62 protein-coding genes (2 of these 62 only partly in view) are annotated in these 56,959 nt (G+C 47.4%); 18 read left to right on the top strand and 44 right to left on the bottom strand.

Annotated features, from left to right (window positions below):
- The 7 genes from EXU85_RS01475 to EXU85_RS01505 all read right to left on the bottom strand — a co-directional run.
- Positions 1–320: the start of a P1 family peptidase gene (locus EXU85_RS01475; RefSeq protein ID WP_246859601.1), read on the bottom strand. The gene continues 745 nt to the left of window position 1, outside the view; the window shows 320 of its 1,065 coding nt (coding positions 1–320); the start codon lies at positions 318–320; the stop codon falls past the left edge of the window.
- 135 nt (positions 321–455) lie between these two features.
- Entirely contained in the window at positions 456–923 is a 468-nt protein-coding gene (locus tag EXU85_RS01480; protein WP_142770382.1) for a hypothetical protein, read from the bottom strand.
- 2 nt (positions 924–925) lie between these two features.
- Positions 926–1,228, bottom strand: a complete 303-nt coding sequence (locus EXU85_RS01485) for a DUF6510 family protein (protein WP_142770383.1) — start codon at positions 1,226–1,228, stop codon at positions 926–928.
- 25 nt (positions 1,229–1,253) lie between these two features.
- Complete coding sequence (locus EXU85_RS01490) at positions 1,254–1,994, bottom strand: ferredoxin reductase (RefSeq protein WP_142770384.1); 741 nt, start codon at positions 1,992–1,994, stop codon at positions 1,254–1,256.
- 8 nt (positions 1,995–2,002) lie between these two features.
- The gene (locus EXU85_RS01495; RefSeq protein WP_142770385.1) at positions 2,003–2,617 is read right to left on the bottom strand and encodes a sulfite oxidase-like oxidoreductase; all 615 of its coding nucleotides are present in this window, start codon (positions 2,615–2,617) and stop codon (positions 2,003–2,005) included.
- 113 nt (positions 2,618–2,730) lie between these two features.
- A complete protein-coding gene (locus EXU85_RS01500; RefSeq protein WP_142770386.1) occupies positions 2,731–3,033 on the bottom strand; it encodes a chaperone modulator CbpM in 303 nt (100 codons plus the stop codon).
- Positions 3,034–3,044: 11 nt separating this feature from the next.
- Entirely contained in the window at positions 3,045–3,950 is a 906-nt protein-coding gene (locus EXU85_RS01505; RefSeq protein ID WP_142770387.1) for a DnaJ C-terminal domain-containing protein, read from the bottom strand.
- Positions 3,951–4,107: 157 nt separating this feature from the next.
- Between EXU85_RS01505 and EXU85_RS01510 the strand changes: the two genes are divergently transcribed.
- The gene (locus tag EXU85_RS01510) at positions 4,108–4,611 is read left to right on the top strand and encodes a DUF6265 family protein (protein WP_142770388.1); all 504 of its coding nucleotides are present in this window, start codon (positions 4,108–4,110) and stop codon (positions 4,609–4,611) included.
- A 10-nt stretch (positions 4,612–4,621) separates the two neighbouring features.
- On the opposite strand, the gene EXU85_RS01515 is transcribed toward EXU85_RS01510, so the two are convergent.
- From EXU85_RS01515 to EXU85_RS01535, 5 genes are all read right to left on the bottom strand, one after another.
- Positions 4,622–5,266 carry a hypothetical protein gene (locus EXU85_RS01515; RefSeq protein WP_142770389.1) on the bottom strand — a complete coding sequence of 215 codons (645 nt, stop codon included), beginning with the start codon at positions 5,264–5,266 and terminating at the stop codon, positions 4,622–4,624.
- A 163-nt stretch (positions 5,267–5,429) separates the two neighbouring features.
- On the bottom strand, positions 5,430–8,717 hold the full coding sequence (locus EXU85_RS01520; protein WP_142770390.1) for a S41 family peptidase: 3,288 nt from the start codon (positions 8,715–8,717) through the stop codon (positions 5,430–5,432).
- Between the two features lie 85 nt (positions 8,718–8,802).
- A complete protein-coding gene (locus tag EXU85_RS01525) occupies positions 8,803–9,648 on the bottom strand; it encodes a DUF1080 domain-containing protein (RefSeq protein WP_142770391.1) in 846 nt (281 codons plus the stop codon).
- A gap of 92 nt (positions 9,649–9,740) precedes the next feature.
- Positions 9,741–10,337: a DUF1080 domain-containing protein gene (locus tag EXU85_RS01530; RefSeq protein WP_142770392.1), complete on the bottom strand. Its 597-nt coding sequence runs from the start codon at positions 10,335–10,337 to the stop codon at positions 9,741–9,743.
- A 43-nt stretch (positions 10,338–10,380) separates the two neighbouring features.
- Positions 10,381–11,505 (bottom strand): lactonase family protein, encoded by a 1,125-nt coding sequence (locus EXU85_RS01535; protein WP_142770393.1) that lies wholly within the window; start codon positions 11,503–11,505, stop codon positions 10,381–10,383.
- A gap of 277 nt (positions 11,506–11,782) precedes the next feature.
- Here EXU85_RS01535 and EXU85_RS01540 point away from each other — a divergent pair, with 277 nt between their 5' ends.
- The gene (locus tag EXU85_RS01540; RefSeq protein WP_142770394.1) at positions 11,783–12,667 is read left to right on the top strand and encodes an OmpA family protein; all 885 of its coding nucleotides are present in this window, start codon (positions 11,783–11,785) and stop codon (positions 12,665–12,667) included.
- A gap of 79 nt (positions 12,668–12,746) precedes the next feature.
- On the opposite strand, the gene EXU85_RS01545 is transcribed toward EXU85_RS01540, so the two are convergent.
- Positions 12,747–13,526: a lipoprotein signal peptidase gene (locus tag EXU85_RS01545; RefSeq protein WP_142770395.1), complete on the bottom strand. Its 780-nt coding sequence runs from the start codon at positions 13,524–13,526 to the stop codon at positions 12,747–12,749.
- Positions 13,527–13,679: 153 nt separating this feature from the next.
- A complete protein-coding gene (locus EXU85_RS01550) occupies positions 13,680–14,891 on the bottom strand; it encodes a proline dehydrogenase family protein (RefSeq protein WP_142770396.1) in 1,212 nt (403 codons plus the stop codon).
- A 275-nt stretch (positions 14,892–15,166) separates the two neighbouring features.
- On the opposite strand from EXU85_RS01550, the gene EXU85_RS01555 reads away from it, so the two are divergent.
- Complete coding sequence (locus EXU85_RS01555) at positions 15,167–16,270, top strand: chorismate mutase (protein ID WP_142770397.1); 1,104 nt, start codon at positions 15,167–15,169, stop codon at positions 16,268–16,270.
- A gap of 95 nt (positions 16,271–16,365) precedes the next feature.
- On the opposite strand, the gene EXU85_RS01560 is transcribed toward EXU85_RS01555, so the two are convergent.
- Together EXU85_RS01560 and EXU85_RS01565 are read right to left on the bottom strand one after the other, a co-directional pair.
- Positions 16,366–17,316, bottom strand: coding sequence for a DUF4249 domain-containing protein (locus EXU85_RS01560; protein WP_142770398.1), 951 nt, complete (start codon positions 17,314–17,316; stop codon positions 16,366–16,368).
- Positions 17,316–19,718, bottom strand: a complete 2,403-nt coding sequence (locus tag EXU85_RS01565; protein ID WP_142770399.1) for a TonB-dependent receptor domain-containing protein — start codon at positions 19,716–19,718, stop codon at positions 17,316–17,318. Before EXU85_RS01565 ends, EXU85_RS01560 begins: the two co-directional genes overlap by 1 nt.
- Before the next feature lie 221 nt (positions 19,719–19,939).
- Here EXU85_RS01565 and EXU85_RS01570 point away from each other — a divergent pair, with 221 nt between their 5' ends.
- Positions 19,940–21,280, top strand: a complete 1,341-nt coding sequence (locus EXU85_RS01570; protein WP_142770400.1) for an NAD(P)/FAD-dependent oxidoreductase — start codon at positions 19,940–19,942, stop codon at positions 21,278–21,280.
- 5 nt (positions 21,281–21,285) lie between these two features.
- Here the strand turns inward: EXU85_RS01570 and EXU85_RS01575 are convergent, their stop codons facing one another.
- Positions 21,286–22,116 carry a hypothetical protein gene (locus tag EXU85_RS01575; RefSeq protein ID WP_246859394.1) on the bottom strand — a complete coding sequence of 277 codons (831 nt, stop codon included), beginning with the start codon at positions 22,114–22,116 and terminating at the stop codon, positions 21,286–21,288.
- A 524-nt stretch (positions 22,117–22,640) separates the two neighbouring features.
- On the opposite strand from EXU85_RS01575, the gene EXU85_RS01580 reads away from it, so the two are divergent.
- The 11 genes from EXU85_RS01580 to EXU85_RS01630 all read left to right on the top strand — a co-directional run bounded on the left by EXU85_RS01580 (position 22,641) and on the right by EXU85_RS01630 (position 34,174).
- Entirely contained in the window at positions 22,641–24,776 is a 2,136-nt protein-coding gene (locus tag EXU85_RS01580; protein ID WP_142770401.1) for a S46 family peptidase, read from the top strand.
- A gap of 115 nt (positions 24,777–24,891) precedes the next feature.
- Positions 24,892–25,419, top strand: a complete 528-nt coding sequence (locus EXU85_RS01585; protein ID WP_142770402.1) for a DinB family protein — start codon at positions 24,892–24,894, stop codon at positions 25,417–25,419.
- Positions 25,416–27,638, top strand: coding sequence for a S9 family peptidase (locus EXU85_RS01590; protein ID WP_142770403.1), 2,223 nt, complete (start codon positions 25,416–25,418; stop codon positions 27,636–27,638). Before EXU85_RS01585 ends, EXU85_RS01590 begins: the two co-directional genes overlap by 4 nt.
- A gap of 172 nt (positions 27,639–27,810) precedes the next feature.
- Positions 27,811–28,470, top strand: a complete 660-nt coding sequence (locus EXU85_RS01595; protein ID WP_142770404.1) for a hypothetical protein — start codon at positions 27,811–27,813, stop codon at positions 28,468–28,470.
- Positions 28,471–28,591: 121 nt separating this feature from the next.
- A complete protein-coding gene (locus EXU85_RS01600; protein ID WP_142770405.1) occupies positions 28,592–29,272 on the top strand; it encodes an NUDIX hydrolase in 681 nt (226 codons plus the stop codon).
- A gap of 103 nt (positions 29,273–29,375) precedes the next feature.
- Complete coding sequence (locus EXU85_RS01605) at positions 29,376–29,810, top strand: nucleoside deaminase (RefSeq protein ID WP_142770406.1); 435 nt, start codon at positions 29,376–29,378, stop codon at positions 29,808–29,810.
- Positions 29,811–29,879: 69 nt separating this feature from the next.
- Positions 29,880–30,704 (top strand): hypothetical protein, encoded by an 825-nt coding sequence (locus EXU85_RS01610; protein WP_246859396.1) that lies wholly within the window; start codon positions 29,880–29,882, stop codon positions 30,702–30,704.
- A 63-nt stretch (positions 30,705–30,767) separates the two neighbouring features.
- The gene (locus EXU85_RS01615; protein ID WP_142770407.1) at positions 30,768–31,739 is read left to right on the top strand and encodes a polyprenyl synthetase family protein; all 972 of its coding nucleotides are present in this window, start codon (positions 30,768–30,770) and stop codon (positions 31,737–31,739) included.
- A gap of 73 nt (positions 31,740–31,812) precedes the next feature.
- Positions 31,813–32,436 (top strand): rhomboid family intramembrane serine protease, encoded by a 624-nt coding sequence (locus EXU85_RS01620; protein WP_142770408.1) that lies wholly within the window; start codon positions 31,813–31,815, stop codon positions 32,434–32,436.
- Between the two features lie 6 nt (positions 32,437–32,442).
- Positions 32,443–33,339: a LytTR family DNA-binding domain-containing protein gene (locus EXU85_RS01625; protein WP_142770409.1), complete on the top strand. Its 897-nt coding sequence runs from the start codon at positions 32,443–32,445 to the stop codon at positions 33,337–33,339.
- Positions 33,340–33,475: 136 nt separating this feature from the next.
- The gene (locus EXU85_RS01630) at positions 33,476–34,174 is read left to right on the top strand and encodes a DUF2306 domain-containing protein (RefSeq protein ID WP_142770410.1); all 699 of its coding nucleotides are present in this window, start codon (positions 33,476–33,478) and stop codon (positions 34,172–34,174) included.
- On the opposite strand, the gene EXU85_RS01635 is transcribed toward EXU85_RS01630, so the two are convergent.
- On the bottom strand, positions 34,175–34,873 hold the full coding sequence (locus EXU85_RS01635; RefSeq protein ID WP_371731979.1) for an SGNH/GDSL hydrolase family protein: 699 nt from the start codon (positions 34,871–34,873) through the stop codon (positions 34,175–34,177).
- A 121-nt stretch (positions 34,874–34,994) separates the two neighbouring features.
- Positions 34,995–36,072 (bottom strand): peptide chain release factor 2 gene (gene prfB, locus EXU85_RS01640; protein WP_142770411.1). Its coding sequence is split into 2 segments (ribosomal slippage): positions 34,995–36,011 and positions 36,013–36,072, totalling 1,077 coding nucleotides; the frame shifts between segments, so codons are not numbered across the junction.
- 186 nt (positions 36,073–36,258) lie between these two features.
- On the opposite strand from prfB, the gene lpdA reads away from it, so the two are divergent.
- Entirely contained in the window at positions 36,259–37,659 is a 1,401-nt protein-coding gene (lpdA, locus tag EXU85_RS01645; RefSeq protein WP_142770412.1) for a dihydrolipoyl dehydrogenase, read from the top strand.
- A 92-nt stretch (positions 37,660–37,751) separates the two neighbouring features.
- Here lpdA and EXU85_RS01650 read toward each other — a convergent pair whose 3' ends face one another.
- Positions 37,752–38,492 carry a glycosyltransferase family 2 protein gene (locus tag EXU85_RS01650; RefSeq protein WP_142770413.1) on the bottom strand — a complete coding sequence of 247 codons (741 nt, stop codon included), beginning with the start codon at positions 38,490–38,492 and terminating at the stop codon, positions 37,752–37,754.
- Positions 38,493–38,635: 143 nt separating this feature from the next.
- Here EXU85_RS01650 and EXU85_RS01655 point away from each other — a divergent pair, with 143 nt between their 5' ends.
- Together EXU85_RS01655 and EXU85_RS01660 are read left to right on the top strand one after the other, a co-directional pair.
- Positions 38,636–39,697, top strand: a complete 1,062-nt coding sequence (locus tag EXU85_RS01655) for a TerC/Alx family metal homeostasis membrane protein (protein WP_142770414.1) — start codon at positions 38,636–38,638, stop codon at positions 39,695–39,697.
- A gap of 182 nt (positions 39,698–39,879) precedes the next feature.
- Positions 39,880–43,797 (top strand): AAA domain-containing protein, encoded by a 3,918-nt coding sequence (locus EXU85_RS01660; RefSeq protein WP_142776586.1) that lies wholly within the window; start codon positions 39,880–39,882, stop codon positions 43,795–43,797.
- A 77-nt stretch (positions 43,798–43,874) separates the two neighbouring features.
- Here the strand turns inward: EXU85_RS01660 and carA are convergent, their stop codons facing one another.
- The 24 genes from carA to rpsC form a co-directional block, all read right to left on the bottom strand.
- Entirely contained in the window at positions 43,875–44,978 is a 1,104-nt protein-coding gene (gene carA / locus EXU85_RS01665; protein ID WP_142770415.1) for a glutamine-hydrolyzing carbamoyl-phosphate synthase small subunit, read from the bottom strand.
- Between the two features lie 87 nt (positions 44,979–45,065).
- A complete protein-coding gene (gene rplQ / locus EXU85_RS01670; RefSeq protein WP_142770416.1) occupies positions 45,066–45,857 on the bottom strand; it encodes a 50S ribosomal protein L17 in 792 nt (263 codons plus the stop codon).
- A gap of 99 nt (positions 45,858–45,956) precedes the next feature.
- Entirely contained in the window at positions 45,957–46,946 is a 990-nt protein-coding gene (locus EXU85_RS01675) for a DNA-directed RNA polymerase subunit alpha (RefSeq protein WP_046577854.1), read from the bottom strand.
- Positions 46,947–47,135: 189 nt separating this feature from the next.
- Positions 47,136–47,741: a 30S ribosomal protein S4 gene (rpsD, locus tag EXU85_RS01680; RefSeq protein ID WP_142770417.1), complete on the bottom strand. Its 606-nt coding sequence runs from the start codon at positions 47,739–47,741 to the stop codon at positions 47,136–47,138.
- Between the two features lie 78 nt (positions 47,742–47,819).
- Positions 47,820–48,215: a 30S ribosomal protein S11 gene (gene rpsK, locus EXU85_RS01685; protein WP_111350591.1), complete on the bottom strand. Its 396-nt coding sequence runs from the start codon at positions 48,213–48,215 to the stop codon at positions 47,820–47,822.
- 99 nt (positions 48,216–48,314) lie between these two features.
- Entirely contained in the window at positions 48,315–48,692 is a 378-nt protein-coding gene (gene rpsM / locus EXU85_RS01690) for a 30S ribosomal protein S13 (RefSeq protein WP_111346576.1), read from the bottom strand.
- 2 nt (positions 48,693–48,694) lie between these two features.
- Positions 48,695–48,811 carry a type B 50S ribosomal protein L36 gene (gene ykgO, locus EXU85_RS01695; RefSeq protein ID WP_018618719.1) on the bottom strand — a complete coding sequence of 39 codons (117 nt, stop codon included), beginning with the start codon at positions 48,809–48,811 and terminating at the stop codon, positions 48,695–48,697.
- An 84-nt stretch (positions 48,812–48,895) separates the two neighbouring features.
- On the bottom strand, positions 48,896–49,114 hold the full coding sequence (gene infA / locus EXU85_RS01700; RefSeq protein WP_009284801.1) for a translation initiation factor IF-1: 219 nt from the start codon (positions 49,112–49,114) through the stop codon (positions 48,896–48,898).
- A gap of 6 nt (positions 49,115–49,120) precedes the next feature.
- Complete coding sequence (map, locus tag EXU85_RS01705; protein ID WP_142770418.1) at positions 49,121–49,933, bottom strand: type I methionyl aminopeptidase; 813 nt, start codon at positions 49,931–49,933, stop codon at positions 49,121–49,123.
- A 32-nt stretch (positions 49,934–49,965) separates the two neighbouring features.
- Positions 49,966–51,285, bottom strand: coding sequence for a preprotein translocase subunit SecY (secY, locus tag EXU85_RS01710; RefSeq protein WP_142770419.1), 1,320 nt, complete (start codon positions 51,283–51,285; stop codon positions 49,966–49,968).
- A 32-nt stretch (positions 51,286–51,317) separates the two neighbouring features.
- On the bottom strand, positions 51,318–51,794 hold the full coding sequence (rplO, locus tag EXU85_RS01715) for a 50S ribosomal protein L15 (RefSeq protein ID WP_142770420.1): 477 nt from the start codon (positions 51,792–51,794) through the stop codon (positions 51,318–51,320).
- 94 nt (positions 51,795–51,888) lie between these two features.
- Entirely contained in the window at positions 51,889–52,068 is a 180-nt protein-coding gene (gene rpmD / locus EXU85_RS01720) for a 50S ribosomal protein L30 (RefSeq protein ID WP_046577840.1), read from the bottom strand.
- Positions 52,069–52,087: 19 nt separating this feature from the next.
- A complete protein-coding gene (rpsE, locus tag EXU85_RS01725; RefSeq protein WP_111346582.1) occupies positions 52,088–52,606 on the bottom strand; it encodes a 30S ribosomal protein S5 in 519 nt (172 codons plus the stop codon).
- Positions 52,607–52,609: 3 nt separating this feature from the next.
- On the bottom strand, positions 52,610–52,963 hold the full coding sequence (rplR, locus tag EXU85_RS01730) for a 50S ribosomal protein L18 (protein WP_142770421.1): 354 nt from the start codon (positions 52,961–52,963) through the stop codon (positions 52,610–52,612).
- 108 nt (positions 52,964–53,071) lie between these two features.
- Positions 53,072–53,629 (bottom strand): 50S ribosomal protein L6, encoded by a 558-nt coding sequence (rplF, locus tag EXU85_RS01735; protein ID WP_142770422.1) that lies wholly within the window; start codon positions 53,627–53,629, stop codon positions 53,072–53,074.
- 13 nt (positions 53,630–53,642) lie between these two features.
- Positions 53,643–54,041 (bottom strand): 30S ribosomal protein S8, encoded by a 399-nt coding sequence (gene rpsH / locus EXU85_RS01740; RefSeq protein WP_142770423.1) that lies wholly within the window; start codon positions 54,039–54,041, stop codon positions 53,643–53,645.
- A gap of 90 nt (positions 54,042–54,131) precedes the next feature.
- Positions 54,132–54,401 carry a 30S ribosomal protein S14 gene (gene rpsN / locus EXU85_RS01745; RefSeq protein WP_106137346.1) on the bottom strand — a complete coding sequence of 90 codons (270 nt, stop codon included), beginning with the start codon at positions 54,399–54,401 and terminating at the stop codon, positions 54,132–54,134.
- A gap of 23 nt (positions 54,402–54,424) precedes the next feature.
- On the bottom strand, positions 54,425–54,979 hold the full coding sequence (gene rplE / locus EXU85_RS01750; protein ID WP_142770424.1) for a 50S ribosomal protein L5: 555 nt from the start codon (positions 54,977–54,979) through the stop codon (positions 54,425–54,427).
- 20 nt (positions 54,980–54,999) lie between these two features.
- Positions 55,000–55,356 (bottom strand): 50S ribosomal protein L24, encoded by a 357-nt coding sequence (gene rplX / locus EXU85_RS01755; RefSeq protein ID WP_111346588.1) that lies wholly within the window; start codon positions 55,354–55,356, stop codon positions 55,000–55,002.
- Between the two features lie 3 nt (positions 55,357–55,359).
- Entirely contained in the window at positions 55,360–55,728 is a 369-nt protein-coding gene (rplN, locus tag EXU85_RS01760; RefSeq protein ID WP_018618706.1) for a 50S ribosomal protein L14, read from the bottom strand.
- A 3-nt stretch (positions 55,729–55,731) separates the two neighbouring features.
- Positions 55,732–56,097: a 30S ribosomal protein S17 gene (gene rpsQ / locus EXU85_RS36060; RefSeq protein ID WP_142770425.1), complete on the bottom strand. Its 366-nt coding sequence runs from the start codon at positions 56,095–56,097 to the stop codon at positions 55,732–55,734.
- A 12-nt stretch (positions 56,098–56,109) separates the two neighbouring features.
- Positions 56,110–56,304: a 50S ribosomal protein L29 gene (gene rpmC / locus EXU85_RS01770; protein ID WP_111346592.1), complete on the bottom strand. Its 195-nt coding sequence runs from the start codon at positions 56,302–56,304 to the stop codon at positions 56,110–56,112.
- 20 nt (positions 56,305–56,324) lie between these two features.
- On the bottom strand, positions 56,325–56,756 hold the full coding sequence (gene rplP / locus EXU85_RS01775) for a 50S ribosomal protein L16 (protein ID WP_142770426.1): 432 nt from the start codon (positions 56,754–56,756) through the stop codon (positions 56,325–56,327).
- 108 nt (positions 56,757–56,864) lie between these two features.
- On the bottom strand, positions 56,865–56,959 hold the 3' portion of the coding sequence (gene rpsC, locus EXU85_RS01780; protein WP_142770427.1) for a 30S ribosomal protein S3. Its footprint extends 811 nt past the window's final position; 95 of the gene's 906 nt are visible here — the last part of the coding sequence; its start codon lies beyond the right edge, outside the window; its stop codon occupies positions 56,865–56,867.

Here is a 56,959-nt window from a genome sequence, read left to right on the forward strand (position 1 = left end):
GCATCGGCAGCCGTGGGGACACTTAAGGTATTGGTTAAAACGATGGGCGTTTCCAGCGTACCGAGTTCTTCGATCTGGCTATAGCCCATCAGTTTACCGAAACCGTTGCCAATGTAAATAGCAGCCGGGCTTTTTTGCTGAAACTGGTTGCCCGTATGGGGGAGGATTGCCGTAACACCCGTATGAATAGTCTGCCCCTGCTTGAGGGTAACCTGACCTACCCGAACGCCTGGTACATCGGTAATGGCGTTGAGCGTACCCGTTGGCATTATGCCAAATCGGATGCCGTATTCGCGCGGACGTTTAGGTGTTTGGGCCATAATAAAGCCAGTAATAAGCAGCAAGAACGTTGTTGAGACAAGATTATAGCGGGAGGATAAGGCCATTTGACAGGTCTATTTACTTGCTGCTCAAATTACTGGATTATGGCATTGAATAGCCAGGCAGGCCCAATTTTATTGGCAATCTGTTTTCAGTAGTACATACTCGTAGCCTTGAGCTGGATTTTTCAGCACCCATTTTCCATCCTTTTCAACACGTTCTCCATCGCGCCAGGTTACTGAATCGCCTTTTAACGTAAAAATTACTTCGTACGCCTGGATTACTCCCTCGCCCGACCGCTGCCAGTCGGCCTGAATTTGGTTGTTGGTTCGTGTGCCATGTATGGAGCCACGGGCCCGATCTTTCTCAAAAGGGATTACATCTAGCTCACCCGTTACTATTGAATCTTTAATAACCAACTGGAGCGTAATGGAATCCCGCCCAACGATTTGCCGGAAGCATAGTGTATCGGGTAGGGTCTTTTCTACTGCGTTAGTACGTACTGTCGAGTCGCCTAGGGTGGCTGATTCAGTTTTTGCCGAACGCTGACCACAACTCGTAAGAAGAAATAACAAGGCGATAGGAGCGAAGATGAGACGCATTTTTATCGTTGACGTTGAATGATTGTACTGGTTAATCCGGCTACTATTCCTTCGACTGTGATCATGATCGTTTGGGGCGTTTTTACAACCTGTAGTACCATGCCATTGCAGGTGGAGCAGCGAAGTACTATGCCCGGCCCCCGGACATAAGCCAGCAGAGTTGCAAATTGGCCTTCCTTTTGGCAATGGCTGCACGTTGTCTGGAGCACGGTAACGTCAAAGCCGAGCAGCATTTGCAATTCACCAGCTACGGCATTGCCATCCAATCGAAAGGCTTCATTAATCGTATCGGTGTCTGTATTCATAGTAGGGCCAGATTTAGTGTATACATCAGGCACCGGTTGGGCCAAATCGTTCCGTACGAATCGTATCAGTTGGTAAGCCTACATCAACCAGTGTATTCGCTACCTGCTCTACAAGGAGGGTAGGGCCGCAGACAAAACAGATTGGCTGACTGGCAAACTGGTTCAGCACTTCAGTTAACATTGTACGATCTACCCGACGTTGGTAGCCGGTCCAATTTGGTGGGGCCTGACGTGTATAGGTGAGCAGTAATGTAAAATGAGCATCCTCCTCGGCTAACTGTCTCAGCTCCTGCCCATAAATGGTTTCCTCGGCTGTGCGGACACTAAAGAGTAGAATCGTCGGGTTTGTGGCACCAATCCGAGCCCGGTGGCGAAGCATAGCCATGAGCGGTACAATGCCAGACCCCCCTGCAATCAGCAATAGGGGCGTAGTGGCCAGGTTATCTTTCCAGACAAAATAGCCGCCAATGGGCCCCCGTACTTCCAGCGGATCACCTATCGAAATGCCTTCATGCAAATAGGAAGATACTTCACCGTCGTCAATTAATTCAACTGTGAGGTCAATTTCACCCGTTTGCTCAGGGGGCGATGCAATTGAATAACTACGTTCGGCCTGGTAGCCGTCTTCTGCCGTTAGCCGAAGATCATAGTGCTGACCAGCTATATGAGCAATCCACTGCGGTAGTTGTAGGGTAAAGGTTTTTACACGAGGTGTTTCCTGCGTAATGGCTTTTACCTGGGCAATCTGCCACTGAAATTTTTCCATGCTGTTGTTCAGTCGTCCGTCCGATACCGTTGTTCCTTCCAGGGATCACCGTACATACTGTAACCTCCGCGTTCCCAGAAGCCAGGCTTATCGGATTCCATAAACCGTAAGCCCTTGATCCACTTTGCGCTTTTCCAGAAATACAAATGAGGAACCACTAGCCGGGCGGGGCCACCGTGTTCGGGAGTTAAGGGTTTTCCATCGAAGTTTATCCCGATGAATGCTTTACCCAAACGGAGGTCTTCGAGCGGAATATTGGTTGTATAATCGCCATAAGAATAGGCCATTACGTAACGGGCTTCAGGCTTTAGGTCAACATGTTCAAGCAGCGTTTCTATGCTGACGCCTTCCCAGTGCGTATCCAGCTTCGACCACTTCGTTACGCAGTGAATATCGTTCGTAAACGATTGCTTCGGTAGGGCATTGAACTGCTCCCAGCTCCATTGGATGGGTGTTTCTACGAGCCCCTCCAGCGCGAATGACCAGGTAGTCAGTGGAATACGAGGTGTTGGGCCAGCTGTTAATACGGGGAAATCGTAGGTTTCGTATTGGCCAGGTGGAATCCGTTCACTGGATATGGACTCGCGTTTTCGTCCGAACCCTTTGTTGAAGAATGAAGCCATGATCTTTGTTTGTCGAAAAATGAAGGAAGGAGACGTATTGGTAATCAACCTAAACTAGTCACAATCTGCTAAAAAAGAATGAGTTCTGAAACTACTGTTGCTGGCATCCATAGTTAATTAGTGGAGGATTCATAGAAAATCAGTCGATTTTGCAACTGGGAAAGTTGTTGCTGTAAGTCTTCTACGCGATCCAGCAAATCACTGACTACGTCCAGATCGTCGGCATGAATTGCCAGATCCTGATGCAGGCGGACTAGCTTCTCCAAGCGGCCCAGTTGCTCGGGTTGGACATAAGTGATTTGCTCAACAATCGTTGTTTCGATCAGGCCATTATCGGCTAGGGTTTCAACAAACGTGATTTCAACATGATGATACAGGCAAAATTCACGGACTGAGATCAGATGGGTCGTTTGCATCTTTTCTAGGGTTAAAGGGTCGATAATTGGCGGAATAGCTCTTTTTGCTGATCCGTTAGATTGGTAGGGAGCTTTACCTGCCAGGTAATGTACAGATCGCCAAAGGAACCTTCCTGTTTGTAGACCGGGAAGCCTTTGCCTTTCAAACGAACTTTCGTGCCTGATTGCGTTTCTGGTTTTACGGTCAGTTTTACTTTGCCGTCCATTGTTTCAACGATACGTTCGCCACCCAACATGGCCGTATAGAGGTCAATTTCCTCGTCGACATACAAATCATTGCCTTTACGTTTATAGCGGCTATCGTCGGCAATAACGAACGTGATGTACAAATCGCCGTTAGGACCACCATTTACACCTGGTGCGCCATAACCCGCAAGTTTTATTTTTTGCCCGTTCTCGATACCCGCCGGAACGGTAATACGGATGTTTTTGCCATCGACGGTCAGGGTTTGTTTATGCGTGGTGTACGCATCACGTAGATTGAGCGTCAATTCGGCCTGGTAATCCTGTCCTTTAAATTTAGCCTGCCGCCGACCTCCGCCCATTCCCGCATCCTGCCCAAACATAGACGAGAAAAAATCCGAGAAATCACTTCCCCCGAAACCGCCCGAAAAATCATAATCTCCGGTATCACCCTGGGCGTATTGAGGCCGGGACCGCTGTTGCTGTCGGGCTTGCTCAAACTGGTCGGCATGTTGCCAGTCTCTGCCGTACTGATCGTATTTCTTGCGCTTTTCGGGGTCGCTCAATACTTCATTGGCCTCATTGATCTGCTGAAATTTCTTGTTGGCCTCCGCATCGTTTGGGTTCAAATCAGGATGGTGTTTCCGAGCCAGTTTACGATACGCTTTCTTGATGTCTTCGTCCGACGCGGTCTTCGGTACGCCCAGAACGCTGTAGTAATCGATAAAGTCCATAAGAGGTGGGAGTGTCTTGAATAACGAACACGCTAACTAAACACCGAATAGGTAGGTATGGTTGTAAAGATACGGGAAGACTATGGGCCGTAGGAGTTGATTTTTATCAGCACATATTCCCGTAATTTGCTGTCCTCAAAGTAAATCCTAAATCCTCATGAAAATCATTCGCTTACCTTACCTTTTCTTAGTTGCCCTTCTTGTTAGCCTCACCACCTACGCGCAAACCGCCAAAACCGGTTCGCTATCCGACGTTAGTTTTATGGAAGGGCGTTGGCTGGGAACCTTCAACGGTGGCCCAATTGAAGCAGCCTGGATAGCGCCTGTTGGCGACAACCTGACCGGGTTTATGCGCATGATGCGGGATAATAAAGTCACCATGTACGAAATGCTGATTTTTGAGCAGACGGAGCAAGGCCCGATCGTTCTGGTAAAGCATTTTAAACCCGGCCTGATTGGGCAGGAGGAAAAAGACAAATCGGATCGCTACCGGTTCATCGAAGCTGGAAAAGATAAAGCCACCTTCGAGAAAGAAGACGGCTCTATTCGCATTATCTACGAAAAACGATCGGCAGACCAACTGGCTATTCAACGGGGCCAACTGAAGGATGGAAAGTGGGCGTTTACCGACCTGTTTGTATTCAATCGCTTCGGGAAATAGGCTACTTCTATTAATGCTCAAACGAATAGGTTTTGCCTGGTTCTAACAGCGGGTGCGGGCCTTCAAATCCAGTTTCGGAAAGTGTGTAGGTTACGTTCTCGAAAAAAGCCTCTGCAATCCAGGGTTCAAAGCGAAACTCGAAGTAGTTATGCGCTGGGTTGGTGATGGAGAAAACTGAATACCGATCCGGGCAAAGTTCGAATCGGAGCGAAATGGCTTCGGGGGCTTGTTGAGTAAAATGGACTTGCCCATCTGAATTGGTCATTTCCCGCTGAATGGCTTTTCCGTTTTTAATGGCGCATTCCACATAGCGCAGAATTTGTTTATTCGGGTCAACGATACGAATGGTTAGTCCAGTGCCGGGAACGGTTCGGCTGGTAACTAGTGCAAAGTCTCTCGGCGGACGTGGGCGACTGTTCAGTATTATCTGCTTGCCCTGCTGTTTCCAGGTACCCTGACCCATTCTGTCGAGTGCACCGTAGGAGAAGAAAAAGTCAAAGGTAGAATCGGCGTTTAGTTTGATGCCTGAGCCTACTTCACGAACACCGGATAGGTAATATTCGCCAGTCATTGTTTTTTTAGAGGATTGCGCAACGGATTTACCTGCCATCAGGCAGATTATCAATCCAATCGCTAGTGGACGAATGAGAAACATGTCGAATCTATTTATGCCGGAAAGCTATAGATTCCATTCGCCAACTGGGAGCTCCACTTGATAACAGGAGGAGATGGGTAAACAAAAAGGGGAACGTGACAAGTAAATCACGTTCCCCTTTTTGTTCTCTGGCGCTTGGGCGGACCCGTCGTGCCAGACTATCTTACTTCCCGGTGCTGAGTTTGGATGCTTTCGCTTCGTTCAACTCGTTAAGTAGTTCCGCTACGGCTTTATCTAACTGAACGTTTTTGTCGGTATAGCTTTCGCCAATTGGACGCGCTACCAGAATATCGACCGGGCGAGGAGCTAGTTCCATATTTTTACCTGTGTTGTCCGTAATTTTAATGAACGGCAGGCGTAGGTTCGATCCATCAATGAGTTGTGCGGCAGACGTGTAGATAATCCAGCCTCCTGTAGGTTCACCCACCACTTTACCCAGCTTGAGGGTCCGGTAGCCTTCCGTAAAGTCTTCCGCATCCGAAAGCGAGTGTTGGTTCGTGACCAGAATCGTAGGTCGTTCCAGCGCCCGTTGGCCTAGCTGAGTTCGTGCCGGGGCCGATGGTAGTCCGCGTGGGGTCATGGTCATGTAGCCTTTACGCGTAAATACATCCAGCGCATAGGCGTTTACAAATCCCCCATTATTATTTCGAACATCAACCACAACACCTTCACGAGCATGGTTGTCAGCGTCTAAATCAATATTCAACTGCGCCAGCGACTCCGCCGACATATCGAATAAATGCACATAGCCGAGTCGTCCGTTACTGGCTTTATTTACGTACTCGCGCTGCTGCTGTACCCATTGCTTATACAGAAGTCCTTTCTCGGTGGCCAGATTAACGGGCCGTACCACTACCTCGCGCGGGGGAGCCGTTGCCGACGAGGCAATCATCAGCGAAATCCGACGATTGATCTGGTTTTCCAGCAATTGATCCAGATTTGTAGTCGCGTTGATTTTCGTATCATCGACGCCCAACAGATAATCCCCTACCTTAATCGTACCTGCTATATCGGCGGGACTCAACGCAATCACTTCGGTGATTCGTAGTCGACCGGTGGTTTCATAGTCTGTGCGGTCGAAACGGAGTCCAAGACGTCCCGTTGTTGTCTGGACAGACCCCGCAGGTGCCGAAATGCCCGAGTGAGATGCATTCAGTTCGCCAAGCATCAGGCTGATGAGCCGACGTAATTCATCAGGTGTGCGAGCACCCGCTGCCAGGGGTTCATACTCGGCCCGAATCGCTTTCCAGTCTGCCCCATGAAATGTGGAGTCATAAAAGCCTTTGCTCTGAATGTCCCACGCCTGGCGGAATACCTGCACTTTCTCATCGCTGAAATCAACATCCATTTCTGCCGTAATACTCAGTGGTTTTGGCTCCCGTCGATCCAGCGCAACGGATTGGATTCGGCCTTGCTCGATGTAGAAAATCTCTTTGCCATCGGACGAAAACTGAGCCCCGCTTTTGTTGCCTGGTGTTGACGTTAACTGCCTGGCTACGCTTTGTTCTCGCCCTAATTCATCGAGTGAATAGGTGTATAAATTCTGCTGGCCCGCCACTGTAGCAATTAGCAACAGCGTTTTTCCATCCTTGCTAATGGAGTGAGCATCTACATCGACACCCACCGGCAATAAGCTGAGCCGTTGCCGAATGTCCTCGAAAACGATATTGGTTGCTCCACCTTTACTGGCTTTGTCGGCAGTATCTGCTCGCGCTGTGGTGTCACGAGCCGGGGTTTTTGCGGTTGTGGACGGTGGTGTTGTGGGTTTTAGTGTTTTTGGAATTTCTTCATTGAACAGATCCCGGAACTGATCTTCCCGGAATTTGGGCGGACGAGGTACTAAGTCAATTCGGGCAATTTGCGCTGTTTCGGTACGCTGGGTTGTACTGAACAAAATGTATTTTCCATCAGGACTCCAGCTCAGATTACCACCAAATGTATTGGCCAGAAAACTAATGGGTTTACTATCGCCACCAGCAGCCGAGATAACCGAAATATTCCGAAAAGTTTTAGCCCCGTACGATGCAAAGGCAATCCATTTCCCATCCGGCGACCAAACGACTGAGCCAGACGAAGCCAGCGGTGGGCGACCCAGATACGCCTTTTTAAGCAGCCGTTCTTTTTTTGTGGCCATATCCAGTACGCGTAATTCCTGCCCATTTCGAATGAATGCCAGTAGTTTTCCATCCGGCGAAAACACAGGTGAACTATCGTCGGTGAGGTCGTTGGTTAGTCGGGTTTCGTCGCGGGTGGCAAAATCGTATCGATAAAGATGAGTGGCCCCGTCCCGGCCTGACAGGTACACAAGTCCCCGGCTGTTGGGTGTCCAGATAGGTTGCGATTCATTGGCCGCGTTATGGCTGATCCGCGTAGCATCGCCCCCATCTTTGGCCGAGGCCGCAAATACTTCGCCATGCACCGTGAAAGCTACTTTCTTGCCATCCGGCGATAACGCCAGTTCCCTGAATTGGCTGGTCTGTTTCAGGTGTTCCACTGCCGGGCTGGCAGCAACGCCCCGGAGCCGGATTGAAATTGGGCTGGCCTGACGACTGGCGATGTCATATTTCCAGAGGCCAAAATCGCGCTCAAACACGATTGTTCGACCGTCGTAACTAATGGATGGCCACAACACCCGACCACTGGTAAACGTAGTTAGCAGGGTTGGTTTACCAGGCAGCGCCTGCGACCACAGGTTTTGTACCTGGTTCCGATCGGATACGTAATAGAGTGTTTTACCATCCTGGCTCCACATGGGCCAGAGTTCTTTGGCACCGCTTTCCGTGATTCGCTCGTAGGCCGTGTCTCTTTTTTTTGCATCCAGATGATAGAGCCAGATTTCAGCTTCATCGAGGTGGCTTCGGCCTTTCCGCCACCACTGGTTAGAGGCAATTCCCCGTGCCGAAAAGGCCAGCGTTTTGCTATCGGGGGAGGGTGCGCTATAGAACTCATTCGCGTAGCGATCTGCCGTAACGGGCATAGGCGTTCCGCCTGTAATACTAACCCGGTAGATATCGTTCATACCGGAAATGTCCCGGCTGGTCGATTGGAAATAAACTAGTTTGCTATCGCGTGACCAGGCATTCAGTACCTCGTTGCCATCGTCATAGGTAAGCCGTTTGATCGTGCCCGTTTCCAGCGTGAGCAGATAAATGTCGCCGTTGCCGGTACGTGATGAGGAAAAGGCTACGTATTTGCCATCGGGCGAATAGAGTGGGCGTGATTCGTTGTCAGGATGGGATACCAGCAAACGGGCTTCGCCACCACCCGTTGGCACGGTCCAGATGTCGCCACCCGATACAAATGCTAGTTCGCTCCCATCGGGCGAAAGGCTGGGTTCGGCATAAGCAAATTTGGGTGCTGGCGTAAGTGGCTGCGTTTGCCCAACGGATGGAATCGCAACTAGCGTGAGTAGTAAGCAGTGAAGTAGTAAACGTGTTGGAGAAGTGTGCATTGGGGAAAAGAGGATTTTATATTCTCTAAAATTAAACATTATGCTCGATTCACCCTACACTGTTCTGAATCAGATTAGGTGAATTCTACCGAAGTAATTCGGCTGGTAACAGGCTAATATTGCGAATCTGAATGTTCTTATAAAACACTTCTGCGCCTTCCGATTGCAATTGAATTTTACCTTTCGTGAGCGGCACCACCTGCCCATCGACAAGGTGGCGCGTGTGGGTCAATACTAGATTGACTTTGCCATTCATGACATGCAGGCATGTATCGCCGACACAATATAGCTCCAGTACATTCCACTGTCCCGAAGGTTTCTCGGCGTCAGGGTACTTCAGACATGACCGGCCAACGGGTGTTTTATCCTGAAATGTAATTGGCGTGGCTCCTGGCTCATACACATAAGTGCCTTTATCCGTTTTACGGGCTGATATATCGGCTAGTACGTTCATAACGCCCCAATAATCACCACAATCGCCCTCCTGTACCTGCAATTCAAACGACTCCATCCATAACATGGGCGTTCCGTGCGGGCCTACGCTATGATATAGTAGCCCACTATCGCGGGGGCGGTCGAGTTTGGGAGGCCACTTTAGTGTTCCCCACTTGAATTCCATTCGGAGATGGTAATTCTCGAATTCGGCAAGCGTATTGATACCGCCGAAGGTTTCTCCCGAAATCCGCAGGGCTGGTTGACCCTCTACGGTCGTTACCGAGAAAACATGATTTGGGTCGTTATTGAGGCCAATGGGCGGGCTTTTTTCTGCCTGATTATCTTTCGCATAAGGGCGATCAAGGTAGGTTTCCCAACCACTTAAGTTTTTCCCATTGAAAAGAGATTGCCACCTTCCTGGCTGGGAAGAGGGTTGCGCACGAAGGGAAATGAGCGAAACCACACTGAGGCATATCGGTAAGAAGAGGAATTTCATTCGCATTAAGGGGTTTTGGGAAGAGGAAAAGGGGATAACGAAAAGTGGTAAAATAAAAATGCCATAACTCAGCAGTTATGGCATTTTTATTTTTACAATTCCTGCAACTTCATATTCCGCCAGCGGACTTTAATACCGCCACCATCATGGATTTGTAAGGCTACAGAGCCTTCGCCTTTACCAATTTTTTCGTCTGTTAAATCAACCATAGGTGTACCGTTCAGGAAGGTTTGAACATGATCGCCTTCTACCCGAATGCGGAGTTTATTCCAATCGGTAGGTTTCAGAATGGTTTCTTTTTCGTCGGGAATCTGCACCAGCCAGCCACGACCGTATGATTCATAGATACCGCCCGTATCATGATTGGGTGGAGCCACTTCTACCTGCCAGCCATTCACTTTAGTGCCCTCTACCGTTGACCGGAAAAATACACCACTATTGCCATTGGCTTCCTCTTTGAATTCCAGTGTTAAGTCGAAATTCTTGTAGAATTTCTCGGTAGCCAGATAGCCGTATTTCTTGTCAGGACCGCTTTCGCAGATGAGTTCACCGTTTTCGACATACCATTTTTCGGTACCGTAAATTTTCCACCCGCTTAGATCTTTGCCATTAAACAGCTTAATGGTTTTGGTTGGGGCTGTGAAGGCCAGTACAGTTAACATAAGGCCGAAAGCAACGCAGTATTTCATTGATTAGGAGTTTGGGGTGTATTATTGATTTTTGGGTATATAATTACCGACTGGCCATGATTACGCAGACGGGAGCGGGTACTTTCACGGAGTGACCAGTATAGGTTAGTTTTCCGGTTTTCTGATCGCGTTTGAAAATCGTGATGTTATCCGAATCCTGATTGGCAACAAAGACAAAATCCCCTTTGGGATCAATCAGGAAGTTTCGGGGTGTTTTCCCTTCCGTAGATTGATCACCCACTTTGGTCAGCTTGCCATCGGTACCGATGGCAAAAATAGCCAGCGAATTATAACCCCGGTTTGACTGATACAGGAATTTGCCTGCCGGGTCAATATGAATATCGGCACTGGTATTCTCACTGGTAAAATTAGCTGGTAAGGTCTTCACATTGTCTTCCAGTAAGGTTAGAGCACCCGTTTTGGCATTTCGTGAAAACACAGCCACCGAGGAAGTCAGTTCTTCTACTAAATAGGCGTATTTTCCATTAGGATGGAATGTAAAATGGCGGGGTCCCGATCCAGGCTTTACAGCTACATAGGGTACTGTTGCTGGTTTTACTTTGCTGGACTTAACGTCAATGTCGAAGATCGTAAGCTTATCAATGCCCAGATCGGCCACATACAGGAATCGGTTATCAGGGGCCAGTGTCGCGGAGTGAACGTGTGCTCTTTCCTGCCGCTTGGCATTAGGCCCAGCCCCTGTATCCTGAACAGTATCGGTTGCCGGGGCCAGCGTACCATCTGCCTTGATAGGTAATACTGTTAGGCTCCCTCCGCCGTAGTTAGCAACGAAGGCTGTTTTTCCCGTCTGGTCAACACTAACATGGCAGGGGGCCGAGGCCAGAGATGGCTGGCTATTCAGAAGGGTTAGTTTACCTGTAGTCCGGTCAATGGAATAGGCGCTCACACCGCCTTCCGTTTTAGCCGCTGCTTCGTTTGCAGAATAGAGGTAGTTACCTGAAGGGTGAAGGGCCAAAAATGATGGACTTTTTGCATTAGAGACCGATTGGACCGGTTGCATGGTACCTGCTTTTCGGTCGAACTCAAACACATAGATACCTTCGCTTCCCCGCGTGGAATAAGTACCAATGTACATGATTTCTTTGGCCGACTGAGCTTGTGCGGCCAGGCTTAGGCCAATCAAAATGGTTGTTAAGGGTTTATTCATAAAAACAATGATGAGTCAAATTAATAAGAGCAAAGCGGCTTTAAACTACCGATGTCATTTTTGTTCATCGTAGGGTAGGGTTTGCTGCTTATAGCGATCTAAGCAAATTCTAATTAATTTCTAAGGAAAAAAGCGGATAGAATAGCTTTACATGAAAATTGGTATTAAAACGATTAGTCAGAATCTTGTACTTTTGCAAAACGATTCAGTTTATGCTGGGTGTATATTGTTAATAACCTAACTTTTTCGTTACTAGTTACTATTCTTCTCTATCAGTATGAAACGATTTTTGATTATCATTGCTGCTGTGACTATGCTGGCTTCCTGCAATAGTAAGAAGCGGCTGGCTGAAATTAAATCCCTACAAGACGCTCGCGACAAGGCTGTTGCTTCGTTGAACGATTGTGACCAACGCACGGCTGATCTGAAAACACAACTGGCAGCTAAAGACACAGACCTGCAAGGTAAAGATAAGCAGGTTACCGATTTGCAATCTCAGATCGACTACCTCAAAAAGACGAACACGAACCTCCTCGACCGGATGTCGGATTTGTCCATTGTGAGTAAGTCGGGTGCCGAAAGTATTAAGAAATCACTCGAAACCCTGAACGAGCAAACCAAATACACCAATAACCTCAATGCTTCTATTCAACGGAAAGATTCAATGAATCTGGCGCTGGTGATGAGTCTGAAGCGGTCTTTGGATGATATTAACGACCAGGATGTTCAGGTTGAAGTGAAGAAAGGAGTTGTGTATGTTTCTCTTTCAGATAAACTGCTCTTCAAATCAGGTAGTTTTGAAGTGTTGCCAGCTGCTGAAACCGTACTGGGCAAAGTGGCTAAGGTCGTAAATGATCACAAAGATCTCGATATCTTAGTAGAAGGTCATACGGACGTTGTCCCCATTGCTACATCGTCTATCAAAGACAACTGGGATTTGAGTGCATTACGGGCTACATCTGTTGTTCGGACGTTGCAGAAGAAATTTAGCGTAGCGCCTGAGCGTATGACTGCTGGTGGCCGTTCTGAATTTGCTCCTAAAGATGATAACACGACCGACGCCGGTCGTCAGCAAAACCGCCGAACGGAAATTATCATTACGCCCAAACTCGATCAGTTCTTTAACCTGCTTTCGAGCGGTCAGGCTGGCGGAAGCAAATAATAGCTTGCTTCTTTCGAGATTGATATTAAAAAAGGCTTGCCATATGGCAAGCCTTTTTTAATATCGTCAGTTCGGAATGCTATTCCGAATGCTTTTCCTCATCAGGTAGAACGGATTCAGGAGTATCCTGCTGATTATCAGCGGCTGGTGTCTCTTCCTCAATTTCATCTTGTGTAGATTGTGACTCCCGGTCACTATCCATAAATTCTTCCGTTGGTAATACGGATGCTTCAACCGGATCTGGGCCAGAAACAGGAAGCATATGGTCTTCAACGTGCTGATCACCGAAGAACCGGCGCTGGAAGAATAGAATTAGGCAAACGCCGATGAAAATACAGGAGTCGGCTACATTAAAAATGGGCGTTGAATAATATTGACCTCCCCAGACAGGTACCCAGTCAGGAATGAACCCTTCCCAAACATCAACAAAAATCATATCAATCACCTGCCCATGAAACCAGGGAGTAGGTGAGCCATAGGGAGCGTTATTCAGAAAAACCCCATAAAACGTACTGTCAATAACATTGCCAACTGCTCCGGCCAAAATCATGGACATTGCCCATAAAAGTCCGTTGGGAGCACCACGATGGGCCAGATTCACCAAATAATAGCCAATGCCGACCATCGCAAAAAGCCGGAATACACTCAATAACAGCTTGCCGTACTCGTGCCCCAACTGCATCCCAAATGCCATGCCCGGGTTCAGTACATAATGTAGCTTGAGCCAGTCGCCAACTACCTTAACCTGACCGGCAAAACCAGGAGCCATGTACTGATGAACAGCCAGTTTTACCCCCTGATCAAGAGCAATCAGGACTAGCGTAAGCAGAAAAAATTTAAAGGGACTTTTCTGAATCATAATAAAAAAAGGTGGCACAGCATGGCTCGGGTTGCCCGGCTTGCTGTGCCAGTCATTAAATACTTGTCATATGTAGTCAAGCGTATCAAGAGTAGTCAGGTTGTAAGGATAACCCTTGACCATCAATGACAACCTCTGACCATTATTGACCACTTATCTTGACCGGCAGTTTCTCCGCCGTTTCAATTCATCACTCACCAATGTGAACTCTCTGCTGCTCTGTCCGGCAATGGATTTATTTTCATCGGCCCTCCGGAACAGATAGGGCATTACCGTGTCAACAGGGCCATAAGGCACATATTTAGCCACATTATACCCTGCATTGGCCAGGTTATAAGAGATGTTGTCACTCATTCCCAATAACTGTGCGAAATAAATATGGGAGTCGTTTGGAGCTATACCCAGTTGTTTCATTTGCTGGATACAATACTGACAACTGTCTTCATTGTGAGTACCAAGACATACTGAGATGGTATCCCTATGCTCTAAACAAAAGTCGATGGCTCCGTTAAACGCCTGGTCAGTATCTTCTTTGGTAGGCTGAATGGGATCCTGATATTCTTCTTCGTGGGCACGTAACCGTTCTTTTTCCAGATAGGCACCCCGAACCAATTTTACCCCTAGATAATACCCTTTGGCCTGGGCTTCGGCGGTGTCACGGCGTAAATGATCGAAGCTTTCCCAGCGGTACATCTGGTACGTATTGTAAACAACGGGGCGCTCATGATTATAGCGATCCATCATTTCATACGCCAGCGTATCAATCGTGTCTTGAATCCAGCTCTCTTCGGCGTCAATAAAAATGCGGACATTTCGTTCGTAGGCGCGCCGACAAAGCGTATCGACCCGCTGCATGACCCGGTCAAATTCAGCCTTTTGCGCCTTGTTCAACGAGTCGCCAATCTGAACAGCTTCAAGCAGTTCCGTAGAAGCAACGCCTGTTACTTTGAAAACCGAGAAAGGAATGTCTTTGGATTCGCTGGCGCGTTCGATCGTGCGGAGGATTTCGAGCGTTGTTTCATCGAAACTTTTTTCAGTTTCTTCGCCTTCAACAGAATAATCGAGGATAGTACCAACATGGACGTCGTGGAGATGGCGGATGGTTTGTTCGCAATCGCGGATACTCTCTCCTCCACAAAATTGTTCGAAAATAGTGTTTTTAATGAGGAATTTGATGGGAAGGTGAAGGCGTAAGGCGATCTTTATAAAAAAAGTACCTAAATTTACCAGCCATCCCTTATTCATCAACGCAAATAACCAGTAGGTCTTTCGGAGTTTGAAGTCCGACTGGGACGAAAAAGCAATCGAAGTGTCCTCAAATGAAACGGGTTTTACATCAGTAAGGCCCTGGACTGTCTCCGGCATTAGATTACTTCGGTTCGACATATTAGTGCTCCGTTTGGGCGGTGCTACTTGCATAACTTAAATGCGTGTCGGCTAACACGACCGAAATATATAACGAAATTTCGGTCAATCGGTTAACTCACCGGCGCGGCTTATTTGGACAAACTAAAAATGGTTTTAGACAAATTAAGGAACCGGCTTGAAATACAGCCAATTCCCTTGCAAATATACCATAAAATTAAATTGAAAGTTCCCGATAGAGTAGATCGGTATTACTCTTAGATTAAGCGTTAAGTATGAAAGTCGAATTAGCCGTAGAGCCGCTGGGATCGTGGATTGAGACCAACGGCAAACCTCTGATCATTGCGGGCCCCTGCAGTGCTGAGACCGAAGATCAGTTAGTTGAAACCGCTCGCCAGTTGAAAGCACTGGACGCGGTTCATGTTATTCGCGCGGGCGTTTGGAAGCCCCGCACCCGGCCGGGTAGTTTTGAGGGTATGGGCGAAGCCGCTCTGCCCTGGATTCAGCGCGCCAAAGCCGAAACGGGTCTGCCGTTTGCGGTTGAGGTAGCTACCCCCCAGCACATTGAATTGGCTCTGAAATATGGTGTTGATATCCTGTGGATAGGTGCCCGTACCACCGTTAATCCATTTAATGTACAGGAAATTGCGGATGCTCTTCGTGGAGTTGATGTACCTGTATTGGTAAAAAACCCTGTAAACCCTGACTTAGCTCTTTGGGTTGGTGCCTTTGAACGTATTGCCGGAGCCGGTATTACGAAATTAGGAGCTATTCACCGTGGATTTGCAACAGGTGAAGCCAGCAAGTACCGTAACGTACCGATGTGGCAGATGGCCATTGAACTGAAGTCGATTTTCCCACAATTGCCTATCATTGGCGATCCAAGCCACATGGCTGGTAAGCGGGCTTATCTGAACGAACTGGCTCAGATGGCACTCGATCTTAACTACGATGGCCTGATCGTTGAATCGCACATCGATCCAGACAAAGCATGGAGTGATGCTGCACAGCAGTTGACCCCTGCTGCTTTTGGTGAGATGCTCGATCATCTGCAAATTCGTCAGGTTGAATCGCAAAATCTGGAATTTCAGAGCTTTACAGAGCAGTCACGACGCAGTATTGATAACGTAGATCGGCAGATTGTCGAGATGCTGGCTGCCCGGATGGCACTGGTTGAACGCCTGGCCGAATACAAGCGTGACAATAACGTGACGCTTTTCCAGCCTGACCGTTGGAAAGAAATTCTGAAAACGCGTACCGAATTAGGCCAAAAACTGGGTTTATACCCTGAACTGGTGGAAGAAATCTACAAGATTATCCACATGGAGTCGATTCGGAAACAAACGGAGATTATCCACAGCGCAGCGCAAAGCGCATAGCTTGCTTTAGTGGAGTAAGTGGAATGGGTGCAGTAGGTGAAGTAAGGACTAAAACTTACGGCACTCACTGCACCCATTTCACTTACTCCACTTTTTTACTTCAATTTCATCGTAAGGGTTGCATTGTTATAACCTGCGAAGCAACCCAGGCCGCCCTCAATATTACTTGGGATCAGGACAGGTTCGGCAAACGGGTTATTACGGGAGCGTCGTTGGCGGATGATAGCCTCCTGATATCGATAATACGATTGATCGACACTCAGCAAATTAACCGTAACGGTTGCCGTATTGTATTGGCTATAGAAGCTCGTTTGTAGATTACCGGTTGATGAATTAGCCGTTAGAAAAGCCCTTCCGGATTCCATTTGTGTGCCATCGACACCTGCATCTGGAAATAACCCTCGATTCTCATCGTCGAATGATAGGCTATTGTATCGTTCTTCCCGAACATTGGCAGCGGTGGTATAGCGGAAAATACCGGCAACCTGATAGGAATTGGTTTGTCCGGCTGGGTCTTTCCAGCGAACGGTAACAAAATAACGTTCTGTTTGCCTGCGATTCTGAGTCTCTGTCAGCGAATCAAACTTAATACTTGTTGGATCAACGGCTTGTGGGATAGTGCAGGTACTAGTTGCCCGCTGACCAGTAGCTGTTACGACTGTGAGTTTGTAGGTTCGACCTGCTATAATGGGCAATCTACGTGCGCTTATACCGTAAAAGGATTGCGATGAATCGCTGCCGGGATTGATGTTCGTATAAGGTAACACAACGGAACGGTCACCTTCCGAAAGGGTAACCATAGCATCGGTGATATTATTACCCGTTTGTAACAGGCTAATACTGTCGCCCACTACGGTGTTGGAACGGGTTACTTTTACAGTTAATACCGTATCCTGTGGACAGAAAAAACCGCTTACGACCAACTTAGGTGCCGCGAGCCCTAGCTGACTTGGATCAACCTCATTTCGCAAGCTGGTACATCCAAGTAATACTGGAAGTGCGCTCAGGGCGAAAAATGCTCTATGAATATGTCGTGTAAGATGCATCAGAATTTGAAATTATAGCTGATTGCTGGCACAATCGGGAAAACGGAATAACGAAATAGAGCCGTACGAGCGGGCTCAGTAGCAGTAGCCGCTACGGATTCGAGCCGATAAAAGAACGGATTCTTGCGGTTGTAGAGATTGTAAAAACTAATCTCCCAGGTGCGTTCGTGGCGTTTTTTCTGCTTATGAAACTGAATACTTACGTCAAAACGATGATAAGGCTCCGCCCGAAAGCTGTTTTTCTGAGTACCGTAATCATCGACGGTGCGAGGATTCGTAAAAAATGATTGGACAATCCCAGGCGAGCCCCCATACACCAGTGTATTGCCCGCCCGATAGGTATCGTAGCGGCCAACTGGAACGGTTAACGCATTCCCTGTTCCATAAACCCAAACTGCCGATAGAGTAATACGTTTGTTCAGTTCATAAATGCCAACCAACGAAATATCATGCCGTCGGTCGTAGCGAGGATAGTAGGGTTGCCCGCCGTTCAGGTCCGCAAATTGCCATTGGGTCCAGGAGAGTGTGTAACCCGCCCATCCCGAAAATCGTCCCACTTTCTTTTGCAGCAGAAATTCAGCCCCATATGACCAGCCCCGGCCTGCCGTTACGTTGTCTTCCCAACGTACGCTGTTGGCCGAAGTAGGATCGTTGATAAGCAAGAAACTGGCTCCTTCCTTGTAGTTGAGGATATTATTCATCGTCTTGTAATACCCCTCTACCGTTAGCGTCAGCCCCTTGTCAGTGAAGTCCTTGGCAACGCCTATGGCTACCTGTTGCGATTGCTGTGGTTTCACCCGGTCGGTGGTGGGTACCCAAAGGTCAGTTGGAAGGCCAATGCCCGTATTCGACAGCAAGTGTACATACTGGTTCATTAAGGCGTACGATGCCTTGATGGATAAGTTCGGTTTGAGGGTGTAAGCGGCTGAAATCCGAGGCTCGGGCCTGACGTAGCCCGCATCTTTTTGCTGAAAATAGCTTAGTCGCAGGCCTCCATTTACCCGCCATCGGCTAGAGGGTCGCCAGGTATCTTCAGCGTAGATCCCTGATTCAAGCACATCAATATGTTCAATATTGTCGATCGACTGGCTGATACCCGCATTTTGCAGAACTACAGCGCTGGGTGTGAACCGATGATAGGTGCTTTGCACGCCCATTCGCACTGAATGCTGGGGCGATGGATAGTAGTCAACATCATATTTCAGCGATAAGTCCCGGATACCGGAATTGTACTGAAGTGAGTACGTATCAGTGCCAATCGAACTCTTCTCTACAGCTGAAATCTGGAATTTATAGTCGCTAAAAATCAACGACAGATTCGCAAACAGTTTCTGGTTAAACAGGTGATTCCAGCGAAGTGTACCGGTTGCATTGCCCCAGCCTAGGCCAATGTCATTGTTTTGGGTATTATCATGCGCGTAGAACTTGTCTCGGCCGAAGTACCCGCTTAAGTATAGTTTGTCTTTCGGGCTAAAATCATAGTTGACCTTTGCATTCAGGTCGTAGAAATAATAGCCTGCCTGCGTTTGGCCCTTTGTTTGCGCGTTGATGAGCGGGGCCGCAATAATATCGAGGTAAGTGCGCCGAGCGGATACCAGAAAAGAAGCCTTTTTATTCTTCGTTAGTGGTCCTTCCAGCATGAACCGGGAGGCAATAAGGCCTATCCCTCCTTCACCGTGGATCTTGTCGCGGTTACCGTCTTTCATATTCAGGTCAATGACCGATGATAAACGCCCGCCATACCGCGCTGGGAAGCCACCTTTTATTAACTCAACACTCTTAATGGCATCGCCGTTGAAGACCGAGAAAAAGCCGAACAGGTGACTGGCATTATACACAACGGCATCGTCCAGAATAATAAGGTTTTGGTCAGGGCCACCCCCTCGAACGTAAATGCCCGTTTGTCCTTCCGACCCTTTCTGAACACCCGGCATTAATTGTAATACTTTCAATACATCCTTTTCACCCAGGAAGGCCGGAATTTTTTTAATCTGCGCAACAGGGACATCAATGGTACTCATTCGTGGGCTTTCGCTCACTTTTTCAACTAACGTACCCGCTTTTACCTGCACCTCCGAGAGTGCCCGACCCGGTGTTAGGAATACATTCTGGGTCTGGTTAGTACGTAGGGCCAGCGTACTGGCTGCTGTTTCGTAGCCTACAAACGAATAGGCCAGCCGTACACTATCCTGCGCAGGGAGCGTCAGTGAGTAAAAGCCATATGTATTTGTGGTCGTACCGGTGGTGGTACCGGGCAGATATACATTTACACCAATAAGTGCTTCCTGGCTACCCAACTCCCGGACGTAACCACTGACGGTGAACTTGTTGGCTATAGTCTGGGCATTTAAAAGGCTGATTGACAGGAAAAAAAATGAATAGCTGTAAAAAAATGTTCTCATAGTAGAGGTAATTCTGACCAACTGGAAAGCGAAGCTGATATACGTTTTGGCCCTTTGTCATAAGCCGCTTGTTAAATTAACATTTATTGAGAAAAGGATTATATCATGAAACGACAGACCCCACAATTCATTGCTCACTTTCTCATTCATATCGAAACAAAAGGTCTGACTATAAGGTACTATAACCAGTCAATCCCTCTTTACGTAAAACCTGAATAACGATGCTTCAATTCGATAAACTTTCGCTCAATATACCCGATACCCATAAACCCCGTGTTGTCATTATCGGGGGCGGTTTTGGGGGCATGAATCTGGCTAAAGCGCTGCGCAATTCCGGTGTGCAGGTAGTGCTGTTCGATAAACAGAACTATAACGGTTTCTGGCCTTTACTATATCAGGTAGCTACCGCTGGTTTAGAGCCTGATGCCATCGCAGAGCCCTTTCGTAAAATGTTCGATGGCTTTAATGATTTTCACTATCGAATGGTTCGGGTTAATAAAATTGACCCGGCTACCAAAACGGTTACCACCCTGATTGGCGATTTACACTATGACTTTTTAGTGATTGCCAGCGGCTCAAAGTCGAATTACTTTGGCAATGAGCAAATACAGAAATATGCCTTTCCACTGAAAACGATTCCCGAAGCGCTCAACGTCCGAAGTCAGTTTCTACAGTGTTTTGAACAGGCCAGCGTTACAACTGACTTTGCTGAACGGGAGAGCTTACTCACCTTCGTGATTGCCGGTGCAGGCCCAACCGGCGTTGAAATGGCCGGTTCGCTGGCCGAAATGCGTAAGCATGTGCTACCGAGCGATTATCCGGGACTGGATTTCAGTCAGATGAGTATTTACGTGGTTGAAGGGCTGGGTAAAGTATTGCCACCTATGTCGGACGAAGCCGGGCAGAAAGCACAACAATACCTCGAAGACCTCGGTGTCATTGTCAAATTAAATACACTGGTTGAATCCTACGATGGGGAGACGGTGACTTTCAAAGGGGGCGAACAAATAAAAACACAAACCTTGGTTTGGGGAGCTGGTGTAACGGGTGCGCTCATCGACGGTATTCCGGCTGAATCGACGGAGAAAGGGCGAATTCTGGTCGATCCCATTAACCGTGTTCAGGGATTGACAGATGTGTTTGCCATTGGAGACATCGCTTTTATGAAGCTGAAAGACTATCCAAAAGGGCACCCTGGCGTGGCACAACCCGCCATTCAACAGGGAAAACATCTGGCGAAAAATATCCAGCGAATTCTTAAAAACGAACCGACAACGCCTTTTGAGTACTTCGACAAAGGATCGCTGGCTATTGTGGGCCGTAGTCGGGCCGTTGCTGATTTGCCGGGGGGTATTCATCTCGGCGGCTTTATTGCATGGATGGCCTGGTTATTTGTCCACATCTGGTATTTAGTGGGTTTCCGTAGTAAGCTGATCGTGTTCAGCAACTGGGTATACCGGCTATTTACCTACGAACGGGGTACCCGAATCATTATCCGGCCATTTGTGCGAAAAGATGATAAAGTTGGCCGGGAAATGATGGCGCAAAATGAACAAGCGTGAAAATCTTACCGACGACTCCCGAGCGGATAATTGAAGCCGAACTGATATTTATATTGAAGCGAATAAAAATGGTGCGTAGCTAGCCCCTGGTGGTCTGCCCCAAGGCGAGTATTGGTGTAATCGACCCAGGCGCCCTGAAAGTCCGTCTGTAAAAAAAAGTACTTAAAGATGTCGAGCTTCAGGCCTGCGCTTAGTGCGGCTACCATACCATGATAATGGAAATAGCCTTCATCGTTATTGCCTAGTATGGTTGAGATTGTGTAGGAGATCAGCGGGCCACCGCCAACTTTACCAATGGCGCTCAGTTGAAAGGCTTTAGAGTGCCATAGCTTTTGCCGCTTTACCAGGTTGAGCATCAGATAATTGTTGCCATTGGTGTGCTGTAAATGCACAAAATCGGGTGTTACAAGCGTGTCTTTATCAATCTGATGACCCCTGATCTGACCCTGTACATGCATAATCTGGTTATCGGTAACGATGTATTTTAGGTGGTCCCAGCTTATCTCGATACCCAGATCGCGTTTATCGTTGAAAAAATAACCCAGGTTCATGTCATACTGTGGAACCGTCAGGTTATTGAGCTTATACCAATCGTGTAAATCAGGCCGGTCGTGGGCCTTCGCATCAATAAATGTGAAGTCGTAATTATCTGTCGTTGTATTTCGGAAGTGGATTGTGCTTTTGGTGTACCAGTCGCGATTATAGCCCCAGGTGAAATAAATACTGCCCCGCTGTTTACCAAGCTTAATTGAATTTTCGGGAAGAGACTGTTGGGCGAAAACAGGTTGTAGTAGAGAATATACTAAAAGAGTGAACAGTAAAGGTTTACGCTTCATGTAATGTACAGTAAATGACGGTGGTAAAAAGGTGATAAATGCTAACTAAAGCGTATTTCACCTCTTTGAGTTCCGTATCATCCCTATACCTTTATCCCCAAAGGTACATACCGGTGAAGTATATACTTTTGGAGATAAATCAGTGCATCTAGTTACCAACCAGGACGGCCATATCCATAATTTCCACCATAAGGTCTGGCTGGCCTTGGTGGTGGACCATAAGGGCGTCTGGCTCCGTAATGGCGGCCATAAGTAGGGCGACTATAATAAGTTGATGTACAGCTCCCTACTGATACAGAAAGTATCAAGGCTGTTAAAAGTCCGAGCAATTTTGACGTTTTCATGGTTGTGAAGCTATTTTTTTTGTAATTCAAGGATTAGATAACTGGAGCCTGTCAACGATTAAAGGTTGCTGATTAAGGTTCAGTTAAAGTTTCAGCACGCGACGGCGGCTGAGCGGATACTTAAAACGTTTAGCTCAATTTCGCGTTCCATTAAGTACATTCACCGTCCTGATTAACTCAATGCGTTGCACCAACCTTCGCACTGCCTTTTTGGCAAGTGCCTTCCTGACAGCACTGGCCAGTTCATCGCCAGCTCAATCCACTCCTGATACAACGAAAGGCGGCCCGCTCGATCTGGGTAAGATGTGGACGTTCGACAATCCGCCTAAAGACTACTTTCAGAAGACCTATAAGTTTACCCCCGACGAAAAGTGGTTCGATGAAGCCCGGCTGGCGTCGCTCCGGTTTGCGGATTATTGCTCAGCTTCGTTTGTATCCGCAAATGGCCTTGTGATGACCAACCACCACTGCGCCCGCGAGTCGGGAACAGGTGTGACACGTAAAGGGGAAGACCTGAACGCCACCGGTTTTTTTGCCAAAACAGCCGCTGAGGAACGGAAAGTAGATGGCTTATTCGTCGATCAGTTGGTGAAGATCGAGGACATTACGAAGCGCATTCAGGATGCAATGACTGGGGGTGCATCTCAATCGGAACAGGCGCAGCTACAGGCCCGCGAGGAAGCCTTTTTAGCCGTAAAACAGGAATATGGCGAAAAAGCTGGCTGGAAAGGGCTGGAGTTACAAACCATCACCTTTTACAACGGAGGCCGTTACTCGCTTTATGGATTCAAACGCTATACCGATGTACGGCTGGTGTTCATGCCTGAGTTGCAACTTGGCTTCTTCGGTGGCGATTACGACAATTTTACCTATCCTCGTTATGCGCTCGACTGCTCGTTTTTTCGGGTGTATGACAATGGGAAGCCCCTGCAAACGACTCATTTCTTCAAATTTAACCCAAATGGCGTTCGGGATGGTGAACCTATTTTCGTAATTGGTAATCCGGGGCATACGGAACGCCTTAAAACGGTAGCCGAACTGGAGTTCGACCGGGATTTACAAACGCCCGCTACTATTCAACTCCTTAAAAACCGATCTGCTGCCTTGCAAGCCTACAATGCTACGGCGAAAAACGACAGTGTATTAAACGAGATTTTTAGCTACGAGAACAGCCTGAAAGCCTACGGTGGCCAACTGGAAGGCCTGCGCGATGCTAGTTTGCTAGCCCGTAAGGCCGTCTTCGAAAGCCAGTTCAAGGCAGCCGCCAAAGCTAAAAACCTTCCTGCCGATCAACTAAAAACCTGGGACGAAATTGCTGCCAGCACAGCGCAATTACGAAGCCTTTTTAAAGATGCGAACTATTTGGCCCCCAGCGAACGGACAATGGGCGAGCTGATGACCTTTGCCAATGTAGCTACCCAATTCAGTGAATTGCTGGCTTCACGCCCGCAGGATGCCGAGCGTGCCCGTTCCTTGATGGTGGCTCCAGAGGTGAAAGATTTAGCGTTGGAAGAAGCCTACCTGGCGGCTCATCTGGCCGAAGCACAAGCGGCTCTTGGTACTGATGATCCGTATGTGAAAGCGGCTCTTACGGGGCCTGATGGAAAAAGTCGCACGCCTAAAGAAGCTGCGGCTTATCTTGTCAAAAACACTAAACTTACCGACCCAGCCTTTTTAAGCGAGTTATCCACGCGCCCAAATTCGGCTATTTCATCAAACGATCCGATGCTGGCGCTGGCTCGAATTGGGTTTCCCCGGTATGTAGCAGCCGCCCGGCAAGCCCGGCAACTTACGCAACGACAGGAGGTTTTGCGCGGTCAATTGGGTCGTATGCTGTATGATGTGTACGGAACGGCCGTACCTCCCGATGCCACGTTTTCACTCCGAATCAATGATGGCGTGGTGAAGTCCTACGACTATAATGGCACAAAGGCACCTATTCTAACCACCTTTGCCGGCCTGTATGATCGTAATTATTCGTTTGCGAATAAAGCTCCCTGGGATTTGCCCGCTCGCTGGAAAAATCCGCCAATGGAATTGCTCAAACAACCGATGTGCTTTATTTCTACGAATGATATTATTGGGGGAAACTCGGGTAGCCCAATGATCAATAAAAACCGCGAAGCTGTTGGATTGGCCTTTGATGGTAATATGGAAAGCTTACCGGGTGAATTTATTTTCGTACCTGATTTAAACCGAACCATCTCAGTACATACCGGTGGCATCATTGCCGCAATGCGTTATATTTACAAAGCCGACCGATTGGTAAATGAGCTTGTTGGCGCGCCAGCAAAGCCCGGTTCAGTGAAGAAATAAAAGTTTACGGTATAAGGTTTATGGTATTCGGTGGCTGACGCATGGATAGCTGACGCGTCAGCCACCGAATACCATAAACCTTATACCAATTACTATAAACACCCACCTATGTCCTATGACTAAATCTGAAATTCCCGTGATGCCTCAGTTTTTCGACCGATATATCAATATCGCCGATAACGTATTTATCATGGATGCATTGACGCAAGCTGCGTCGTTTGAAACGTTGATGCCAGCCTATAAACTTGAGGCCATTGGCGATCTTCGGTATGCGCCCGATAAATGGATGGTAAAAGATATTGTACAACACGTGATTGATAACGAGCGTATTATGTCTTATCGAGCGCTACGTTTTGCCCGTAATGATCAAACCAGTTTGCCCGGTTACGACGAGGAGTTGTTTGGTAAAAATGCCCACGCCACGCGCCGGACTATCCCCGATTTATATGCCGAGTATGCCGATGTACGGCAGTCCACTATTGCGCTGTACAAAAGTTTCGACAATGAGATGCTGTTACGTAGCGGCATCTGTTTTCACCAGACCATTTCTGTACTGGCCCTGGGCTTTGTCATGGTTGGTCATGCCCGACATCATGCTAACATTATTCGGGAACGCTATTTACCTCTTCTTACCAAATTATGATCAAAAGAACCTTACTCTTCATCGCCATTGCAGCGCAAACCGTTTGCGCGCAGACAAAATCAAAGATCACCGTTACCGACCTTACACGAATCAAACAAGTTGGTGGCATTGAACTGGCTCCCGATGGGCAACGGGCGGTTTATACCCTCACCACCATTGAAGCGAATCCCGACCAGAAATCGGAGGGCCGACCCGAAGAATATGATTACAAAACACACATTTATTTGACAGGACTGAAACCTGGAGATACCAAAGCACTGACGCGTGGCCCTGAGTCGGCACGGCAAGCTACCTGGTCGCCGGATGGGAAGTGGCTGGCGTTTGTCCGAACGGTGAAAGCCAAAGGGCAGATTTTTATCATGCCATTGGATGGGGGCGAAGCCTGGCAGTTGACGAACAGCAATTATGGCGCAGCCAGCCCGGTTTGGTCTCCGGATGGGAAACGAATTGCGTTTACAGCTGGCGTAACTATGGCGCAGCTATTAACCGATTCGCTGCTGAATCCAACAAAAGGGGGGCCGTCCTGGTCGCTCGAAAAGCCTGGTTTTACCAATAACAATTTCATTAAAGTCGATAAGAAAATAAAGCCTAATCCGGATGGTTCGCTGGCCGAAATCCGCGCTTATCTGAATAAAGATGTTGAGGATAAAAAGGCGAAAGTGATCAACCGACTCAATTTTCAGGGCGAAGCTACCACCGAGCCAGATATAACCTTCACGCATGTATATGTGATTGATGTGGCCGAGGGCGCAACGCCTAAACCCTTGACGCGCGGTTATTCATCGTATACCGCTGCTAACTGGCTACCCAGTGGACAAGGCCTTTTGGCTGTTGCCGATCTGGATTCGATGAAGCACCCCGACCGTGAGCAGGACAATGCTATCTTCTTTGTTTCGGCAGATGGCTCTGGCAAGAAAACGCTGGTACTAGGCGAAGCCGGTAAAAGCTACGGTGCGCCGGAGGTATCGCCAGATGGGAAACAACTGGCATTTCTGGTCAGCCCATCGGAAGGTGTCAATTTTTCTCAGATTGGACTGGCAGCCCTGAATGGCTCAACAGCATCGGGTATTCAACTCGTCACCTTCGACCGAGCGGCTGGGAATCTGGTCTGGGCAACACTCCCCAGTTCAGGAAAAGGTAAAAAAGCCGCTCCAAGCGATGTGATCTACTTTACTGCTTCCTCGAATGGCGGGGCTCCTCTGTATCGGCTCGATCCGGCTACGCGTCAGGTTACGCAATTAACAGACGTTGAGGCCGGTGTTACAGGTTTTGATGTTGTAGGCAATCGGGTGGTTCTTGCAAAAACCGAAGTGGCTAACCCATCGGAACTGTACGTAACAGATGAAACAGCTAAAGCACAAACGAAGCTGAGTAATCACAACGATTGGGTGGCTCAACGTCAGCTTAGTTTCCCGCAAAAACGCACCTATAAAAACTCAATTGGCCAGACCGTGGATTACTGGATTATGAAGCCGACGGTTTTTGAGGCCAATAAGAAATACCCACTTTTACTCAATATGCACGGCGGCCCAACCGCTATGTGGGGCCCAGGTGAGCAGTCGATGTGGCATGAGTTTCAATATATGTGCGCGCAGGGTTACGGGATCGTTTACGCAAACCCACGCGGATCGGGCGGGTACGGCATCAATTTTCAGCGGGCCAATATCAAGGATTGGGGCACGGGTCCAGCTGAGGACGTTTTAGCCGCTGAAAGCGATGCCGCTAAAGAAGCTTGGGTTGATACGAGTCGGCGGGTGATTACGGGTGGCTCCTATGCCGGGTACCTTACGGCCTGGATTGTTGGACATGACAATCGGTTTAAAGCCGCCTTCGCACAACGGGGTGTGTATGACCTGACCACATTCCTGGGTGAAGGGAATGCCTGGCGACTCATTCCAAATTACTTCGCTTATCCCTGGTCGGCCGAAGCGAAGGTATTGGATGCCAATTCTCCTTACACCTTTGTTCAGAATATCAGAACTCCTCTGCTGATTAAACATGGGGAGAATGACCTTCGAACAGGGCCCATCCAGAGCGAGATGATGTACAAAAGCCTGAAAATATTAGGACGCCCGGTTGAGTATGTACGGATGCCCGGTGCTACGCATGAGCTAAGTCGGACGGGTAATGTTCGTCAGCGGATTGACCGGCTGCTCCGGATTTATGAATTCTTCGAGCGGTATATCGGACCAGATTCGCAAGTGCTCACACAGAAATAGCCAGGTAACGTGGGAGGAAACCAGCGATTTTTTAATGATAAATACTATCTGAAAATCGCGGATTTCCTCCCACGTTACGTTTGTAACAGAAATGGACCGGATACTAAAACGGTCATGGTACTCAATGGTTTATTTCCATAAGTTTACCGGAATCATTAACTGTTAAACGACCATGGCTACTCGCTATCTGTTTCTTGGTTTGCTTTTTTTGACTACGACCAGCTTCGCACAAATCGCAAATGATAATACGCTGAAGGCGCAGATTGATGGAAAAGAGTTTATAACGCAACCGCGCCGAATCAAGATTGCTAATTTCTGGTGGGTAACTGCCAACACGATCAAGCCGGATAAATCACTCCGAATCTGGCTGGGTCGATTCGACAAAAGTGATGTGCTTGAATCGGGTACGTATTTGGTGGTGGATGCCGACAAGCCGGATACGAAGGAAAACAAGAAGAAATATGAGGATATGGGCAAGTATAAAGGTATTGCCGTTATCAAATACGTTGAAGAGACCAAAGAGCCTCGTATGGAATACCACGTTGGCAAATCGACGAATGCCGACGAGACAATCCAGGTCAAACTAGGTACAGATGGGTTTCTGGAAGCTACCTTCGGCGGTACACTGGCCGGTAGTTACTGGAAAGAGAAAGCATCGGCTACCGTTTTTGGTGGTATGGGGCGGTTAATGAACAAGATGCAGGATAAAGCCATTACCAAAGCATCGGGTTACGATCAGGATATTGACCCCGAAGGAAACGGCTATAAAAAGCAGGAGAAAGAGGATCAGATTGTTATCTCAAACGGAACTTTCAGGCTAAAAATGAATTAAATTGGGTTCATGACCTGCCTACTAAAAATAGGCCATAAAGAATCAGAAAACTAGATTAGTTCGTCTTCATAATAGTTGATACGACTGTTATGAAGACATTTTTTTTACGTGATTTGCAGGTATGAGTAAGCAACAGGAATCGCTCGAAGAAGCACACAAGTTTCGCTACTGGAAAAGCCAGATGGAAGCGAATGGAATGAAGATTAACGCCATCAAGGAGGCTTACATTCGTCGCCGGCATAATGGCGAAGTGCTGTTTGCAATGCTTGAAGTGGACGCCGATACGCCCGAAGGCGATAAAATTCCACCCGCTCTCTTTCTGAAAGGTCATGCTGCGTCGATGCTGGTTTGCCTGATTGATAGTGCCACCAAAGAGAAGTTTGTCGTGCTAGTAAAGCAACGACGGATTGCCGATGGCTCACAGACCTACGAGCACCCTGCCGGAATGGTTGATGCCAGCGATTCGCCCAACGATGTAGCTGCTCGCGAACTAGGGGAGGAAATTGGCCTGACTGTTACTGCCGACGAGTTGACGAAGCTAAATCCCCATGTCTGGTTTCCGAGTACGGGTACCAGCGACGAAGGCATGCACTTTTTCTATATAGAGAAGGAAATGAGTCGTGATGAAATCATGACGTTTCACCTCAAAAATATGGGGAGTGAAGCAGAACATGAACGCATCACCAGCGTAGTGGCAACGATTCCCGAATCTCATAAGCTTATTACCAATGTGAATGGGCTACTGCTTAATTTTCTGTACCTGAAGCATGTGGGGGATTATGAGACAATGAAGTTATTGTAGACTTGTTTGACGTTTGTAGTTGGATGTTGGTTGACGCATAGTTGCTTTCGCGTCAGCCAACATCCAACTACAAACGTCAAACAAACATTTAAACCAAAACACCATGGACGAATTTATGCAGGAGGCCATCAATCAAGCCCGGAAAAGCCTGAGCGAAGGCGGTATTCCCATCGGCTCGACACTCATTAAAAATGGTAAGTTGGTTGCCTCCGGGCACAACAAACGTGTGCAGGAAGACAATCCGATTCTGCACGGCGAAATGGACTGCCTGAATAATGCAGGCCGTGTTGGCTCGTTTCGGGATACGGTCATTTACTCGACGCTTATGCCCTGCTACATGTGCGCTGGTACGATTGTGCAGTTCAAAATTCCGAAAGTAATTGTTGGCGAATCGCGGACGTTTCCAGGAGCGCGGGAGTTTATGGAGCAGCATGGTGTAGAAGTAATCGACCTCGATTTGCCCGAATGCATCGAAATGATGAATCGATTCATCGCTGAGAAACCAACGCTCTGGAATGAAGACATCGGGGAGTTATGAGTTAATGGCATATGTTACCTATCTAATCACGATACGTCACATATGCCACTACCGTAATCAACTGACCCTGTGCGTTTTCCTGTCTTTTTTATCGCCCTAACGGCGAGCTGTATTCTTGCTGTTGAGCTACAGGCGCAGCGATCGGTAATTTGGAGTGAAAAGCCTGGAACCTGGCTACTCAACGCGGGTTTGGGTACAACACGGTATACCGGTGATTTGAGTGAATTTGGAAATGTAGCCCATTTGCAATTGGGGGCTGCCGTTAACCTGGCTGCGGCCTATAGGGTTTCGCAACAGCTTTCCTATCGGGCGGAGGTGCAGCTTTACTACATTTATGCTCAGCAAAAATATACCCGCAATTACTACAATAATCTCTCATTCAAAAGCTTGAATCCCGACGTTTGGGCGGGTGTTCAAGTTGATTTATGGCCTGTAAATGACCCTTACAGGGCCACTATTCCCTACGTACTGGCAGGTGTGGGTATTACTTATATGAGGCCGAAGGCCGTATATCAGGGTCAATCATACGGTCTTTCTATACTCCAGACCGAAGGTGTGAACTATAACCAATTGACGGGCAGCATTCGCTACGGATTTGGCCTGCCTCTATTGGCTAATGAGCGATTTCGGTTTAACCTGGAGGGCGCCTACACGCACGTCTTGAGCGACTATCTGGACGATGTTAGTTCGGTTTATGCTGACCGAAGCGTCATGAGTCCATTAGCCGCTGCTTTATCTGATCGGCGGGCCGAACTGGGCACTCCACTTAACCTACCCGGCGAACAGCGGGGTAATACGGGTAAAAATGACGGGTATTTTACACTAACGGGGCGTCTGGTATTCGTAATTATCACGCCAGGCCAACGTAGTTACCGCCGACAGATTGGTCGTTAGGCTTTTGGGGGCTTTTGCTGTAATTTTGGCCTAAAACCCGGCAGTGATGCCTCCCTCAACCGAATGAGTCCAGCTATTTTTGTTGATGCCCTTCAAAACGAACTCCAGTATATTCAATACGGGCAATATCCGCCCGAACTCTATGACCCCATTCGATACATTATGAGTCTAGGCGGTAAGCGCATGCGTCCGTTATTGACGCTCATGTCGACTTACTTATTCACTGATGATTGGCAAAAGGCTATTCGGCCAGCCTTGGGAGTAGAGGTTTTTCACAACTTCACGCTCATGCACGACGATATTATGGATCAGGCCCCATTACGTCGGGGGAACCCGACTGTGCATGAAAAATGGAATGGGAACACGGCTATTTTGTCGGGCGATGTGATGCTGGTGAATGCCTATCAACTGTTGCTGACCGTTGAAGCGGATAAACTAAAGCCTGCTTTGGAACGCTTTAGTCGGACTGCTGCCGAGGTGTGCGAAGGCCAGCAAATGGATATGAATTTTGAAACTCGCTGGGATGTTACCGAAGCTGAATACATTGATATGATTCGCTTGAAAACATCGGTCTTGCTGGGTTACGCGCTTGAGCTTGGTGGTTTAATTGGCGGTGCTGATGTTGAAACCACTCGTCACCTGTACGAAGGTGGGATGAACATTGGTGTTGGTTTTCAGTTAAAAGATGATTTGCTGGATGTATACGGCGACCCCGCCAAGTTTGGTAAACAAGTTGGGGGCGACATTATCGCGAATAAGAAAACCTTTCTACTGATCGAAGCACTTCAGCAAGCGAAAGGGGCCGTTCGGGACGAGTTAACGAACTGGCTAACCCAAACAAGTTTCGACAAAAGCGAAAAAGTGCAGGCCGTGACTGCCATCTACGATCAACTAGGTATTCGTCAACAAACCGAAGCGCGAATTAACGAGTACTTTGCTCGTGGATTTGCCAACTTCGATCAGGTTAATGCCAGATCTGACCGGAAGAATTTATTGATTCAGTTTACCCATCAATTAGTTGAACGAGAAAGCTAACTGATTTACGATGTGCGAATTACGATAGCTGATTTATCGTAATTCGCACATCGTAAATCGTAAATCAATCTACATGAGCATAACCCTTATTATCATAGTCATTACGGTCCTGATCAGTATTGCGGCCTGGAATAATTACAACCTGATGGATCGGTTGATTATGAATCCTTACCGGGTGGCAAGCCGCGGAGAATACTATCGACTGATTACGTCGGGTTTTTTGCATGCAGATTGGGGCCATTTGTTTTTTAACATGCTCAGCTTTTACTTCTTTGGTGGATTTATTGAGCAATTATTTAATTACTTATTTGCAAGCAGTGGGCCGATCTATTTAGTTGGGTTTTATTTAGCTGCCATTTTGGTGTCTGATATTCCTACGCTTCTGAAGCATAAAAACGATCCGGGATACAATTCGCTGGGTGCGTCTGGGGGCGTATCGGCCATTATTTTTGCCGCAATTCTATTTCGCCCATTAACGCCTATCTACCTGTTTTTTATCCCAATTGGGATTCCCGGATTCATTTTTGGCCCCTTATATCTGGCCTATTCCTACTATGAATCTCGTCGTGGGGCAGGTAATATTAACCATGATGCCCACTTCTACGGAGCACTATTTGGTATCTTGTTCATGGTTATCGTATACCCGCAAGTACTGCCTGACTTTTTTGAACAGATAGCTGGCTGGCGATTGTTTTAATTTACCATGTTCAGTCTGTTTAACCAGCCATATCCGTCTACAAACGCGCCTGTGCAGGAATTGCGTAAGGCCGCTGTGATTGGGGTATTTGTTGGCTTGTTTCTGCTCGTTTTTCAGCCGTTTGGCATCAATTTATGGGAGACTCCCTATAAGGTACTCAAGGTACTTGGGTTTGGCGCAGTTGCGTTTGTTATCACAGCGGTAAACTTCATAGGCTGGCCGCGGCTTTTTCCTGGGTTTTTCGGCGATCAGAACTGGACTGTTAGGCGAGAAATCGTGTTCGTAACCATTAATGTTCTGCTAATTGCTATTGCAAACCGATTGTATCTGATAGGATTATTAGGCCATGAAGAACAAAGTGGTTTAAGCTGGATAAAGATGATTTTAGTGACCTTTTTGATTGGAATCTTTCCAATAACGGGTCTGGTATTACTTAACTATATAAGGCAACTCAAGAAATACAGCCAGGCCGCGGCCGATTTGCCAATTCATATACCTCCTTCAGAGGGACTCACGAACGCCAGTCCATCGACTATTGTCCCCACAGAAATAGCTGATACTATAGTAACACTCGTTGCGGATAATGAAAAAGACAAACTGGTAATATCGGCCGAATCGCTGATTTTTATCGAATCCAGCGATAACTACTGCACTGTAGTTCACCTTAAAAATGGCCAGCCTGTTAAACCGCTTCTACGAAGTAGCCTGGGACGGCTGGAAAAGCAGATAGCGAAACCGCACATTGTTCGGTGTCATCGCTCGTATGTTGTTAACCTGAACCGGGTTGAGCGCGTAACGGGCAATGCGCAAGGGTACAAGCTTCACTTACTGGATGGACAGTTTCAGATACCGGTGGCGCGACAGTATAACGAGACGCTGGTGGCTGAACTAAAAACCTTGTAAAACACCCCACCATTCACCCCAGATGCCGGGTTTAGGTACCAAACATCCCTAAAGGTGCTGTTCATCCCTTTTAGTTGCAGCGAGCTAACGGGTTGATGTAGGTTTGTCCCAACAAACGACAACCCCACAAACGGCCATGAAAACGCTGATTATTGCTCTGCTCATTATTCATATAGCCACTGGTGTTACGGCCCTATTGGTTGGCCTGATTCCCATGTTCTCTAAAAAAGGGAGTCAGTTGCACAACCGTGCCGGACTCATCTATGTGTATTGCATGATTACGGTTGCCCTTACGGCTCTGCTATTATGCGCCTTGCAACCCTTCAAAATGATGCGGCTATTCCTGACTGGTATTGCCATCTTTAGTTTCTACCTGAGCATGACGGGCTGGCGGGCAACAAAGCAGAAAAAAACAGGTCCAACGCCAGTTGATAAAGGACTTACCTTCATCACCTTGTTGGTTAGTGTAGGAATGATCGGATTTGGAGTCTATTTGCTGGTGTTGAATGGGGCATCTTTTTTCCCGATTTTATTCTCCTTTTTCGGACTCTTGACGTTAACATTTGCCGGACGAGATATTCAATTTATGAATCGTCCTACCGAGAAAATGCATTGGTTCTTTCAGCATTTCACACGCATGGGCGGCTCATACGTTGCCACATTTACAGCGGCTTTAGTCACGAATATGGCTCGTATACTGCCCGCCAACGCGCCTGAATGGGCAGCTACACTCAGCTGGATTGCACCCAGTATCCTCGGCGCTATGTTAATTAGCCGCACAGTACGCTATTATAAGAAGAAATTTAGTGTAGCGAAGACACCCGTAGTGGCCTGATCATTTTTGCAAGGACTCTTTAGCTGTTGCCAATGCTTTCTCAGCCCATTGCTTCATTTGCTTACCTGAATAGTGCAGGCCATCGGAGGCAAACTGAGTCTCGTCGCCGGAAGCGGATCGACTTAGGGGTGTAATGTCGATATAAGCAATGCCCAATTTTCCGCATTCTTCGTTAGCAATCGCGTTGAATTGATCAATTGCCTGGGCAATACTGGCTTTATTTTGTCCCGCAGCAAATGGTGACACGCCCCAATCGGGAATTGAGAGCACCAATACGTGGGCTGTTTTTCCCCCCGCGAATTTTGTAGCCGTTTGTAGTAGTTCCCGAAACTCAGTACGGTAACGTTCCTGACTCTGACCCCGGTATTGATTGTTAACGCCGATCAAGAGCGAGACTAGATCATAGGTTTTCTGGTTTCCACTGGCTTTGATGGCGTCCTGTAATTCGGCTGTTGTCCAGCCTGTTCGGGCTATTATATCAGGATTTGCTATATCCAGACCATATTTGCGGAGCAGGCCTGCGAGTTGGACACTCCAACGATCGGCTTCCGAAACACGCTCCCCAATGGTATATGAATCCCCAAGTGATAGGAAACTGTATTTCGACGCGTCGGCCTTCGGGTTCTCGATCATATTGGGTTGGGTGCATGCCAAAAAAAAGTTCAGAACCAGGATTTGTATGATTTTATTGATTGCCATGATTTCGAGCTAATATTTAGAATGAAATAAACGTGATTAGTTTATTTTCAGATTTAGCTACAAAATCATAATAATCATTTAAATCATAAAAATCCTGGCGGGGCCGCCCGCGCGGTCAGACTTACTCCTGTTCCAGTAAAAACGCCTTGATAAATGGGTCAATATCCCCATCCAGAACGGCTTCAGTATTAGAGGTTTGGTAACCGGTTCGGTGATCTTTCACACGCCGATCATCCAGCACGTACGAACGTATCTGCGAGCCCCACTCAATTTTCTGCTTACTGGCTTCTACTTCGGCGCGGGCTGCGTTCCGTTTCTGGACTTCAATTTCGTAGAGCTTTGATTTCAGCAAGCGCATCGCTACTTCCTTGTTCTGCAACTGGCTCCGTTCCTGCTGACACTCGATGATTAATCCCGATGGCTTGTGCTTCAGCCGGACAGCTGTTTCTACCTTGTTCACATTCTGTCCACCAGCACCACCCGATCGGAAGGTATCCCAGTCAATATCAGCTGGATTCACCTCAATGTTAATCGTGTCGTCAATTAATGGGTACGCATAAACCGACGCAAAGGAGGTATGGCGCCGTGCATTGGAATCGAAGGGTGAGATTCGCACTAGTCGGTGAACACCATTCTCCGACTTCAGGAAACCGTAAGCCAGTGGACCATCTACCTCTATCGTGGCGGATTTGATTCCGGCCGTATCACCATCCTGATAATCTACCTGCTTCAGGCCGTAGCCGTGCTTTTCGGCCCAGCGCATATACATTCGGTACAGCATTTCGGCCCAGTCCTGACTCTCTGTTCCGCCCGCTCCGGCGTTTATTTCGAGTACGGCGCTGAGTTGGTCTTCCTCGTTCCCAAGCATTTTTTTGAGTTCGAGGTCGTCGAGTGTAACCGATAACTTACGGCCTTCTTCGTCCACTTCTTCTTCACTCACATCACCTGCTTCGTAAAATTCAAACAGTGTTTCGAGATCACCGAACTGACTGTTTAGTTTTTCATAACCGGTGGTCCAGCCCTTAAGGGCGCGAACCTGCTTCATAACGCCTTCGGCTCGGGCAGCATCAGTCCAGAATTCAGGCTGGAAGGTCTGCTGCTCGAGTTCTGCTAAATGTTCTTTCTTTGCATCGTAGTCAAAGATACCCCCTTAGAGCCTCTACTCTGGCTCTCAAGTCGGTCAACTGGTCGGTTGTCATGAACTTGTCGTATTCGTTTAATTAATACAATAATGGTAAAAGTCGTTTTCCTGACCTTTCTCACAAAGATAGAACAAAAGGAGGTGGACAATGGGTTTGCCTTCGGTATCAACTTTTCGCCCTACCTTTGCGTTCTGTAGTCAAGGACATTATACATTTTTTCATTATACATTCTCTTAAAAACTAATGGCTTCACAGTACGATGTAATCGTTGTGGGTAGCGGGCCGGGCGGCTATGTAGCTGCTATCCGGGCGTCGCAGTTGGGTTTAAAAACCGCCGTTGTCGAACGCGAAAGCCTTGGCGGCATATGTCTGAACTGGGGCTGTATCCCAACCAAAGCCCTGCTTAAATCAGCGCAGGTTTTTGACTATATCAAGCATTCTGCCGATTACGGAATCACCGTTTCGGGCGAATCGAAAGCTGATTTTGGAGCGGTTATCAAGCGGAGTCGGGGCGTAGCCGAGAGCATGAGCAAGGGCGTTCAGTTCCTGATGAAAAAAAATAAAATTGATGTGATCAATGGTTTTGGTAAGGTAAAGCCCGGTAAGAAGATCGACGTAACGGCTGCTGATGGGAAAGTTACTGAGTACGAAGCCAAACACATCATTATTGCTACCGGAGGCCGTGCCCGCCAATTACCGAGTGTGCCCATCGACGGCAATAAAGTGATTGAGTATCGTAAAGCCATGACACTCGACAAGAAACCCGACAGTTTACTGGTGATCGGTTCTGGGGCAATTGGGGTTGAATTCGCCTACGTATACGCCAGTATGGGTACTAAAGTGACGATTATCGAGTTTCTGCCAAACGTGGTACCCGTTGAAGACGAAGACATCTCGAAAGAGCTGGCTAAGCAATACAAAAAGATTGGCATCGATATTTACACCAAATCAGAAGTAACGAAAGTAGATACCAGCGGCAACGGCTGTAAAGTATTTGTGAAGACACCAGACGGGGAGAAAACCTTTGATGTCGACATCGTGTTGTCGGCAGCTGGCGTTGTTGCCAACATTGAAAACCTGGGACTGGAGGAAACCGGAATTTCCGTTGATCGGGGCAAAATCGTAACCGACGATTATTACCGGACTAACGTTGAAGGTTATTATGCTATTGGCGATGTAACAAAAGGTCAGGCGCTGGCGCATGTGGCCTCAGCAGAAGCTATTATTTGCGTTGAAAAAATTGCGGGCTTACCCCACGTAGAGCCACTGAATTACAACAATATTCCAGGCTGTACGTACTGCACCCCCGAAATTGCATCAGTTGGTTACACCGAAAAAGCAGCTCGCGAGGCTGGCTATGAGTTGAAGGTGGGTAAGTTTCCCTTCTCGGCGTCGGGTAAAGCAAAAGCTGCTGGCGCGCCGGAAGGTTTCGTGAAAGTTATTTTTGATGCTAAATATGGTGAATTCTTAGGCGCTCACTTTATTGGTGCCAACGTAACCGAAATGATTGCTGAGGTAGTAGCCGCCCGTAAACTGGAAACAACGGGCGAAGAAATCCTGAAGACGGTTCACCCGCACCCAACCATGTCGGAAGCCATTAAAGATGCGACCGAAGCTGCTTACGGCGAAGCGATTCACTTGTAATAAATGGATAATGTAAAATGCACAATGAATAATGATGAGGTACTGGTAACCTATAGCCACTCATTATTCATTGTGCATTTTACATTATCCATTTATTTTAAAATCTTCCAGTGCATCAACCCAAGCTTTGTAAAGAAATAAAACAGGGAAGTGCGCAGAACTCCCAGACCGTAGATGGAACTACGCCGAAAATTGATGGATGAGGCTTCGTCAAAATATTTTGTAGGACAGGTTACTTCGCCAATTTCGTAGCCCTTGTAGAAAATCTGGGCAATCATTTCATTGTCGAAAATGAAATCGTCGGAGTTATGTGTAAAGTCCAGATTACGAAGCACTTCTCCCGAAAATGCCCGGTAACCCGTATGGTACTCCGATAGCTTCTGGTTCATGAGTATGTTCTGGGTGAGGGTCAGGAATCGGTTAGCAATGTATTTATACATCGGCATACCGCCTTTTAAAGCGCCCTTACCCAAAATGCGTGAGGCAAATACAACCGGATACAGCCCATTCCCAATAATGGTAATCATAGCAGGGAGCAACAAAGGCGTATATTGATAATCGGGGTGAAGCATCACTACAATATCAGCACCGAGTTCAATGGCTTTAGCGTAGCAGGTTTTCTGATTGCCCCCGTAGCCTTTATTTCGATCGTGACGAATAACATGGCGAATGCCCAGATTTCTAGCCACCTCAACCGTATTGTCGGGGCTGGCGTCATCCACTAAAATAACATCATCAACTAAGTCAAGTGGAATTTCACGGTAGGTACGTTCCAGCGTTAGGGCTGCCCGATAGGCGGGCATAACCACAATCACTTTTTTATTATTAAACATGAAGCAAAATTAAGAGGTGGGTATTGTTGTGGCAATATTTTTAGCAATTGCAGCCATTTCCTTCACCATATTGGGTGTAGATTTGTTGTTTAACCTACAGCATCACCAGATCCGGGCCTTAATTGGCTGTATATTTAGCAATTATGTTTTCCAGCGAAACCGTATTTTTTCTTGCCTTTGCCGTTTTTGTCCTTCTCATTATGATAGTTGACCTTGGCGTTTTCTCCAAGAAGCAAAGCCATGTTGTTCAATTCAAAGAAGCCGCCATTTGGAGTGCAATCTGGGTTGCCTTGTCCATTGGCTTTTATTTTTTTCTGCAATATTACGGTTATCTGGTTCATGGTATCGACTCATTTGCCCGCCTTCAGGAAGTACGTGATCTCTATGCCGATCATGTTAAATTTGTTCCCGGCAATTTTGCGGCCAGTTTAGAGCGCTTTCAGGCCAATATGGCTTTAGAGTACATTACGGGTTACCTGGTTGAGTATTCTCTTTCTGCCGACAATATTTTTGTATTTATACTGATATTCAGTTCGTTTGGCGTTCACGAACGGTATTACAAAAAGATTCTGGTTTGGGGTATTCTGGGTGCAATTATACTACGTTTTATTTTCATTTTTCTGGGTTCTGCCTTGATTCAGCGGTTTGAATGGATCATGTATCTATTTGGCGCTTTTCTGGTGTATACAGGAGTCCAGTTGTTTTTTCAGAAAGACGAGGATGAAAAAATCGAGCCTTCGAAACATCCCGTAATTCGGTTTGCCAGCAAGTACCTGAACGTCTATCATCGTAACGTAACAGATAATTTCTTTGTCCGCCGGAAGTCAGATAAGAAACTGTTTGTAACTCCCTTATTCCTGATCGTGATCGTTGTCGCATTTACCGATCTGGTTTTCGCCGTTGATTCCATTCCGGCCATTTTCTCGATTACCAAGGACCCCTACATTGTCTTCTTCTCGAATGTGTTTGCCATCATGGGACTGCGGTCTATGTTTTTCTTCCTGTCGAGTATTATGAGCCAATTCCGTTTCCTGAAAGTGGGTTTGGCGGTTTTACTGACGTTTATTGGTGCTAAAATGTTGGCTGAGCACTGGTTAGCAGAATTGGGCTTTAAGCCTGCTTATTCGCTCTATATCATTATCGGTATCCTGAGCGTCAGTATTCTGGCTTCGTGGCTTATCCCCGAAAAGAAAGAGAATAGCTAGCCCTCATGAACACAATCTGAGATCAGATTCGTATGATTTAAAAGATTCACAGGATTTTTTACCTTGCCAAACGTTATAATCCTGTGCATCTGTCAAATCCTGTGAAAATTCCTGTTCAGACTGTTCTAAAAACCTTTCGCCGACGCTTAACTAACCTGAGTAGTCGTAACCGTTCACTACTACTGACAAGCTTGCCTGCCGGACAGTTTCTGGATTTGCAGGAAACGGATTTTCTGCTCAACAAACCGGCCTTTAACATCATCACTGATCTGATTAGCCGTAAACCGTCGGTTGCTTTATGTGAGGTGCTCGATCCACGCCAGGAACGTAGTAATGAAGTAAGCCGGAAACTTCGTCGGATTGACCGTACGGCGCGATTTATTGAAGAGGAGCGGGGAACCGAAGATTTATACGTTGGGTGGCCATTTGTAAAAGGCAAGTTTCTGGACGAAACAGTCGTTCATGGGCCGCTACTTTTCTTCCCCGCACAGATTGAACAGCAAGGGAAATTCTGGAAACTCACGCGCCGGGGCGATGAGTTAGCGTTTCTGAATCCAACGCTGGCTTTGGCATATGGCCAGTTTAACCAGGTGAAATTGCCTGATGAACTCATTGAAAAAACAATGGATGAGTTTGATCGAGACCCCATTGCGTTTCGAACTCAATTGTACGAATGGCTTAAAACCACCCCACTTGAAGTCAATTTCAACCCCGATTTATTTGCTGATAAGCTCCAGTTTTTTAACAAGCAAACCACCAAAGATCTCGCTCAACTCGAACGTACTGGCGAATTAAAGTTATATCCCGAAGCGGTTCTAGGTATTTTTCCACAAGCGGGTTCATTTCTGGTGCCTGATTACGATGCGCTTATCGCACGGAGCGAGGTGCATGGAGCAGAGGAGAAGATTCTGGTCGAGGAGGCTAAAGCTGACGCTAGAGAGTTGTTTCCTTCATTCCTTTTCCCTACTCCTGGCTCCCTGCTCCCTGCGTCCTTCCTTCCAGAAAGAAATATTCACACTCCCTTGCCGATGGATGCCTCACAGGAGGCCGCAGTACGAGCGGTGAAAGCTGGTCAGTCGTTGGTAGTTCAGGGGCCACCGGGTACGGGTAAGTCGCAACTGATTGCGAATTTGATGGCTGATGCGGCTGCGTCGGGTAAGCGTGTATTATTGGTATGTCAGAAACGCGCTGCACTCGATGTAGTGCAGGAGCGCCTTCGGCAGGTGGGTATGGCACCGTTTCTGGCCTTGATTCACGATTTTCAGGATGACCGCCGTGCATTATATGCGCAAATTGCCAATCAGATCAACCAGATTGAAGCCTATCGCCAACAAAACAACAGTTTAAATGCAGTTCTATTCGAGCGTGATTTCGATGTGGAAAGCCGCCGGATTGATGAGACAGTTGCTGAATTACAGGTGTTCAAACAGTCCCTTTTTGATACAACAGAGAGTGGTGTATCTGCTAAAGAGCTCTATTTAACCTGCAATCCAATGGCCCCCGTAATCCCACTGGATGATATTTATCCAGAATTCCACTTGTCGAATGTGGATAACTTTGTTCGGAGGTTGATAGATTATGCCGCTTATCAGCAACGGCTGGGGCTAGAACATGCGTGGACAGAACGGGTTAGCTTTGCTTCATTCACAAACGCAGATTTAGGCAAAGTGGATCAAACTATTGCTCGTTGGGCTCAACTGCGCGAGCATACTAACCTGCAAACAGCGCAGTTGGTAGGCCAGGCACTTTCAGTAGCTGAATTGGCCGATTGGCAAGCTCATGATTGGGAACTGACGGCTTTGCTGAATTTGCTGGATTCGCCAGACGCTGCTGAGCTTTGGGGCGTGATCAATCAGTTACGAAACTCAACCAATCACCCTGCACTTGCGACTGACGAAGCGAAGTTTGAGCAAATTGCCCGCGCCTGGGAGGAGTCTTTGGAATCGCCCGGTCCGGAGATTTTATTACCTACAGCTGAGTTAAGATCGTTTCGATTCTTATTGGAGAACGCGCTTACGGCTCGCTCCTCATGGGTTAGCTGGAACTGGTGGCAATTAACTAATGCTGGAAAAACACAACTACAAGCGGTAGCTTCTGCAAATTCGCTGACAGTATCAGAAGTAGATTTACAGATACTCGCCACAAAAATTGATAAACGTATCCGGCTGGAAGCTACCCGCTATGAAGCAACTACGCTATTAGCTGAATTGTCGCTTCCCGAAATGCCAGACAGTATGCGGCTCTTACGTCGGGCGCGGCATATAACCGAACGCGTTCAGGCTATTGTGCCATTACATAAGTTAGCAGAGCCCTCCTGGCAAACTCGGGAGCAATTTATAGGTGACGTGAAGGCGCTACTGAGTTTGGCTATCGCTGTAGAGCAAGAACGAACGGCTGGACAACCCTACCTAACCACTAATCAGCTCAATAGAATTTGGGAAGACAACCCGTTTGCTATAACTCTACGGCAGATTCTCCGTAGTGATTTTGATCTGCTGGTCGAAGCCGACCGGTTACAGGAGGGTTTTTCGGAGAGTGAGCAAACGGTTATTGATCGCCTGAGAAACCAGGAAGCAACCCAGTGGGTCGAGATCTTCCAAACGAGCTTGGCGCAGGTCTGGCTTGACCACCTTGAACGAATATACCCGGAACTTCGGAGTGTATCGTCGCTTAAAATGAGCCAGTGGGAGCAATCGCTTCAGGAAAGTGTCCTTCGCAAACAAACGCTAAGCCGGGACATTCTTCTCGTCAAACTCCGCGAACAAACCTATCGAAATCTGACGCTTAACCGCCTGAATAATGTGGTCACCTATCGTGATTTATTGCATCAGACAACCAAAAAACGGAACGTGTGGCCAGTTCGGAAACTGATGGAGTCGTTTGCTGATGAAGTGTTCAAGTTAGTACCCTGCTGGTTGGCTTCTCCTGAATCTGTTTCAGCCATGTTTCCCTTAACAGAGGGCTTATTCGACCTGGTTATATTTGATGAGGCTTCACAGTGTTTTGCTGAGAATGGTGTTCCGGCTGTAATGCGCGGTAAACAGGTGGTGGTGACGGGCGACAATCAACAGCTTCGCCCCAGCGACCTGTACCGCACACGCTTGGATGAATCTGAATTGGACGAAGAAATACCCGTAGCGCTGGAAGTTGAATCGTTACTCGAATTGGCTGCCCAGCAATTGCCGCAAGTTTCACTGACAGAACACTACCGTAGTCATTCACTGGATCTTATTACCTTTTCGAATGAGCATTTTTATCAAAATAGACTGTCGCTGTTGCCCCATTTCGATGAGATTAACCGACAGGAACCCGCCATCCGTTATTTAAACGTAAAAGGAACTTGGCAACAGAATACAAATCCAACAGAGGCAGAAGCCGTTTTGCAACTTGTTGATCAATTGGTGACTGAGTTGCCCGGTCGTTCAGTCGGTATCGTGACATTTAACTTTCCACAACAGCAGTTGATTCAGGATATGCTGGAAAGCAGGTTGGAAGAATCAGTCGCAGGAGAAAATACGTTTAAACTACCGCCAGATTTATTCGTAAAAAACATTGAAAATGTGCAGGGAGATGAGCGGGATATCATTATTTTCTCCATTGGTTACGCACCCGATGAGCGTGGGCGTTTGTCGATGCAGTTTGGTAGCCTGAATGCACGTGGGGGAGAGAATCGGCTTAATGTAGCTGTTACACGCGCGCGCGAGCGTGTATATGTGGTCACCAGTCTATGGCCTGAACAATTAACTATTGCTAACACGGCCAATGATGGTCCAAAACTGCTGAAAGCCTATCTTGAGTATGCGCTGAATGTAGCTCAGGAACGTTTTCAACCCATACCGAAAACTCAACAACTAGTGCCTTCCAGTGCTTTATTGAAAGATAAACTAGCCGATAAGCACCCGAATTGGCAACCTGAACTCCCCTTCGCCGATCTGACCGTTAAATGTGGGGAAGCCTATGAATCGCTCGTGCTAACAGACGATGATGCGTATTTCCAGCAGACATCCAAGCAAGCACATGCGTATTTACCCATTGCACTACTGGCTCGTAAATGGCCTTTTCAACGGGTTTGGAGTCGGGAGTTTTGGCGGAGTCAGTAACGCAGGTGATGTTAAGTAACGTGGGTGGAAACCCGCGCCACAAATGCAAAAGCCTGAGTTTCCTCAGGCTTTTGCATTTATTCGTTCATCATGCCGATAAACTGATCAAACAGATAATGCGAATCGTGCGGTCCGGGTGACGATTCCGGGTGGTATTGTACCGAAAACGCAGGCTTATCTTTCCGACGAATCCCTTCGATAGTTTTATCGTTGAGGTTGATGTGCGTCAATTCAACGTTTGCCGTGTCCATTACTTCATCTGCCTTTACCGCAAAGCCGTGGTTTTGCGAAGTGACTTCACAATGGCCGGTAATCAGATTTTTTACCGGATGGTTCAACCCACGGTGGCCGTTATGCATTTTATAGGTTGAAATACCACTGGCTAACGAGAGAATTTGGTGGCCTAAGCAAATACCAAATAAGGGTGTTTCGGTAGCTAATGCCTGCTTAACCGTTTCAACAGCGTAGGGCATAGCTGCCGGATCGCCGGGGCCGTTGGCGATGAAGTAGCCGTTGGGTTTCCAGGCCGCTAGTTCAGTATAAGGCGTTTTCGCAGGGAATACCTTACAGAATACCCCCCGCTGATTAAAGTTGCTCAGGATACTTTTCTTGACTCCCAGATCCAGTACGGCTACCCGGAGTTTTGATTCAGGATCACCCTGCTCATAAGCTTCTTGTGTACAAACTTCCGACGACAGCTCAAGTCCGGCCATGTCTGGTACTTTCTGAAGTTCAGCCAATAGCACGGCTGGATCAAGAATTTCGGATGAGATGATACAGTTCATCACACCTTTTGAGCGGATATAACGTACCAATTGCCGCGTATCTACTCCATGAATCCCAACAATACCAGCCTTTTCGAAATAATCCTGCAATGAGCCGTCAGCCGTGTAACGAGAGTGAATGTTGGAGAAAAAATTGCAGACCATTGCCCGAATTTTGACACTACCTGACTCTTGTTCCGCGTTATTCAGCACACCGTAATTTCCAATGTGCGACGTTGTGTTAATAATTACCTGTCCATAATAGGAGGGATCCGTATAAATTTCCTGGTAGCCGGTCATTCCGGTGTTAAAACAGATTTCACCGCCGGCGGTTCCGATCTTGCCGAGAGCCAGCCCCCGGTATACGGTTCCATCCTGTAAAACCAACAGTGCTTCAGGTTGCTGCGTATGTTTCATCTATGCGTTTTGGCTTTAAAGACTAAAAAAAAGGGCTAACCGTTGCGGTTAACCCATTTCTATATGATGTGTTTGTAAGTCACTCCGCTATGCTTCTTCTTTACCACCTTTTAAACGATCCTGTAACTCGGTCAGTTCATCCCATTTGCCATCACGGGCCAGGGCTGCCTGTTCGTTCCAGGTTGTTGCATCGTGTACATTGAACCGAGGGCCTGCATCGACTAAAACCTGTTGTACAGTTTCGTCTTGTGCATCGGCCAACTGTGCAAAGGTAGTAATACCAGCGTTGTTGAGCAACTTAGCGATTTTTGGACCGACACCCTCAATTTTGGTTAGGTCATCACCACTGGTAGCAGCAACTGGAGTTTCTTCAACAGCGGCAGCAGGTGTTGCTTCTGTTTCAACGGCTGTTGCAGCAGGGGCTTCAGTCGTTTCAGCAGCACGTGATCCACTTCCCCGACGGCTACGACGTGTTTTGGTCGTTGCCGTTGCTTTTTCAGCAGCAGCAGCTAACAGGGTTTCGTTGAAGTCAACCAATTCAATTAGGCAGGTTTCTGCGTTATCACCCAGGCGATTGCCCAATTTGATGATACGTGTGTAACCGCCTGGACGGCTGGCGATTTTGTCAGCCACCGTGCCAAACAATTCTTTCATCGTTTCCTTGTCATTCAATGACTGGAATACGACGCGACGATTCTGGTAGGTGTCATCTTTAGCCCGGGTCAGAATAGGCTCCACGAATTTGCGGAGTTCTTTTGCCTTCGCTACCGTCGTCTCAATGCGCTTGTGCAGGATGAGCGACGAGGCCATGTTCTGCAACATCGCTTCGCGGTGCGAGTGCGTCCGGCTTAGGTGATTATGTTTTTTACCGTGTCTCATTATTTTGTGAGGTTTACGGTTTTCGGTTTACAGTTTACGGTCGGCTGACGCGAGTATCGACTGCTTTGCGCCACCGTAAACCAAATACCGTAAACCGGCTTAATCTTCGTCTAATCTGTACTTAGCGACGTCCATACCGAACGTCAGGTTTTTCTCAGCAACTAATTGCTCAAGCTCCGTCAGAGACTTCTTACCGAAGTTGCGAAACTTCATCATGTCCGAAATCTCTAAGCGAACGAGGTCTCCCAACGTCCGTACATCAGCCGACTTAAGACAGTTGTAGGCACGTACCGACAGATCGAGGTCAGCCAGTGACGTTTTCAGAAGTTTCCGCATATGCAGTACTTCTTCGTCTACTACATTTTCCTCTTCTGGTTTGGCCGTTTCAAACGTCATTGTCTGGTCTGAGAACAGCATAAAGTGCTGAATCAGGATATAAGCTGCGCCTTTCAGAGCTTCTTCAGGGTGGATAGATCCATCCGTTTCGATATCTAACAGGAGCCGCTCATAGTCCGTTTTCTGCTCAACCCGCGTGTTTTCAACGCTATATTTCACGTTTTTAATGGGCGTGTAAATAGCATCGATCGGGATATGACCAAACGGAAGTTCGTTTGCCCGTGGTTCATCAGCCGGAACATAGCCACGACCTTTTTCCACGAAAATTTCCATTTCCAAATCCCGCGTATCGTCTATATGACAGATTTCCAGTTCGGGGTTTAACACCTCGAATGATGGCGAGAATTTAGATATATCACCGGCTTTAAGAACCGATTGTTTCTTTATGTTGACGGTGATCTTGTTGTCGACCATGTCATTGATCTTCTTGAAACGAACCATTTTCAGGTTCAGAATGATCTCTGTCACGTCTTCAACAACGCCCTCGATAGAAGAAAACTCGTGCAACACACCAGGAAATTTTACGCTTGTGATGGCGTATCCTTCCAGCGATGACAGTAAGATGCGACGTAGCGCATTACCGATTGTTACACCGTATCCTTTTTCAAGGGGTTTGAATTCAAACACCCCGTGAAAGTCGTCAGCTTTCTCCACTACGACTTTGTCGGGCATTTGGAACGCTAATATTGACATACGTTTCGTATTTTACAGCAGTTCTCTGCCTTGGCGTGAAGACTCAAAAGGAGTTTTCAGTTTTCTGTTTTAAGTTCTCAGGTCAATCGACTACGTATCGGATCAATCAACTGAAAACCGAAAACTGATTAACTGTAAACTTTTTATATAAATCCAGCAGAACCCAGGCTATGAGTTCTGCCAGTAAGCTTACTTCGAATACAATTCGACGATGGCCTGCTCGTTGAAGTTTTCAGGAATTTGATCACGCTCAGGGTAGCTAATAAACTTACCCGTTAGTTGCTGAGCATCCCATTCAACCCAGTTATAACGCTTTGTATTGCGCGCAGCAACACTTGCTGAAACAGCTTCCAGTGATTTCGACTTCTCACGAACACCGATCAGTTGACCTGGTTTCAGCGAGTAAGAAGGAATGTTAACCACTTCGCCATCAACAATAATGTGTTTGTGCGATACCAACTGGCGGGCAGCCCGGCGTGAAGTGGCGATACCCAGACGATAAACGGTGTTATCTAAGCGGGCTTCGCATAATTTGAGCAGGTTTTCACCCGTGATACCTTCGCGAACCTGTGCTCGGTGGAACAGCGCACGGAACTGACGTTCCAGGATACCATAGGTATATTTTACTTTCTGTTTTTCCAGAAGTTGAAGCGCATATTCGGATTGTTTCCGTTTGCGACCGCGACCGTGCATACCCGGTCCGTAATTCTTCTTTTGGAGCGCTTTGCTCGGACCCATAACGGGTTCACCGAACTTGCGCGAAATTTTGGCTTTTGGCCCAATGTAACGTGCCATTCTACAATGAATGAATAATTGTGAAACATTGGACAGACACAACCAAATGTCGCCTGTCCCTATTCATGCCATCCGTAATTATACGCGACGACGTTTTGGCGGCCGACACCCATTGTGCGGCAGCGGGGTAATATCACGAATCGTTGTTACTTCGATACCTGAGTTCTGAATGGTACGGATAGCCGACTCGCGACCTGATCCTGGACCTTTCACGAAAACTTCTGCTTTACGCATACCCAGATCGTGGGCAACGGTAGCACAGTTTTGAGCGGCAGTCTGTGCTGCATAGGGGGTATTTTTCTTTGAGCCACGGAAGCCCATTTTACCAGCCGATGCCCAGGAGATAACCTGGCCGTTCATGTTGGTAATCGAAATGATGATGTTGTTAAACGTAGCCCGGATGTGTACTTGGCCAACGGGTTCAACAACTACCACCCGCTTTTTCGCTTTGTCTTTGCGTTTTGCTTGAGCCATTGTTTGTAGGTAATCGTCAATGTGTCACCGGTAATCATTACTTGCCATTCAACAAAGGATGACCTCAAATGCTCCGTATAACGATGAGCGACCGATTAATTATTTCGTTACTTTCTTCTTGTTAGCAACAGTCTTCCGCTTCCCTTTCCGGGTACGCGAGTTGTTTTTCGTGTGCTGGCCACGAACCGGCAACCCTTTCCGGTGACGCAAGCCCCGGTAGCAGCCGATGTCCATCAATCGCTTGATGCTCAACTGAACTTCCGAACGTAACTGACCTTCTACTTTGTACTCGTTCGAAATCGCGTTACGAACTGCACTCGCTTCTTCGTCCGACCACTCGTTGGCTTTCTTATCAACGCTGATACCAGCGTCGGTCAGGATTTTCTTAGCCCGGCTACGACCAATGCCGTAGATGTAAGTCAGCGCGATTTCGCCACGCTTCTTGTCTGGAATATCAACACCTGCAATACGTGCCATGCTTAGCCTTGTCTTTGTTTGTAACGGGGATTCTTTTTGTTGATCACGTACAGCTTCCCTTTCCGCCGGATCACTTTGCAGTCTTCACTGCGCTTTTTGATGGACGCTTTAACTTTCATAATTGAAAAGTTTGTAGTTCGTAGTTTGAAGTTTGTAGTTATTAGAGGGTAAACCTCAAACTACGAACCACAAACTTCAAACGATTATTTATACCGGTACACAATCCTTGCCTTACTCAAATCATAAGGCGACATTTCCAATTTTACGCGATCTCCAGGCAAAATCTTGATGTAGTTCATCCGCATTTTGCCAGAGATGTGAGCAATTACCTCATGCTTGTTGGCCAATTCGACCCGAAACATTGCATTCGATAATGCCTCCAAAATCACACCGTCTTGTTCTATTGAATTCTGCTTTGCCATGTTGCTTTAAGCCGCCATCAGTTCCTGTGTATCGACCATCAGGCTAGTATTCGCGGTGACTGCTTCGATATATTCAAAGGTGGTTAGAATCTCAGGTTTCCCTTTTCGTACGGCCACTGTGTGTTCAAAGTGAGCCGATGGCTTACGGTCAACTGTCCGAATCGTCCAACCATCACGTTCCTGTACTACACCCTTCTTACCAAAGTTGATCATTGGCTCAATCGCCAGAATCATACCTTCCCGTAACTTAGGGCCTTGACCTCGTTTTCCGTAATTCGGCACTTCAGGGGCTTCGTGCAGGTTCTGACCAACGCCATGACCAACTAACTCCCGAACTACCGAATAACCGAACTTCTCGGTGTAAGTCTGAATAGCATAGCCTATATCACCAACTCGATTTCCTTCTACCGCTTGTCCTAATCCAAGATAAAGCGACTCTTTTGTACGAACCAGCAGCCGACGAACGGCTGGACTAACTTCGCCAACAGGATATGTGTAGGCGCTATCGCTATGATAGCCATTCAATTTTACACCGCAGTCAATCGAGATAATATCACCATCGCGGAGTTCGTAGCGGCTTGGAAATCCATGAACCACTACATCATTGACAGAGATACAGAGTGAAGCTGGAAACTTGTTATAACCTAAGAATGATGGAATGCCACCATTATCCTTTATAAACGTTTCTGCAACGGTGTCCAGTTCCTTTGTGGTAACACCAGGCCGGATAAGCTTTGCCACTTCGGCATGGGCTTTTCCGAGAACCTGAGCACTGATTTTTATCAAAGCAATTTCGTCATCGCTTCTATAAAAAATCATTTTATCCTTTTTGTCAGAACCAGCCATTTCAATTAAGCAGCTACAGTCTCGCTGTTCGTCCGTCCCTGTACCCGGCCTGATTTCATCAGACCTTCGTACCGACGCATGAGCAGATAACTTTCTACTTGCTGAAGCGTATCCAATACCACACCAACCATGATTAGCAGCGATGTACCACCAAAGAATTGCGCGAATCCACTCGTCATTCCTAATAGATTAGCAATAGCTGGTAAAATAGCGACAATTGCCAGCATTATAGCACCAGGCAATGTAATACGGTCAAGCACTGTACCAATGTATTCAGATGTCTGAAGACCTGGTTTTACACCTGGAATAAAGCCACCACTACGTTTCATGTCATCGGCAATCTGTACCGGGTTAACGGAAATAGCGGTGTAGAAGAACGTAAAGATGATAATCAGTAATGCAAAGAGAACATTATACTGCCAGGTTGTATAACTCTGGAACGCATTCTGCACACCTGCTGCAAAATCACTTTTCTCAGCGAATAGCCCTGCTACGTACGTTGGAATGAACATTAACGCCTGAGCGAAAATGATAGGCATTACGCCTGCTGCATTCAACTTTAGGGGCAGGTACTGTCTTTGCCCACCTACAACTTTATTGCCGATAACCTGTTTAGCATATTGAATCGGAATCCGACGAACGGCCTGAGTCAGTACAACAGCACCCATGACAACAAAATACAAGGCAACTATTTCCAGAACGAAAATCAGAATGCCACCCGATCCACGAGATTGTTGTTCACCGATAATGGCACCTGGAAGCCGGGATACAATCCCAATCATGATAATCATGGAAATCCCGTTGCCAATCCCTTTATCCGTAATCCGTTCGCCCAGCCACATACAGAAAATCGTACCAGCTGTAAGAACGAATAACGATGAAATCGTGAATAGTCCTCGGTCAATCAGTAATGCTTCCTGAGGAATCGTAGTCCGAACGTAAGTAATAGCCTGAACAGCCGTTACACCAATCGTTAATACGCGTGTAATTTGGTTCAATCGCTTACGACCTGATTCCCCTTCCTTCTGCATTTTCTGGAAGTAGGGAAGAGCCAGCGTAAGCAATTGAATAGCAATCGATGCCGAGATGTACGGCATGATGCCCAATGCAAAAATCGAAGCCTTACTGAACGCACCACCTAAAAAGGTGTCCAATAAACCGAGCAATCCCTGAGGATTAAGGTTCAGTTTTTGCGGGTCAACGCCTGGTAGCACAATAGCTGAACCGAGACGAAACGCCGTAATGAACAACAGCGTGTTGAGGATTCGACTCCGCAACTCGTCAATTGCAAAAATATTCTTAAACGTGGTGATGAGTCGGTTCATAAAAGTAGTTCGGTCGTTGCCGTGCTCACAACTTATTTAGCTGCTTCTTCTTTCGCTTCTCTTGTAGGCACAATTGCCTTACCGCCTGCTTTTTCAATCGCGTCTTTCGCGCTGGCCGAAAAAGCGTGGGCGTGAATTTCAACAGCGGTTGTCAATTCACCACGGCTTAAAACCTTCACAAGATCTTTCTTGCTTACCAGACCATGCTGTAGCAGGAAATCCATGTCAACAATCGTTGCCTTGGTTTCATCAACCAGTGCCTGAATGGCATCCAGATTGAGGGGTTTGTACTCGACGCGGTTAATATTTTTAAAGCCAAACTTCGGTACACGACGTTGAAGAGGCATCTGACCACCTTCAAAGTGTACTTTGCGACTGTAACCTGAACGCGATTGCGCTCCTTTGTGGCCACGCGTGGACGTTCCGCCCATGCCTGATCCCTGCCCGCGTCCGACTCGCTTGCGCTCTCTGACGGAACCTTTTGCCGGTCTAAGGTTGCTTAAATTCATTGCTATAGTAGTAAAAAATGATTCTTTTGGCTCTTCGACACGGCTCTAACACCCGGTTACAGCGGCCTGAAAACCAAAAGAATCGCAAAGATACTTAAATTTCTTCAACTTTCACCAGGTGCTGCACCTTATTGATTGCACCCTTCAGCGCGTCGTTGTATTCCAGTTCGACGCTGCGGTTGATTTTGCCCAAGCCCAACGACTTGATAGCGTTCTTTTGAGATAGCGGTCGTTTAATGGTGCTGCTGACCTGCGTAATGCGTACTCGTGCCATGTCTGTTGCTCCTTTTAAATTAACCGTTAAATACTTTTGCTAAACTTACCTGACGTTGGAAAGCAACCTGATGGGGTAACCGCATTTTCAGCAGGGCATCAAGCGTAGCTTTTACCACGTTGTGTGGGTTCGATGAACCTTTCGATTTCGCCAGGATGTCGTGGATACCAGCCGATTCAAGAACGGCACGCATAGCACCACCGGCAATTACGCCAGTACCCGGAGAAGCTGGCTTCAGGAGGACAAAGCCACCGCTGAATTTGCCTTCCATTTCGTGAGGAATCGTACGCTTCAGAAGTGGAACCTGTACCAGGTTTTTCTTGGCGTCTTCTACTCCTTTGGCAATCGCGTCCGTTACTTCATTGGCTTTCCCCAATCCGTAACCAACGACACCATTACCATCGCCGACGACGACAATCGCCGAGAAACTGAATCGGCGACCACCTTTTACCACCTTCGCTACGCGGTTGATGGCTACAACCTTTTCTTTGAGGTCGGCTTCGTTAAATTTTGTCGGTCTTGCTGAATTGATGTTCATTGCTTAGAACTTAAGGCCACCCTCGCGGGCTGCGTCGGCCAGTGCTTTTACTTTACCGTGATATAAGTAGCCATTGCGATCAAACACAGCTGCGCTGATGTTCTGGGCAACTGCTTTTTCAGCCAATCGCTGACCTACTTTCTTCGCTGTTTCGAGGGTGTTACCTTCGATTTCGCTTTTCAACTCAACAGAGGATGCAGCTGCCAGTGTACGGCCTGCCACGTCATCGATAAGTTGTGCGTAAATACCCGTGTTAGAGCGGAAAACTGATAGACGGGGACGCTCGGCTGTGCCGGAAACCTTCGCCCGGATACCAAACTTAATCCGCTGCCTTCTTTCTTGTTTTGTAGTTGCCATGTTATTTGATTCCGACCAAATAGGCGTTTTAAAAGTTTGAAGTTTGGAGTCTGAAGTTTAATGTTACCTGTTAAAAAACGTCGAACATCAAACTTCAAACGGCAAACCTTATTTTTTAGACGAAGATTTACCAGCTTTCCGGCGAACTTGCTCACCAATAAAGCGGATACCTTTGCCTTTGTAAGGCTCAACTTTGCGGAGCGAACGGATTTTAGCCGCTACATCACCTAGAAGTTGTTTGTCTGAACCTTCCAGATATACTTTCGGGTTCTGACCTTTTTCTGTAACAGCCGTTACCTTAATTTCTTCTGGAACTGCCAGGTACACATTGTGTGAGTAGCCAAGTTGCAATTCAAGAACATTATTGGCGACCGATGCTTTGTAACCTACCCCAATAACTTCGAGGTTAAGTTTAAAGCCTTCACTTACGCCTTGTACCATGTTGCTAACCAGCGAACGATACAGACCGTGCAGTGCTTTATGGCGTTTCTGCTCCGTTGGACGGGATACTTGGATATGACCGTCTTCGATTGCCACCGAAATGTCCGGGTCAACCGTTTGGTACAGGGTGCCTTTAGGCCCTTTTACCGTTACGACGTTTTGGTCGTCGACAGACAACGTTACGTTGCTGGGTAGGGCGATGGGTTTCTTACCTATGCGTGACATCGTTCAGTTCGGATTAATATACGTAACACAATACCTCTCCACCAACGTTCAGCGTCTTGGCTTCTTTATCGGTCATCACGCCCTTAGAGGTCGAGATGATAGCAACACCCAGGCCATTTAAAATACGTGGCAGGTTATCGGCTCCCCGATACTGACGTAAGCCTGGCCGGCTGATCCGTTGCAGGTCAACGATCGCATTTTGCTTCGTTGTTGGATTGTACTTCAGGGCTATTTTGATGATGCCCTGAGGAGTGCTATCGTCGAACTTATAGTTCTGGATGAACCCTTTGTCGTACAAAACTTTGGTAATTTCTTTTTTTATGTTGGAAGCAGGTATTTCCACAACCCGGTGCTTGGCCCGGATGGCATTTCTAACGCGGGTTAGAAAGTCTGCTATTGGATCTGTATTCATTCTTAGCGTTGCGTTACTTGCAAACCTCTGTTTTTGAGAAAGTTCGCAAAATTACGGAAACTGAATTACAAAGAGAAATGGAATCTGGAATTACCAGCTTGCTTTTGTTACACCTGGAATTTTACCCGCCGATGCCATTTCCCGGAAGGTTACCCGCGAAATACCAAATTTGCGCATATAGCCCCGTGGACGACCGGTTAGTTTGCAACGATTGTGCAGACGAACGGGCGATGCGTTTTTAGGGAGCTTATCCAGACCGATGTAATCACCGGCAGCTTTCAGAGCGGCCCGTTTCGTAGCATATTTGGCAACTAACGCTTCGCGTTTCCGTTCCCGTGCTTTGATTGATTCTTTTGCCATTGTTTTAGCCTTTGTGTCGGTTATTATTTACCACTCTTAGCAAACGGCATACCCATTGCTTTCAGCAGCTCGTAGCTTTCAGTATCCGTGTTGGCAGATGTCACAAACGTGATATCCATCCCCGAAATACGGGCTACTTTGTCGATGCTGATCTCTGGGAAGATAATCTGCTCCTGCACGCCGAACGTGTAGTTACCACGACCGTCGAACCCTTTGTCGCTAATGCCTTTGAAGTCACGAACGCGGGGCAACGAAACCGTTGTCAGGCGATCCATAAATTCATACATTTTCTCACCACGTAGTGTCACTTTCGCACCGATGGGCATTTTCTCCCGCAGTTTGAAGTTAGATACAGCCTTTTTCGACATAGTCGCAACGGCTTTCTGACCCGTGATGGTCGTTAGTTCTTCGACGCCTACATCAACCAACTTCTTGTCGGCGACAGCGGCTCCGATACCTTTATTGATGACAATTTTGCTCAGACGCGGCACTTGCATGATCGACTTATACTGGAACTTGTCTTTCAATTGAGGTACGACCTCATTTAAATATTTTTCTTTCAGTCTTGGCGTTGCCATTTTCTTAGACCTGCTTAAGGTTATTTACGAACATCTGGGATGAAGTTGCCCGTCTTCTTAGAGAAGCGTTGCAGCTTGCCCTTGTCGTTCAACTTACGACCCGTGCGGGTAGGTTCGCCGGTGGCGGGATCAACTAATTTCAGGTTACTGATGTGGATTGATCCTTCCGTTTTTTCCAGGCTTCCCTGCGGGTTAGAAGCCGTTGGCTTCAAGTGCTTGGTAATCATAGCCACACCCTCAACACGGGCACGATCTTTCTCTACAATTACTTCTTTCACTACTCCGCGCTGCCCTTTCGAGTTTCCACCAATCACAACGACCGTATCGCCCGTCTTGATGTGGAATTTGTGTGTCGGTAGCGTTATTTTCTTCTCCATTGCTTACAATACCTCTGGGGCTAACGATACGATTTTCATAAACTGCTTCTCGCGCAATTCGCGGGCTACAGGACCGAAAATCCGAGTGCCACGCGGCTCATCGTTGTTGTTGAGCAACACAGCTGCGTTGTCTTCGAAACGGATGTACGAACCATCTTTCCGGCGTACTTCCTTTTTTGTCCGAACAACCACGGCTTTCGAAACCGTACCTTTTTTCATACTGCTGGACGACAGGGCTTGCTTCACTGTCACGACAATCTTGTCACCGACCGATGCATACCGTTTGCCCGTACCGCCCAGGACTCGGATAACCAGCACTTCTTTTGCGCCACTGTTATCGGCTACTCCTAATCTTGATTCTTGCTGTACCATGGCTTACTTCGCTTTTTCGATGATTTCGACTAACCGCCAACGTTTATTTTTGCTCAATGGGCGGGTTTCCATAACACGAACTGTGTCGCCGATACCACACTCATTTTTCTCGTCATGAACCGTCAATTTTTTGGTCTTGTTCATGAACTTGCCATACATCGGGTGTTTCACTTTGCGATCAATCGCAACTGTAATGGTTTTCTGCATTTTATTGCTGGTCACCCGCCCGATACGCTCTTTACGTGCGTTACGCTCCGATGCCGATTTCGCTTCGCTCGTTGCTGGAGCGGCTGCTTTCGGCTGTTCTGTTGCTGCTGCCGCTGGGGTTGATACTTCCTCCTGCGGTGCTGGTGCTTGTTGCTCTTCCATCGTCGTGTCTTATTAGGCTTGCCGCGATTTAACTGTCAGTTCTGTATGCAGGCGAGCAATCCGTTTGCGGCTCTCGCGGATGCGCATGGGGTTCTCGATTGGAGATACGGCATGTGCAAACTTCAGTTTCAGCAGGCGATCCTGTTCCGCACCGATTTCAGTACGCAAGGCATCCGCCGACAATCCTTTCAAATCTTCTTTTTTCATCTTGTTCGTCGCTTAGGGATCTACTCTGCGCCTTGCTCCTGATAATCGCGCCGGACTACAAACTTCGTCCGAACGGGCAACTTCTGAGCCGCTAAGCGAAGGGCTTCCATACCCGTTGCTAAATCAACACCTGTTGTTTCGAACATAATCGTGCCGGGTTTCACTACGGCTACCCAATATTCGGGAGCACCTTTACCTTTACCCATCCGTACTTCAGCCGGCTTTTTAGTGATCGGCTTGTCTGGGAAAATACGAATCCAAACCTGGCCTTCACGTTTCATGGCCCGGGTTACGGAAATACGAGCGGCTTCAATCTGGCGGGCAGTGATCCGACCCGGCTCCAATGATTTAATCGCGAACGTACCGAAAGAAATCTCATGACCGCGCGATGCGATACCTGGAATCCTTCCTTTATGCTGTTTACGGAATTTAGTTCTTTTTGGCTGTAACATAGCTCTTTAATCAGTTTGCCGTTTGCAGTTTGACGTTTGTAGTTAATGTCAGGAAATCTTGTTGAACACCGAACTTCAAACCTCAAACGTCAAACTAACTTTTCAAGTTTATCGTCTTGGTCCACCTGGTCCACCACCACGGTTGCCACCTTGGCCACCGCCCCGGTTACCGCCCTGGCCGCCACCACGATTGGCACCTGGAG

This window comes from Spirosoma sp. KCTC 42546, assembly GCF_006965485.1.
GTDB lineage: Bacteria > Bacteroidota > Bacteroidia > Cytophagales > Spirosomataceae > Spirosoma.

Excerpts from the sequence above, each read along its gene's own strand:
- EXU85_RS01480 (WP_142770382.1), bottom strand. The coding sequence starts at position 923 with ATGCGTCTCATCTTCGCTCCTATCGCCTTGTTATTTCTTCTTACGAGT.
- EXU85_RS01485 (WP_142770383.1), bottom strand. The coding sequence starts at position 1,228 with ATGAATACAGACACCGATACGATTAATGAAGCCTTTCGATTGGATGGC.
- EXU85_RS01490 (WP_142770384.1), bottom strand. The coding sequence starts at position 1,994 with ATGGAAAAATTTCAGTGGCAGATTGCCCAGGTAAAAGCCATTACGCAG.
- EXU85_RS01495 (WP_142770385.1), bottom strand. The coding sequence starts at position 2,617 with ATGGCTTCATTCTTCAACAAAGGGTTCGGACGAAAACGCGAGTCCATA.
- EXU85_RS01500 (WP_142770386.1), bottom strand. The coding sequence starts at position 3,033 with ATGCAAACGACCCATCTGATCTCAGTCCGTGAATTTTGCCTGTATCAT.
- EXU85_RS01505 (WP_142770387.1), bottom strand. The coding sequence starts at position 3,950 with ATGGACTTTATCGATTACTACAGCGTTCTGGGCGTACCGAAGACCGCG.
- EXU85_RS01510 (WP_142770388.1), top strand. The coding sequence starts at position 4,108 with ATGAAAATCATTCGCTTACCTTACCTTTTCTTAGTTGCCCTTCTTGTT.
- EXU85_RS01515 (WP_142770389.1), bottom strand. The coding sequence starts at position 5,266 with ATGTTTCTCATTCGTCCACTAGCGATTGGATTGATAATCTGCCTGATG.
- EXU85_RS01520 (WP_142770390.1), bottom strand. The coding sequence starts at position 8,717 with ATGCACACTTCTCCAACACGTTTACTACTTCACTGCTTACTACTCACG.
- EXU85_RS01525 (WP_142770391.1), bottom strand. The coding sequence starts at position 9,648 with ATGAAATTCCTCTTCTTACCGATATGCCTCAGTGTGGTTTCGCTCATT.
- EXU85_RS01530 (WP_142770392.1), bottom strand. The coding sequence starts at position 10,337 with ATGAAATACTGCGTTGCTTTCGGCCTTATGTTAACTGTACTGGCCTTC.
- EXU85_RS01535 (WP_142770393.1), bottom strand. The coding sequence starts at position 11,505 with ATGAATAAACCCTTAACAACCATTTTGATTGGCCTAAGCCTGGCCGCA.
- EXU85_RS01540 (WP_142770394.1), top strand. The coding sequence starts at position 11,783 with ATGAAACGATTTTTGATTATCATTGCTGCTGTGACTATGCTGGCTTCC.
- EXU85_RS01545 (WP_142770395.1), bottom strand. The coding sequence starts at position 13,526 with ATGATTCAGAAAAGTCCCTTTAAATTTTTTCTGCTTACGCTAGTCCTG.
- EXU85_RS01550 (WP_142770396.1), bottom strand. The coding sequence starts at position 14,891 with ATGCCGGAGACAGTCCAGGGCCTTACTGATGTAAAACCCGTTTCATTT.
- EXU85_RS01555 (WP_142770397.1), top strand. The coding sequence starts at position 15,167 with ATGAAAGTCGAATTAGCCGTAGAGCCGCTGGGATCGTGGATTGAGACC.
- EXU85_RS01560 (WP_142770398.1), bottom strand. The coding sequence starts at position 17,316 with ATGCATCTTACACGACATATTCATAGAGCATTTTTCGCCCTGAGCGCA.
- EXU85_RS01565 (WP_142770399.1), bottom strand. The coding sequence starts at position 19,718 with ATGAGAACATTTTTTTACAGCTATTCATTTTTTTTCCTGTCAATCAGC.
- EXU85_RS01570 (WP_142770400.1), top strand. The coding sequence starts at position 19,940 with ATGCTTCAATTCGATAAACTTTCGCTCAATATACCCGATACCCATAAA.
- EXU85_RS01575 (WP_246859394.1), bottom strand. The coding sequence starts at position 22,116 with ATGAAGCGTAAACCTTTACTGTTCACTCTTTTAGTATATTCTCTACTA.
- EXU85_RS01580 (WP_142770401.1), top strand. The coding sequence starts at position 22,641 with ATGCGTTGCACCAACCTTCGCACTGCCTTTTTGGCAAGTGCCTTCCTG.
- EXU85_RS01585 (WP_142770402.1), top strand. The coding sequence starts at position 24,892 with ATGACTAAATCTGAAATTCCCGTGATGCCTCAGTTTTTCGACCGATAT.
- EXU85_RS01590 (WP_142770403.1), top strand. The coding sequence starts at position 25,416 with ATGATCAAAAGAACCTTACTCTTCATCGCCATTGCAGCGCAAACCGTT.
- EXU85_RS01595 (WP_142770404.1), top strand. The coding sequence starts at position 27,811 with ATGGCTACTCGCTATCTGTTTCTTGGTTTGCTTTTTTTGACTACGACC.
- EXU85_RS01600 (WP_142770405.1), top strand. The coding sequence starts at position 28,592 with ATGAGTAAGCAACAGGAATCGCTCGAAGAAGCACACAAGTTTCGCTAC.
- EXU85_RS01605 (WP_142770406.1), top strand. The coding sequence starts at position 29,376 with ATGGACGAATTTATGCAGGAGGCCATCAATCAAGCCCGGAAAAGCCTG.
- EXU85_RS01615 (WP_142770407.1), top strand. The coding sequence starts at position 30,768 with ATGAGTCCAGCTATTTTTGTTGATGCCCTTCAAAACGAACTCCAGTAT.
- EXU85_RS01620 (WP_142770408.1), top strand. The coding sequence starts at position 31,813 with ATGAGCATAACCCTTATTATCATAGTCATTACGGTCCTGATCAGTATT.
- EXU85_RS01625 (WP_142770409.1), top strand. The coding sequence starts at position 32,443 with ATGTTCAGTCTGTTTAACCAGCCATATCCGTCTACAAACGCGCCTGTG.
- EXU85_RS01630 (WP_142770410.1), top strand. The coding sequence starts at position 33,476 with ATGAAAACGCTGATTATTGCTCTGCTCATTATTCATATAGCCACTGGT.
- EXU85_RS01635 (WP_371731979.1), bottom strand. The coding sequence starts at position 34,873 with ATGGCAATCAATAAAATCATACAAATCCTGGTTCTGAACTTTTTTTTG.
- lpdA (WP_142770412.1), top strand. The coding sequence starts at position 36,259 with ATGGCTTCACAGTACGATGTAATCGTTGTGGGTAGCGGGCCGGGCGGC.
- EXU85_RS01650 (WP_142770413.1), bottom strand. The coding sequence starts at position 38,492 with ATGTTTAATAATAAAAAAGTGATTGTGGTTATGCCCGCCTATCGGGCA.
- EXU85_RS01655 (WP_142770414.1), top strand. The coding sequence starts at position 38,636 with ATGTTTTCCAGCGAAACCGTATTTTTTCTTGCCTTTGCCGTTTTTGTC.
- carA (WP_142770415.1), bottom strand. The coding sequence starts at position 44,978 with ATGAAACATACGCAGCAACCTGAAGCACTGTTGGTTTTACAGGATGGA.
- rplQ (WP_142770416.1), bottom strand. The coding sequence starts at position 45,857 with ATGAGACACGGTAAAAAACATAATCACCTAAGCCGGACGCACTCGCAC.
- EXU85_RS01675 (WP_046577854.1), bottom strand. The coding sequence starts at position 46,946 with ATGTCAATATTAGCGTTCCAAATGCCCGACAAAGTCGTAGTGGAGAAA.
- rpsD (WP_142770417.1), bottom strand. The coding sequence starts at position 47,741 with ATGGCACGTTACATTGGGCCAAAAGCCAAAATTTCGCGCAAGTTCGGT.
- rpsK (WP_111350591.1), bottom strand. The coding sequence starts at position 48,215 with ATGGCTCAAGCAAAACGCAAAGACAAAGCGAAAAAGCGGGTGGTAGTT.
- rpsM (WP_111346576.1), bottom strand. The coding sequence starts at position 48,692 with ATGGCACGTATTGCAGGTGTTGATATTCCAGACAAGAAGCGTGGCGAA.
- ykgO (WP_018618719.1), bottom strand. The coding sequence starts at position 48,811 with ATGAAAGTTAAAGCGTCCATCAAAAAGCGCAGTGAAGACTGCAAAGTG.
- infA (WP_009284801.1), bottom strand. The coding sequence starts at position 49,114 with ATGGCAAAGCAGAATTCAATAGAACAAGACGGTGTGATTTTGGAGGCA.
- map (WP_142770418.1), bottom strand. The coding sequence starts at position 49,933 with ATGATTTTTTATAGAAGCGATGACGAAATTGCTTTGATAAAAATCAGT.
- secY (WP_142770419.1), bottom strand. The coding sequence starts at position 51,285 with ATGAACCGACTCATCACCACGTTTAAGAATATTTTTGCAATTGACGAG.
- rplO (WP_142770420.1), bottom strand. The coding sequence starts at position 51,794 with ATGAATTTAAGCAACCTTAGACCGGCAAAAGGTTCCGTCAGAGAGCGC.
- rpmD (WP_046577840.1), bottom strand. The coding sequence starts at position 52,068 with ATGGCACGAGTACGCATTACGCAGGTCAGCAGCACCATTAAACGACCG.
- rpsE (WP_111346582.1), bottom strand. The coding sequence starts at position 52,606 with ATGAACATCAATTCAGCAAGACCGACAAAATTTAACGAAGCCGACCTC.
- rplR (WP_142770421.1), bottom strand. The coding sequence starts at position 52,963 with ATGGCAACTACAAAACAAGAAAGAAGGCAGCGGATTAAGTTTGGTATC.
- rplF (WP_142770422.1), bottom strand. The coding sequence starts at position 53,629 with ATGTCACGCATAGGTAAGAAACCCATCGCCCTACCCAGCAACGTAACG.
- rpsH (WP_142770423.1), bottom strand. The coding sequence starts at position 54,041 with ATGAATACAGATCCAATAGCAGACTTTCTAACCCGCGTTAGAAATGCC.
- rpsN (WP_106137346.1), bottom strand. The coding sequence starts at position 54,401 with ATGGCAAAAGAATCAATCAAAGCACGGGAACGGAAACGCGAAGCGTTA.
- rplE (WP_142770424.1), bottom strand. The coding sequence starts at position 54,979 with ATGGCAACGCCAAGACTGAAAGAAAAATATTTAAATGAGGTCGTACCT.
- rplX (WP_111346588.1), bottom strand. The coding sequence starts at position 55,356 with ATGGAGAAGAAAATAACGCTACCGACACACAAATTCCACATCAAGACG.
- rplN (WP_018618706.1), bottom strand. The coding sequence starts at position 55,728 with ATGGTACAGCAAGAATCAAGATTAGGAGTAGCCGATAACAGTGGCGCA.
- rpsQ (WP_142770425.1), bottom strand. The coding sequence starts at position 56,097 with ATGGAAGAGCAACAAGCACCAGCACCGCAGGAGGAAGTATCAACCCCA.
- rpmC (WP_111346592.1), bottom strand. The coding sequence starts at position 56,304 with ATGAAAAAAGAAGATTTGAAAGGATTGTCGGCGGATGCCTTGCGTACT.
- rplP (WP_142770426.1), bottom strand. The coding sequence starts at position 56,756 with ATGTTACAGCCAAAAAGAACTAAATTCCGTAAACAGCATAAAGGAAGG.